This window comes from Amphritea sp. (genome assembly GCF_016744155.1).
In the GTDB taxonomy this organism is placed as follows: Bacteria; Pseudomonadota; Gammaproteobacteria; order Pseudomonadales; family Balneatricaceae; genus Amphritea.
On record NZ_JADGEW010000004.1, the window covers coordinates 112,587 to 169,514 of the forward strand.

Sequence of the window (56,928 nt, forward strand, 5' to 3'; positions counted from 1 at the left end):
CAGAGAAATCATCGATAACTATTTTATGCTGCTTTAGGTGCTCGCTGATCTGTTGTTCAGATATTGGATCAAGTAATAGGCAAAAATGGTCAAGGTTGTTCTCAGTTTTAGTAGGGGGCCCTCCACCTACACGGCCCAGTTCACTGTCTACCGGGACGATATCGATTAATGCGCTACCTGCACGTAGCTGAACCAATCCTGTTTCTGGCGGCAGGTCCCGTTCTACTTTACAGCCCAGTACATCGCAGTAGAACCGGAGCATGTTTTGTAGCTGGGTAGTTCGCAAGACTATATGATCGATTCCGGCAATGTTAAAGGGCATGTTCAACCTCAGAAAAACGGTGATAACCGTTAGTTTAGTCGCTAGAAGGGCTGTGTTGCAGGTTTAAACGGTGTCATTTTTAAAACTCTTATAAGACCATGCACCTACCTGTAGTTTTCGATATTGGGTTGGCGAGATTCCCATCACTTTTTTGAACATTCGTGAGAAATAATACGCGTCTTCGTAACCCACCATGAAAGCCACTTCGGCGATGGTTCTGGTACTGATATCCAACAGATGGCAAGCCCGTTCTATTTTCAGTTGAATAAAATGGTTAATCGGTGTGGTGCCGGTGACATCCTTATATCGCTTAATAAAATGAAACTTCGATAGGTTAACGCTGGCGGCCAGGGTGTCTATATCCAACTGTTCGTGGATACGGGCCTGCATCAGGCTGTGAACTTTTTCCAGATTGAAACTGTCTGCGTCCTGGCTACGAACCAATGGCTGTAATAGCGCTATATGCGTGAGGATTTGACGCAATTGATTTGCGGCATTGATAAAGGCATTCAGATGGTAACTGCTGTGGCGAGCTTCCAGTAGGGCATCGAATTCGCTAACCAGATTACTGTGTAGGCCAAGGTGTAAAATGTGTTTCTGTTTGGGTAGCTGTAAATGATTCATGAACTCATCTGATAGCTCTCCTTCAAAATGACACCAGTAGATGGTCCAGGGAAAGTTTAGGCTGGAAGCATATTGATGAGCAAGCCCTCTGGGTAATACTGCAAGATCACCGCTATTTATCGCAAAGTTTTTTTGATTAATACGGATTTTCCCTTTGCCTTCAAGGCAATAGATCAATAGATGATCATCGTGCTCAAGGCGCTCCATTCGGTGCCCTTCAGCCTCTTTATAGTATCCTGCCCCGAGTGGGTAAAGATCCTTTGAAAGCCTGTTCTGAGTGAGCTTTCGGATGATTTTGTGGGGCATAACAAAGCGAATACTTTGTGGTGGTAGAGGCCAGTTTGATGGAGTACTCATACAGGGTGCTCGACTAAGGTATTAGGCGTTTATTAGGGTATTCATGTATTCAATAGCAATATAGTCCATTAATATAGCAACATTATCAATCATCCACAGCCTTAAGCTGTGCTTTAATCGATTATTTCCAGAAAGTAACGGGGCTGCTTGCCGCTGTTCGTTTGGAATCACTGTTTGTTCAGTGCTGTGGATAGGTAGCGTTTGTCGGTCTTGAGACTGGTAATCATTGAGTTGTATTTAGGAGAAGTAACTATGGCGAATCAAGACAATAAATCACCAGAGAGTCAATTGGTGAGTTTCTTGTCCGGTAATCCATTGCTGGGTTCCTGTCTGGGACAGAAAGAGATGGATGACTTGTTGGGGGCTTTACCTTCTCTGGCAGCGCCATCGGCTAACACGGTTCAGGCCTGGACTGAGGCAATGATGAATTACCAGCGTGATACGCTGAAGTTGTGGATGAATCCTTGGTCAAACCTGACTGGGCAGAAAGGTTCAGCAGTGATTGAACCCCAGGCAGGTGATCGCCGTTTTAAAGATGAAGAGTGGAAAAACAATCCTGTTTGCAACTTTTTGATGCAATCTTATCTGCTGGCGTCACGTGCGATGTGCGAATCTGCCGATGCGAGTGAGCTAGATGCACATGATCAGCGAGTGCTGAGCTTTTATACTCGTTACGCTGCTGATGCACTGGCGCCAACTAACTTTCTGCATACAAATCCTGAAGTGATCCGTCAGGCGGTTGAAAGCCAAGGTCAGAGTCTGGTCGACGGATTCAAAAACATGACCGAAGATTTGCAGTCCGGTGCTATCACAACGTCCGATCCTGATGGTTTCACACTGGGTGAAAATATTGCAGGTACTCAGGGCAGCGTGGTTTTCCGTAATGAGTTGATGGAAGTGATTCAGTACAAGCCGCTGGTTGAAAAAGTTTATCAGCGACCCCTTGTGATCGTGCCTCCCTGTGTTAATAAATTCTACATTTTCGACCTCAATGAGCGTAAGTCATTTGTTAAGCATGCGTTGGAGCAGGGTCAGAATGTTTTCATAATTTCCTGGCGTAATGCATCACAGGAGATGTGTGATGTGTCCTGGGATGATTACATTCAGAAAGGTCTCTGGACTGCATTCGATGTCGCCCGGGATATCAGTGGCGTCAAAAAGATCAACGTATTGTCTTGGTGTATCGGCGGTACCATGATGGTAACTGCGTTGGCAGCGATGTCAGCAGCCGAACGTCGTAATATTGTTTCAGCAACCTTCCTTACTACCATGATCGATTTCTCCGATCCGGGTGAGGTTGAAGTTTTCGTCGATCAGAAGCAGATCGAAGGCTTCCATAATCGTGTGGAGGCATCCGGTGTTCTTCCTGGTAACGACCTTGGGCGTGCAATGGCTATGCTGCATGCAAATGAGTCTATCTGGCACTTCGTGATTAACAACTACTTGCTGGGCAAAACGCCACCGCCATTCGATGTGTTGCACTGGAATGCTGACACCTCCAATCTGCCAAAGGATATGTATAATTTCTTCGTCAACAACATGTACCACAAAAATCTGCTTAAAGAGGCGGGTGGTGTGACTGTATGTGGTAAGGCTTTGAATGTGGCAGATATCGATGTTCCCTGTTACTTCGTTTCAGCCACTGGAGACCATATTGTGCCTTGGCGCACGACCTTCCTGGCCAAAGATTTGATCGGAGATAATGTAGAATTTATTCTGACCGAAGGTGGTCACGTGTCGGGCACTGCGATCAACCATCCAGTTAAATGCCGTCGTTCATTCTGGCACGGCGGTGAGTCCGGTCTCAATGGCGACGACTGGCAGGCCTCAGCTGAAAAGCAGGCAGGTAGCTGGTGGGAGCATTGGCACGCATGGTTGTCCGAGAAAGGCGGTAAGCAGATTGCTGCCCCTGAGCAGTTGGGCAATGACGCTTACCAGCCGATGGAAGCAGCCCCGGGTGTTTATGTTAAAGAAGACGTTAACCAAAACGGCTGATGGCGCTGGATGGCTATACCCATTGGGCTGTAGTCATCTTGCCGCAAAAGAGTTTATTTAGGTGTTGTGTATATGATGTCGGGTGCAGCTAACAAAGATGCCGTGGTGGCGAATATTCAACCAGAACCAGCTCAGCATACTGTGTTGGGTTTTGGGCCTGACGGTTATCATGAGATCGCCTATACCCAATGGGGTGAGCCAGATCCACAGCGGACAGTGATCTGCATCCATGGTCTGACCCGTAATGCCCGCGACTTCGACAAGCTTGCGCTGCAGTTATCGGCAAACCATCAGGTACTGTGCCCCGATGTGGTGGGGCGTGGTGATAGCGATTGGCTGGCAGAACATAGTCATTATACGCTGGACCAGTTTGCAGCGGACCAGAGGCAGGTTATCGCCCGATCAGGTGCGAATGCGGTGGATTTGATTGGTACCTCGATGGGAGGGCTGATCGGCATTGTGCTGGCTTCTGAGAAAAACTCTCCCCTGCGACGGCTGGTGATCAATGATATTGGTCCTTTCATTCCTGCACCTGCAATTCGACGTATCAAAGAATACCTCTGTGTTGATCCTGTGTTTAGCTCACTCGATGAAGCAGAGGCCTATTTTCGTGAGGTCTATGCTCAGACACATCCGATGACGGATCAGGATTGGCAGCATTACGCCCTGCATGGTGTGCGCCTGGATGAACAGGGTCAATATCGTTTACATAACGACCCGAAAATCGGTGAGACGATCAAGCGTTATTGGGCGTTTATGCACGTCAATCTCTGGTCCTGTTGGGATCGTATTGAGTGCCCGGTGCTGGTGATACGCGGTGAGAAATCAGACTTCCTTACCGAGTCCATCGCCCAGCGGATGGCGACAACCGGTCCTAAGGCCGAGGTGATCACAATTCCAGATATTGGACATCATCCTTCATTACAGTCGCAAGAGCAGATTTCAATGATTACGGATTGGCTGGATAAAACGCAATATGAGCCTGTTGTTGACTAGATAGGTGATGAGCTCCTTTGGGCTTAGTAGATATAGAGGCTGTGGTAACAGGCTTAAAATAAGATTTTATGACTTGAAAGCTAATTACAGCAAGATAGTCCAGTAATTAAGCAATTTAATCAATCAGGTGGGCCAGGTTACTGTGCTTAAATAATACCTGAGAATTAACTTAAACGCTGTGTGGCTAGGCAGCACACACAGCCAAGCAAGGTGGAAAAAATGACTCAGCAAGTCCCTTTATTGATCAACGGTGAAATGATTCAGAGCCAGAGTGAGCAATGGTTACCGGTAACTAACCCCGCTACTCAGGAAGTAATTGCTCAGGTGCCATGTGCTACTGAATCTGAAATTGAGCTGGCGATTGATGCGGCGAAAGCAGCATTTGAAACGTGGAAAGAAACCCCAGTAGGTGAGCGTGCGCGTCTGATGTTACGTTACCAGCACCTGCTGAAAGAGAATCACGACGAAATTGCAACGATTCTGTCACAGGAAACCGGCAAAACCTTTGAAGATGCCAAAGGCGATGTATGGCGTGGTATAGAAGTTGTTGAACATGCTTGTAATATCGCATCCCTTAGCATGGGTGAGACAGTTGAAAACGTAGCTCGCAAGATTGACTGCTACAGCATTACTCAACCATTGGGTGTGTGTGTTGGTATTACACCATTTAACTTCCCTGCAATGATTCCTTTGTGGATGTTCCCTATGGCGATTGCCTGCGGTAACACTTTTGTACTGAAGCCTTCTGAGCAAGATCCACTGACGCCGATGCGTCTGGCTGAATTGTTCCAGGAAGCCGGTGCTCCAGCAGGTCTGCTGCAGGTTGTTCATGGTACTAAGGACGCTGTAAATCAGCTGCTGACACATAAAGACACTCCAGCGATATCCTTTGTTGGTTCAGTTGCAGTCGGTGAACATATCTACCGTACCGGTACGGATAAGATGAAGCGTGTACAGGCATTTGCCGGTGCGAAGAATCATATGGTTATCATGCCGGATGCGGCGAAGAATCAGGTTGTTAACAGTATTGCAGGTGCTTCAGTAGGTGCTGCTGGTCAGCGCTGTATGGCTATCTCTGTTGCTGTATTCGTTGGTAAGTCCCGCGAGTGGATTCCTGAAGTACGTGATGCGCTGGCTAAAGTGCGTCCGGGTGCATGGAACGATCCTGAAGCGGGATACGGTCCGCAGATCAATCCACAGGCTAAAGAGAAGGTTCTGGGATTCATTCAGCAAGGTAAAGATGCCGGTGCTGACTGTATTCTGGATGGTTCCGACGTTGTGGTTGAAGGTTACCCTGATGGTAACTGGGTGGGACCAACGATGTTCCGTAATGTGACTACTGATATGTCTATCTATCAGCAAGAGATCTTCGGTCCTGTACTGATTACGTTGGAAGTCGATACGCTGGATGAAGCTATCGAACTGATCAATAACAACCCTTACGGTAATGGTACCTCCATGTTTACCTCTTCTGGTGCTGCTGCACGTAAATATCAGCACGAGATTAAAGTAGGTCAGGTGGGTATTAACGTTCCTGTACCAGTGCCTCTGCCAATGTTCTCTTTCACTGGTTGGAGAAAATCTTTTTACGGTGATCAGCACGCTTACGGTAAGCAAGCAGTGCGTTTCTACACTGAAACTAAGACGGTAACCGCCCGCTGGTTTGAGGATGATATTGATACAGGTGTAAATACCTCTATCAACCTGAAGTAAAGCTACAGCGCTGGGAGTCTCGGCAGATGCCTTGATTCTTCAGCGCTTGTTAGGTTTCGCCAACAAATAGCTATCAAAGATTGTTGAATAAGAATCTACAGGACCTGTTGTAACGTGCTAAGCACAAGGTCTTTAGTACGAGGTGAGTAATGGATTTTGAACTGAACGAAGATCAGATTGCGTTTGCCGATATGGCCCGTAACTTTGCCCAGAATGAACTGGCACCCAATGCCGGTGAGTGGGATCTGCAGCAAACTTTCCCTGTAGAGGTTTTGAAAGCAGCGGGTGAACTGGGCTTCTGTGGCCTGTACTCCCATGAGGATGTCGGTGGTCTGGGAATGAGTCGCCTGGATTCCAGTATCATCTTTGAGCAATTGGCGATGGGTTGTACTTCGACGACCGCATTTATCACAATTCATAATATGGCTACCTGGATGATCTCTGAATTTGGCGCAGAAGATGTGCGTCAGCAGTGGTGTCCAGAGCTCACTGCCGGTGAAAAACTGGCATCCTACTGTCTTACCGAGCCGAACGCTGGCTCCGATGCGGCCTCGCTTAAAACAACCGCCCGTCGTGATGGTGATGACTACATATTAAATGGCAGCAAGATCTTTATATCCGGCGCAGGGGCTACCGACTGTCTGGTGGTTATGGCGCGCACTGGTGTTGACGGTCCTAAGGGAATCTCTGCCTTTGCTATTGATGCCACGCTGGAGGGTATTACCTACGGCCGTAAAGAAGAAAAAATGGGCTGGAACAGCCAACCAACCCGCATGATTACTTTTGAAGATGTCCGTATACCCGCCTCGGCTATTCTGGGACAGGAAGGGGATGGCTTTAAAATCGCAATGCGCGGTTTGGATGGCGGACGTATTAACATTGCGACTTGCTCTATTGGTACCGCTCAGCAGGCGCTGGATAACGCGACTGAGTATATGCACGAACGTAAGCAGTTTGGTAAGCCGCTGGCTAGCTTTCAGGCACTGCAGTTCAAATTGGCTAACTCAGCCACCGAATTGGTAGCTGCGCGCCAGATGGTGCGTATGGCCGCTTCCCGTCTTGATAATAACCACCCGGATAAAAGCACTTACTGTGCGATGGCAAAGCGATTTGCTACCGATGTTGGCTTTAATGTAGCCGATGAGGCGCTACAGATTTTTGGCGGTAATGGTTATATCAAAGAATATCCGATGGAGCGTTTCCTGCGGGATAACCGGGTGCACCGGATTCTTGAAGGAACAAACGAAATCATGAACGTTATTATTGCTCGTCGATTGTTGCTGGAAAATGCAGCAGCGATTCTTTAACGAGTTGTTTTTTAAAGCGCTATTAAGAATATAAAAGACGGTTAACGTCTGCTAAGAATATATAAGGAAGATCACCATGACCGATAAGCTGATTGTTGAAAAGCGCGGCAACATTGCGCTGCTGACAATGAATAACCCACCGGCAAACACCTGGACTGAAGAGAGTCTGAAAGGTTTAAAGGCACTGGTGGAAGAGCTGAATGCCGATCGTGAAATTTATAGTTTAGTGATTACCGGTCAGGGTGAGAAATTCTTCTCTGCCGGCGCTGATTTGAATCTGTTTGCCGGTGGTGATCGAAGTGTTGCCCGTGATATGGCACGTTATTTCGGTGAAGCTTTTGAAACATTGAGCAAATTCCGCGGTGTATCTATTGCTGCGATAAACGGTTTTGCTATGGGTGGCGGCCTGGAAGTGGCGTTGGCTTGCGACGTACGTATCGCAGAAGAACAGTCACAGATGGCGCTGCCGGAAGCGAAAGTTGGTCTGCTGCCATGTGCTGGTGGTACACAAAATCTGACTATGTTAGTCGGTGAGGGCTGGACTAAGCGCCTGATCCTCTGTGGCGAGCGTATTAAAGCGGCTAAAGCCATGGAAATTGGTTTGGTAGAAGAAGTTGTTCCTAAGGGGCAGGCGTTGGAAAAAGCGCTTGAGCTGGCAGCAAATGTTGCTCAACAGAGTCCGACTGCAGTGGCATCTTGCAAAGAGTTGATTCAGAACAACCGTACCCAGCATTGGGATGCCGGTTACATTCTTGAACGTGAACTGTTTGTTGATCTGTTCTTCACTGAAGATCAGAAAGAGGGGGTTAACGCCTTCCTTGGAAAGCGTGCCCCAGAATGGAAAAACCGCTAAGCGGTATACTGAGATACTGATAATGAGCTGTGTGCTGTTTAATGAATATCCGACTCAGGATGGCAAAAAGATTGTTGAGATTCAGCTAAATGCTGAACACTCTCTAAATGCTTTGACGCTGGAAATGATCGATCTGATCCAGCCGCGAATGAATGCGTGGAAGCAGGATGACAGCGTAGTTGCTGTGTTGCTGAACAGTAGTGGCCAGAAAGCATTCTGCGTTGGTGGTGATGTCGTTAACCTGTATAAGGCGATGACCGGCGAGATGTATGAAGACTTCCCGCTGGATTTCTTTACCCGTGAGTACACTCTCGATTACGCGATCCATACCTACCCGAAACCGATAATCTGCTGGGGCAGTGGTTTCGTGATGGGCGGTGGCATGGGGCTGATTAACGGCTGTAGTCACCGTATCGTTACTGAAACCACGCATATGGCGATGCCGGAAGTTACGATCGGTCTGTATCCCGACGTTGGCGGAAGTTGGTTTCTCAACCATATGCCGGGACGTACGGGGCTGTTTATGGGCCTGACTGGTCACCGTATGAATGCCGCTGATGCGCTCTATCTGGGTTTGGCTGATCGTTTTGTTGCGGCCAAGAAGTTACCAGAGGTGATTGAGCGGTTGCAGGGTGAGAGCTGGCAGGGCGATGCATATGCGTCAGTCAATCGAGTGCTGCGTGTGATGGAGAGAGAATCTGCTGATCACATGGTGAGCCATTCACCGGTCCAGAGTCATTATGAGCTGATCCAGAAAGTCACCGATCATGACACCCTCAAAGAGATTATCACCGCGATCCTCAGTCAAGAGAGCGATGATCGGTGGTTTAAGGGTGCACAGAAAACGTTGAAGAACGGTAGCCCGATGGCGATCTATATGATCCATCAGCAGTGGCTACGCTCGCGTCATCTGTCACTGCGTGAAGTGTTTCAGCATGAATTGGTATTGTCGGTACGTTCCTGTCAGGAGCGCGAGTTCTCTGAAGGTGTTCGTGCCTTACTAGTCGATAAAGACAACTGTCCGGCGTGGACCTTTCCTTCATTAGGTGAGGTAGACGAATCCTACATAGAGAGCTTGTTTACGCCACCCTGGGATAAAAACCCTTTGGCGCATCTATAGATTTTTCGGGGAGTTACCCCCGGCAGAATAAGAACAAAGGAAAAGAAAATGGCTACTATTGGTTTTATTGGTTTAGGTAACATGGGCGGCCCGATGGCCATTAATCTGGTTAAAGCCGGCCACAATGTTAAAGCGTTTGATCTTTCTCAGGCAGCAATGGATACCGTTGTAGCAGAGGGCGGTAACGCTGCAGCGTCTGCGGCTGATGCAGTAACCGGAGCAGAGTTCGTTGTTTCAATGCTACCAGCGGGTAAGCACGTACAAGGTCTGTTTCAGACCGGCGATGCGCCACTGTTTGACCTCGTATCTAAAGATGCTTTGATTATTGATTCCTCAACTATCGATGCAGCGACTGCCCAGAGCGTATCTGCGGCAGCTGCAGAGCGTGGCCTGAGCTTTATCGACGCACCGGTATCCGGTGGTGTGGGTGGCGCTGTAGCCGGTACTCTGGCATTCATGGTAGGTGCGACTGATGAGCAGTTTGCTAAAGCTAAACCTGTTCTGGATGTGATGGGTAAGAATATCTTCCACGCGGGTCAGAGTGGTGCGGGTCAGATTGCTAAAGCCTGCAACAACATGCTGCTGTCAATCCTGATGACGGGTACTTGTGAAGCTCTGAATATGGGCATGAAAAATGGTCTGGACCCTGCCGTGCTGTCTGAGATTATGAAGCAGAGCTCCGGTGGTAACTGGGCGCTCAATGTCTACAACCCGGTGCCGGGTGTGATGGACGGCGTGCCATCTTCTAATGATTACCAGGGCGGCTTCCAGGTTGACCTGATGTATAAGGATCTGGGTTTGGCGATGGATCTGAGCCAGCAGAGTGCATCATCTGTTCCTATGGGTTCTGCAGCTCGTTCGTTGTTTAGTCTGCATAAGGCTAAAGGCAACGGTGGTCTGGATTTCTCAAGTGTAATTAAACTGTATCAAGACCAGTAACAATAAACGTTTGAAGTACAACCACTGTCGGCCCGGATGGCCGGCAGCCTCCCTATATAATAAGAAACTGGAGTGCGGTAATGGGATATAACGAGGACTACAAGGCTTCTATTGAAAATCCGGAAGCTTTTTGGGCAGAGCAGGCTGACAGTATTGCGTGGTACAAAAAACCACAAAATATTCTCGAGAAAACAGAACATGGTAGCTACAAGTGGTACGCCGATGGTGAACTGAATAGCTGTTACCTGGCGCTGGATTATCATGTTGAAAACGGTCGTGGCGATCAGGTTGCTCTGTATTACGATTCACCGGCTGCCGGTGGTATCAAAGAAGCGATCACTTATAGCGATCTGCTGGATCGTGTTAGTCGCTTTGCCGGTGCCTTGAAAGCTCAGGGTATTGAAAAAGGTGACCGTGTTGTTATCTATATGCCGATGATCCCGGAAGCGGCAGTGGCCATGCTCGCTTGTGCGCGTCTGGGTGCACCACACTCGGTGGTTTTCGGTGGTTTTGCGCCGAATGAATTGGCGATCCGTATCGACGATGCGACACCAAAACTGATTATCACCGCATCCTGCGGTATCGAATTTGACAAGAAAATTGCCTATAAGCCACTGGTTGATAAGGCGATTGAGCTCTCTGCAAACAAGCCGGACCACACCATCGTTGTACAGCGTCCTATGATCGAAGCTGAGATGACCGCACCGCGTGATCTTGACTGGAATGCGTGCCAGGAAGGTGTTGAACCAGCGGGTTGTACGCCGGTTAGAGGTGACGATCCACTCTATGTTCTGTATACCTCAGGTACCACGGGACAGCCTAAAGGCATCCAGCGTGATAACGGCGGCAATGCGGTTGCACTGAAGTATGCATTGCAGAATATTTACGGTATGCAGCCAGGTGATGTCTGGTGGGCAGCTTCAGATGTGGGCTGGGTTGTAGGTCACTCCCTGATTGTTTACGGACCTTTGATGGGTGGTTGCAGTGCAATCTTCTTTGAAGGTAAGCCGATCCGTAACCCGGATGCGGGTACTTTCTGGCGTATCGTCGAAGAATACGGTGTGAACGCCATGTTCTGTGCACCGACCGCATACCGCGCTGTGCGTAAAGAAGATCCTACCGGTGGTTTGTCTAAGAATTACGATCTGTCTAGCCTGCGTTCGATCTTTGTTGCCGGTGAAAAACTAGATTCTTCAACATACAGCTGGCTGAGTGAACTGCTCGAAGTGCCAATCCTTGATCATTGGTGGCAGACCGAAACCGGTTGGCCGATGACTGCGCCATTGATGGGCTTACCAGATCCTTCTGACGTACGCCTGGGTTCTACCAATAAGCCTGTGCCTGGCTACGATATTCGCGTTGTTGATGGCGAAGGTAATGAAGTTGAAGCGAACGAAGCAGGCAATATTGTTGTTAAGCTGCCTATGCCGCCGGGTGTTGCCTGGACTATCTGGAATAATCCGGAGCGCTTCAACAGTTCATACCTGACTACTTTTGAAGGCTACTACCACACCGGTGACGGTGGTTTCATAGATGAGGATGGCTATGTCTTTATTACGGGTCGTACTGATGACGTAATCAATGTTTCCGGTCACCGTCTTTCTACCGGTGAGATGGAAGAGGTCGTTTCAGCGCACCCAGCTGTTGTTGAGTGTGCTGTTATCGGTATGAACGATTCTATGAAAGGGCAGCTACCTGTTGGTCTGATTGTTCTTAAAGCCGGTGAAGAGATCGATGAGAAACAATTAGAAGCAGAAGTGGTGCAGATGGTTCGCGATCAGGTAGGTCCACTGGCCTGCTTCCGCCGAGCTGTGGTGGTTCAACGATTACCTAAGACCCGGTCCGGTAAAATCCTGCGTGCTATTCTGCGGAAGATTGCTGCCAACGAAGAATACAAAATGCCTTCGACTATTGATGATGAAAGTATCCTCGGTGAGATCACTGATTTGATGGATCAGGCGGGCATGCTGAAATAGATTTGACCTGATCTGAATTTAATAAATCGGTTAAAGTTGATTCAAAATAGTTACATGAGATGTGCAGCATAGAGGTTATGTTGCGCAGCTCAGGAGTAAAAAATGCAGATTAAAGATAGTGTGTTTGTGATTACCGGTGGTGGTCAGGGGCTTGGTCGGGCGATGGCTGAAAATCTGGCATCCCAGGGTGCTGTATTAGCACTCTTAGACCTGAACCAGGAAAAGTTGATTGAAGCTTGTGCGGCCTGTGAAGCGGTTGGCGGTAAAGCCCATAGTTATGTCTGTAATATTACCGATGAGTCTTCAGTTGAAGCGACCTTTGCTGACATTAAGAATGATTGTGGTCAGATTAATGGTTTGATTAACAACGCCGGCCTTATGCGTGATGGCATGCTAATCAAAGTTAAAGATGGCGAGCTGAAAGGCAAAATGGGGCTGGATCAGTTTCAGTCTGTTGTCGATGTGAATATGACAGGTACTTTCCTTTGTGGTCGTGAGGCTGCGGCTATCATGGCGGTGCAGGGTACAGGGGGAGTGATTATTAATGTCTCTTCTGTTTCCCGGGCTGGAAATATGGGGCAGACCAACTATTCTGCAACTAAATCTGCGGTGGCCACGATGGTGGTGAGCTGGGCTGGCGAGCTTGCTCGTCATGGTATCCGTACTGGTGGTATTGCGCCGGGTGTTATCGCCACCGAGATGACCGCTCAGATGAAGCCTGAAGCTGTGGATCGGATGGTTCAGGCAGTACCGCTGAGACGCCTTGGTGAGGTTGAAGAGATGGCTCATACCCTGAAATATATTATTGAAAATGAGTTCTTTACCGGCCGTATCGTTGAAATGGATGGCGGTCTTAGAATCTGATTAAGCGGCTAAAGCTCAGATTTTTCACCTTTTATGAATAGTGCTGGTGCTTGAAAAAAGTACCGTTTAGGGGAAGCTTGCTTCCCCTTTTTTTGCGTTTGTAGCATTGAAGTAATGTTGCACGGAAAGAGAAATTAAAGCGGAGAAAATATGCCGATGGACAGATATTTCGATGATTTTTCAGTAGGCGAGGTTATTAAGGGTCGCAGTGCGACACTGACAGAGGCGCAGATAATTGATTTTGCCTTAACATATGATCCTCAGAGTTTTCATATCGATGTTAATGCTGCAGCAGAAAGTCATTTTGGCGGTTTAATCGCTAGTGGTTTTCAGACAATGGGCCTCTGCTTTCGTTTGATTGTTCAGTTGGGTGTTTTTGAAGCTTGTTCGCTGGGTGGGCCCGGGATAGATGAAGTCCGATTTCTGGCGCCGGTTCGACCAGGGGATACGCTTAGTTCAGAGATGGAAATCATTGAGCATAAAGCCTCTGCGTCAAAATCTGATCTGGGTGTTATCCGTTATTATGTTCGGGGTACTAACCAGCATGGAGATCAGGTGCTCAGCTTTATCGTGACGCATATGCTTAAGCGGCGGGTTTAAAAAGCCTCGCTGTATTCTGTTTTTCGAACAATCAAAACGAAGATTCGGTTTCGCAGAGTGATGCCTTGTTAATTTGCCTTTTCGTACAAGGTTCAACGTCAGCTTTTTATAGATTCAAACGCGTAATCAACGGTGTGTCGCTACCTGTAAATGCTTGAAATGCGGCACCCTGTGGCAGATCTCTGTGGGCGAGTTCCAGATAGATGGCGTTGAGCACTTTCCATTTATATTCCGTCCAGCCCGGGGCTAACAACAGTGCTCTATTTGCCGTACCGGTTAAACGGTGAAAAACAAGTTCAGGCGGGGCTTTAGCCACGATGTCGGCGACCACCTGAACATACTCATTCAGAGTCATGGGTGTCACTTCACCCCGTTTCCATTCCCGAGCCATCTGCGTTCCTCTGACGATATGCAGTGGATGTAACTTTATCCCGGTAGTACCCAAATCAACTACCCGTCGGGCAGAATCTGCGGTGGCATTAATAGATTCCCCGGGTAATCCGGCAATCAGATGAGTACAGTATTGCAGCTCGCGCAGTTGTATTCGCTGTATAGCATCGACATACTCGCCAAAGCCATGGCCACGGTTGACCCGTCGCAAAACCTCATCTGATGTGGATTGCAGTCCCAGTTCCAGCCATACCTCAAAACCTTTGTCGCGGTAGCTAGCTAGCAGATCCAGAACACCGTCAGGCACGCAATCGGGGCGGGTGCCAATCGATAGACCTATCACATCCGGAATAGCCAGTGCTTGATCGTACAGCGTCTTTAGGGCGCTAACTTCAGCATAAGTATTGGTATAGGCCTGGAAGTAGGCAAGGTATTTTCTGGCTCCGGTGCGTTTACGGATAACCTGTTTTCCGGCGGCGACTTGCTCGCAAACTTGCGGTGCTTCTTTGGCATTGGGGCTGAAGGATGAGTTATTACAAAAAGTACAGCCGCCGATTCCTTTAGTACCATCCCGGTTGGGGCAGGTGAAAGCGGCATTGATCGATACCTTATGGACTTTCTGCCCATAACGCTGATACATCGCGTGGCCAAAAGTGTTGATGTAGCGGGTGAGGTTCATATCCGCCTTATGTCTGTTTTGCCCGGTATTAAACAACATTCAGCTCCTGTTGACGGAACTGTGCATTCCGTACTTCTGCAATACCTCGGTAAATATCGAATTCCACATCCCCAATACCGTTTGTTGCGTTGGCATTAAAAGCGTTGATGTAAATCTCTTCATTCTGCGAATTGAGGGGGAGAGAAAGTGCGCCAATGTATTCGCTCAGTTCTGGCAGGGTGTTGTGCTTATTTACCAGATAACTTAATTCGTCGGTATAGGTACGAGTGCTTCCGCTGATCTCTTTGGGGGTGTTGGGACGTTGCATTAAGTCTTCCGGAAAGGCTAACAAGTCGAAAGCTGAACTCTAGCATTGCTCTCTCGAAATAAAGGTGATGGATATCAAAGTGATGCGATTATTTCTCGTCCTTAGATAGAGCAAAGGGTACGTAAGGTCTTTTGAACAACAAAATTTAGGGACTATAGTTCCATTTTATAATGCCAAATCTTACGAGGTTATTGCGTCTGACCTGTATGTTTCGGAGGGGCTTTGTGGTGAGATTCAACATCAGGCAGGAAGGAAAGGCTTCAAGGTAATGGCTGCGATTATCAGGGATGAAGAAGCGTCAATTACCTTCTTTCTTCCAGTATGTCTTATTCCAACTACAGCTCTTTTTGTCCCAAATTGCTGTATTAAAACGTCAAAATCGGGTATCTTAACGTGCTGTTTTTCGTAACAAATTCAGTGCGTGGTCTATGCCTGTAGTAATGGATAGAGCGTACGACAAGAGATAGTGGATAGAGAATGATTATTAAACCGAAGATTCGTGGCTTTATCTGTACAACAACTCATCCAATGGGTTGTGAGCGCAATATTCAGGAACAGATCGATTACACCAAAGCACAGGGGCCGTTAAAAAATGGGCCTAAGCGCGTATTGGTAATTGGCTCTTCTAGCGGATACGGGATGTCGTCACGTATCTCTGCTGCATTTGGTTGTGGTGCTGCCACAATTGGTGTGTTTTTTGAAAAACCTGCTACTGAGCGTAAAACCGGTACCGCAGGCTGGTATAACGCAGCCTCGTTTGAGCAAAAAGCTCATGAAGCTGGTCTGTACGCTAAAAGCCTGAACGGTGATGCATTCTCCAATGAAGCTAAGCAAAAGACCATTGATCTGATTAAAGAAGATCTGGGTCAGATCGATATGGTTGTCTATTCACTGGCCTCTCCAGTACGCAAATTGCCTGAAACCGGTGAAGTGATTCGCTCCTGTCTGAAGCCTATCGGAGAAACCTACCGTTCTACTGCGATCGATACCAATAAAGATCTGATCATTGAAGCGGAAGTTGAGCCAGCAACAGAAGAAGAAATCGTCGATACCGTAACCGTAATGGGCGGCGAAGATTGGGAGCTCTGGATCGCTGCGTTGGATGAAGCTGGTGTGTTGGCTGAAGGTTGCAAGACGGTTGCTTATAGTTATATTGGTACCGATATTACCTGGCCTATCTACTGGGATGGTGCACTGGGGCATGCTAAAAAAGATGTTGACCGTGCAGCGTCTGTATTGAATAGCAAGTTGGCTGCGAAGGGCGGTAGCGCTAATGTAGCGGTATTGAAGTCGGTTGTAACTCAGGCAAGCTCTGCTATTCCTGTTATGCCTCTGTATCTGTCGATGGTTTTCAAAATCATGCGCGCAGAGGGTGTGCATGAAGGTTGTATGGAACAGGTCTTCCGTTTGTTTAATACAGGCATTACCGGTGATACCGGAAAGGTAGATGACGATAATCGCCTGCGTATGGATGATTGGGAATTGCGAGATGATATTCAGCAGAAATGTCGCGAGCTCTGGCCAACCATCACTACTGAGAACCTATTCGAGAAAACAGATTATCAGTTTTATAAGGATGAGTTTCTGAAGTTGTTTGGCTTCGGTATAGATGGAGTAGATTACGAAGCAGATATCAGCCCGTTGGTTGAGTTTGACGTGATTGATATCTAATCTTTGAGTCTTTGATAATAAGCGGCTTCGGCCGCTTTTTTTATACCCATTAAAACTCAATTAATGATAAATGGCAGATTACCTCGAAATGGTGAGTTAGGCTTTGATTTATAAAGACAATATGTGTGTAATAGAATAAATCTACCTCTACCGGCTGGAGACTTCATCTAATGGCTCTATCAATCAGCAAACGACTTTCCATTATAAGTACTGCGCCTGTTATCTTATTGGCCGTTATCCTATTTACACTGACATATTTTCAAAGTAATAAGCTCAGTAATGAAGAGCATGCTCTGACAACAACACATTTTCTTGAAATGAAACACGCTGAACTGAAACTGTTAAATGAGATGGCTTACAACTCTATTCGACATATTTATGAGTCGGGTGGGTCGTTAGAAGATGCCTTGCCTACCCTGCGGGATTTAAAGTTTGGCGATAGTGGCTACTTTTTTGGTTATAGCGATAAAGGCGATCGAGTCTTTATGGGTAATATCGATAAAGGCATAGGAAAGAACTACTGGAATCTGCAAGATTCTAATGGTGTATACATTCTTCGTGAGCTTATAAAGGCCGGCAAGCAGGGTGGCGGTATTGTTAGTTATCATTTTCCTAAACCCAATCAGCAGATGCCTGAAGAGAAGCTTTCCTATGCGATCTATCTGGATCGATGGAATTTGATGGTAGGAGCAGGTTTTTATCTGGATGATATGAACGTAGTTCTTGACGAAATGGACGCAGCGTCTGCGGATAGTCTTGATACGTTGATGTTCTATTTTGCAATTGCCAGCCTGGTTCTTCTGTTATTGGTTATTGTCTTCAGTACGATGGTTAAACGCTCAGTCATGTCACCGTTGCTGAGCATTTCTGAGTCGATGAAAGGACTCGCTTCCGGTCAAGGTGATCTGACTTCCAGACTTGATGTTACAGGGGATCATGAACTAGCAGAGATGGCCCATCGCTTTAATCAGTTTTTAGAAACCTTGCAGCAGATGATTGGAGAAGTTGTTTCGGTCTCTGACAGTGTGACGCAGCGCTCGGCCTCAATAAATAAGAGAACTTCACAGGTCGGTGAGCAGCAACAGAAGCTGCAGATTCAAATAGAGCATTCTGCTTCTGCTATGTCTCAGATGTCGGCCACCGCAGTGGACATCGCTCATAATACTGCTGTTACAGCAACCTCAACTAATGAGTCACGGGAAAATATTGGCCAGGCAGGGGCGAGCGTTAATGAACTGACCTCTGCAGTTAAAACGTTGGCGGAAGATGTGTCTGGTTCAAACCGAGCTATTTCTACACTGGAGGTTAATGTTCAGGATATTATCTCGGTTGTTAGTGTGATTCAGGAAATAGCCGAGCAGACAAACTTGCTGGCTTTGAATGCTGCTATAGAGGCAGCCCGGGCGGGAGAGCAAGGTCGTGGTTTTGCGGTTGTTGCCGATGAAGTACGTACGCTGGCGACCCGTACGCAGGCAAGTACATTGCAGGTACATGAGAGTATCGAACAGCTTAAAAAAGCTTCAGGTGAAGCTGTTAAAAGTATGCAGCATAGTTTTCAGCAGACCGACGTGGCTGTTAATCAGTCTGAGAAGGGTATGGCTGAGCTGACAAAAGTTGTTGAGCATATGAATCAGATTCAGGATATGTCTGTTGTGATAGCCACTGCAGCGGAAGAACAGAGTCAGGTGTGCGACAACTTAAATCAGACCGTTACTGAGATTGCCGGACACTCTGAAATGTCTTCCCAGATAGCCGGAGAAAATAAAATTGAAATCGAGAAGTTAACTGAAGATGCTAATAAATTACATCAGCTAGTTGGGCGTTTTCGGATAAATTGATAATCTTTTCTTTAACTTTAAAAGGGCCTTAGGGCTCTTTTTTTCGTATATACGGTTTGTCCTAAACGATGTGGATTGGAATATTCATTTGAAATCATATGATCAATTAGGTGATTTCTCTGTGGTGTAGGCTTAGACAGATAATGAACCATAGTTTTACGACTTTAGGATAACAATAAGCCTAAGGGATTATGAATTTATACCGCAACGCACAAGATTTTTCTGCGGGAATGAGTATAATCAGCGACACAGTCTCAGTTTGAGTTAAAGGTTACCTGTTGTTGCTTTCACAGGTATGTAATTTATCTCAACTGCCAGAGATAGTTTCAGTTAGATCAAACAGTTATGCCATTATTCTGTAATGTTATTATTCTGTCAGGCCATAAGCCAATATCTGAAAACTTCTCTGCCTCCATTATTTATAGTTGAATGGTGAAGTAAGTATGACCTCAAAATCTGTTGATGTATTGCTGGTTGGTGCAGGTGCGATGAGCACAACTCTGGGTGTTTTGCTTAAACAGCTAGACCCTTCTCTGACAATCGCTATGGTCGAACGTCTTGACCATGTCGCTAGTGAAAGTACCGACGCGATGAATAACGCCGGTACGGGTCATGCAGCGTATTGTGAACTGAATTATACGTCCCAGAATGAAGACGGCAGTATCAATACCGAAAAGGCCTTTTCCATCAATGCCGCATTTGAGACTAGTCTACAATTTTGGTCTTATCTGGTTGAGCAGGGCAACCTGCCTGAACCCCATAACTTTATCAATAATGTACCGCATGAAAGTTTTGTTATGGGTGCAGAAAATGTTGAATTCCTGCGTAAACGATTTGAAGCACTGAGCTCAAAGCCACAGTTCGCGGAGATGGAATTCTCTGAAGATCCAGAAGTATTACGTCAGTGGATGCCACTGATAATGCAAAATCGCGACACTGAAGAAGCGGTTGCGGCTACTCGGGTACGCCATGGTGCTGATGTTAACTTCGGAGCTTTGGCTCGTAATATGGTTAACTATCTGGAGCAACAAGATGGCTTTGAGCTGCTGTTGAGCCATTCGGTTGAAGAGATGTCCCAGTACAGTAATGGTGACTGGCGTGTCGACCTTAAGAATGGGCACACGGGTAAGGCCGAGAGTCTTAGAACTAAATTTTTATTCTTTGGCGCCGGAGGCGGGGCTTTACCGTTACTACAGATGTCGGGTATTCCGGAAGGCGATGGTTACGGTGGCTTCCCTGTAAGTGGACAGTGGTTAGTTTGTAAAAAACCGGAAATTGTTGAGCAGCATATGGCAAAGGTTTATGGACAGGCTCCTATAGGTGCTCCGCCGATGTCGGTTCCTCATCTGGACAGCCGGGTTATTGATGGAAAACGAGCTTTGTTATTCGGACCTTTTGCAGGCTTTACGACTAAGTTTCTGAAACAGGGATCGGCATTGGATATGCCTTTGAGTATGCGATTGAGTAACCTTAAGCCCATCATGCAAGTGGGGGCTAAGAACATGGACCTTACCCGATACCTTATTAGTGAGGTGATGCAGTCCCACGGTGATCGGGTCGATTCGCTACGTCGCTTTTTCCCGGATGCTAAGGATGAAGACTGGGAGCTATCCTATGCAGGTCAGCGTGTTCAGATAATTAAGAAGAACGTCGAGGGTGAAGGTAAGCTGGAGTTTGGTACAGAAGTTATCTCTTCTGCTGATAAGTCTCTGGCGGCGTTGCTAGGTGCATCTCCAGGTGCTTCTACAGCAACCCCAACGATGATCAACGTAATTGAACGCTGTTTCCCTGAGCGTCTTGCTACGCCTGAGTGGCAGGCGAAAATGAAAGAATTGGTGCCTTCCTATGGTCAGTCCCTGATCGAGGATGGGTCACTGCTTCGCACTGTGCGCAAGCGTACTCTGTCTACTCTTAACCTAGATCAGAATTATCAATCCTGATTGAAAGGTATTAATGAAAACCACTCTTCGGAGTGGTTTTTTTTGTCTGGAATGATAATTAAGGGTTTTCTTTATTAGTGAATTCTAATATATTGCATCTCACAATCTGTATGAGCTAATGGAGAGTGGTATGAAAGTAACGGTATTGGCAGCAGGGCTGTTTAGTTGCATCTTTGCAGTAACAGCGGTTGCAGCAGATAAGCCCAGCAAAGCATCAGCACAAACCATCCTAAATCTTTACGCAACAGCAACTGAAGCCTGGGGAATGCTACAGCAGGATTCCACAGCGATACTGGTGGATGTTCGTGACCCGGTTGAAGCTAAATTTACCGGTTTTGCAACTCCTACAGATATTCACATACCTTTCATGGTGGCTGATCCGCATGGGTGGAGTTATATGAACTCCAGCTGGGAGATGGTGAAAAACCCGGCTTTTGAAACACAATTGACTGACAAACTTAGTCAGCTTGGAGCGAACAGTGATACCCCCATTATCGTGATGTGTCGTTCCGGTTCGTCACGCAGTGCGCCTGCGGTGAATATGCTTGCCGCTAAAGGGTATCAAAATGTATGGACAGTAGTGGATGGCTTCGAGGGAAGTACCTTGAAAGAGGGTGCCTCTAAAGGTGTTCGTGCTGTTAATGGCTGGCGTAATTCGGGGCTTCCCTGGAGTTATAAGGTCGACTCGGCTGTCGCTTGGCGCCCATCAAAATAACCAAACTTAATATAAGGACATTTACGAGATGAAAAAATTAATTATTTCAACGGTGCTGGCCGCTGCTTTGTTTGCCCCGGTCGTTGCGACTGCATCAGAAACAGTTGATAAAGTATTGATTACGTTGACAAGTGCAGAACAGCAAACCCGTGGAATGGCGATGGTGTTGGGTAATATGATGCAGGCAAAAGGTGCTAAAGTCAGTGTGCTTTTGTGTGATAGCGCAGGCGATATGGCGCTTAAAGGGCATGAATCTGCACCTCTTAAGCCAAAGAATGTGACACCGGAACAGCTGATGCAAAAGTTGATCTCTGGCGGCGCCAAGGTTGATGTATGTGCACTGTATCTACCTAATAAAGGCGTGACTATGGATGCTTTGCTAAGCGGTATTGGTGCAGCTAAACCGCCGGTTATGGCCGCTGCTCTTATCGATGCTGATACCCGTGTTTTCAATTTCTAAAGCCGGTTTATAAGCTTCGAAGTACTCAGTAATATTTATAAAACGCACCCGAGGGTAATCTAAGGGTGCGTTTTTTTTAGTTCGTATGGGTATGTATTAAACTCTATAATCACCTATATGAAGACTCTGCCGCTATTTCCTTTGCCCTTAGTGCTGTTCCCTGGAACGGTACTGCCATTACAGATCTTTGAAATGCGTTATCGGCGGATGGTGAAAGACCTCCTTGCCGAGAGTGGTCAGTTCGTCATTCTACAGGCCCCAATTCCGGATAGCCCAAACAGTGATTTTGAAATGATCGGAACCTTGTCGAAGATTATCGACTGGCAGCCGATGCAGAATCAGATGATCGCCATTCAGGTGGAAGGTGAACAGCGCGCTAAGATTTCCAGGGTGACGATAGCCTCTGATGGGCTGCTATCAGGGCAGGCGGAAGCGCTTAGTTTCAACCTGGAACCTATGCTTGAAGAGTATTCAGCTAGGCTTAAGGATATTTCGATTCTTCTTGAGCAGCATCCTCTGTTATCATTCCGGTCTGTTCAAATTAATGCTGAAAACGCCGAAGCTTTTAGTTATCAACTGGCGTCGCTTATCCCATTTTCAGGAGCGGACAAACAGAGGTTGTTAGAGCTCGATAGCTCATTACAACGCCTGGAAATGATACTCTCCCTGCTCAAGGACTTTTGATGCTCAACCTGATTAAAGACGCACTGGCTCGTCGTAGCGAACTGTTGGATGCTCTGCATAAAGAAAATACGGATTGCTACCGCTTATATCACGGTTCTAATGAAGGCTGTTCAGGTCTTACCGTAGACCGGTATGGTCCTCAATTGTTGATACAGACCTTTCATCAGCCAATCACAGAGGTTGAGGCTGAGGCTATTCATAAGCTTATCGAGGATGCACTTAGTTGCTCGTTGGTCTTGGTATATAACGACCGTAGCTCTGCTAATTCGCGGCGTGCGGATGACTCGGTTGTGGATGGCTGGGAAGCTGTTGCCCATGAGCTGGGTATTTCCTATCAGATAAGGGGAAAACATAAAGGGCAGGACCCATTACTCTTTCTGGATATGCGCGCCGGTAGGCGTTGGATTCAGCAGAATGCAGCGGGTAAGTCTGTGTTGAATCTCTTTTCATATACCTGTGGAGTTGGCGTGGTTGCTGCCTCAGCCGGTGCCAGCCGGGTTTTGAATGTAGACTTTTCTACCCGCTCATTAGATGTGGGGAGAAATAATGCTCAACTTAACGATCTGGATGAACAGCAGATCGATTTTTTTCAGAGTGATTTCTTTACTGCTGCTAAGCAATTGGCAGGCATTCCGATTAAGCAAAGGGTAGGGCGCGGACGTAAACCTAAACCTTTTCCAAGAGTCGATCAGGAACAGTTTGATCTGGTCTTTCTTGACCCTCCACGCTGGGCGAAAAGTGCATTTGGTACAGTGGATCTGATTCGGGATTATCCCAGTGTGTTGAAACCTGCGCTGTTAGCAACAAAGCCCGGAGGGCAGCTAGTCTGTGCCAATAATGTTGCCAGTGTAAGTTATGAGGAGTGGTTGGATGTTGTTCAGCGTTGCGCCATAAAGGCAGGTTGCCCAGTACAACAGGTAACGCAATTAGAGCCCGAGCAGGATTTTCCCTCCCCTGATGGACGCTTTCCACTGAAGCTTGTGGTATTGCAGCTCTAAGCTGCGCATTTTACGTGACTCGCTTCGGCTTTAGATTCGATGAGCGTCAAGAATAATACCGGTGACCCGGCCACCTAACATCGCCACCCGGCCACGGGCTCTGTCGTCACCGGTGGCGGTGAATTCAAACAGGTAGGACCGCCAGATTTTGACCCTGCCCTGGTCGTCACGCTTAAGCCACATGCCCCGCAGATAGACGCTTTGATCCAGTAGTTGGACATCCATCTCTTTACAGTAGTTGCGGGCTGCTTTCAGGGCGAACTCTTTTACTTTTAATGAATGCCACCAGTGTAGTAGAAGCGACACTATCAGGGTCAACCAGAACAGATCTGCAAGTTCCAGATACATCAATTACTCTCCCTTCCTAACCATACAGAGCCTATGCCGCCGCCGATAATCAGCACCGCACCAATGACAGCCATCATATCAGGAACTTGCTGCCAGAAAAGCCATCCCAGTAATCCTGCGAACAATACACCAAAATAACTGAGTGGAGCGATGATGGTGGCTTTGGCATAACTGTAAGCTTGCGTATATAGCCACATGATCAACCAAATTGACAGACTGATACCCAGCAAAAAGGGCACACTAACGAGAGGGATCGGCTGCCAGTTACTTAGAGCTAAAGGTAATGAGAAGAGTAATGATAGAGTGAAATAGTAAAACAGAATTCGGTTTGTTGGCTCGGTGAGTGTCAGTACCCGGGTGGTCACGATGGACACGGTTAGCGCAAGTGCTGAGGTAAACGCAACCAGATGCCAGGGATTCGCAGAGCCTCCATCGGGTTTTAATACAAAACCTATACCGATGAACCCTAGTATCACCGGAAGCCAGTTTATCAGTGGCATTTTGTACTTGAGCCAGAGCAGTACTAAAACAGGTACTATCAGTGGTGCAGAGTTTCGAAGTAGAGAGGCTTCGCCTAAGGGAATCTGTTTCAAAGCAAGGTAATAGGTGTAAAAGCAAAGCCAGCCAGAAAATCCCCTGATAAGGTGGAGAAGAGGCCTTTCAGTTTTAAGCGTCGTGATCCCTTTTCTAGCGAGCCAGGGGAGCATCAGCAAGGTACAGATTAGATATTGGGTTAGCACAATCTGCTCGATAGAGACGAACTGAGCGGTATACTTGGTCGCCGCGGCTGCCAGACTCATGATCAGGGTTGTGGCCAGAGCGAACGCTGCTCCGATAAGAAGTCTGGAATATTGCTTGAGCAAGGTTGTCTATCCTGTTGCTTTAATTACAATAACTTAATAATTGCACTATACCGGAAATGACTATGGAACAACTGACCGGCTTCATCATAATAAACTGGCTAAACCTGTTTGCTTTTGTCTGGTTTCTGGTCTGCTTCAAAGGCTATAACGCTTATACTAAAAAACGCGCCAGAGATACTCATTGCCTGGCCAGTGTCATGCACAGCTATCGTTTGGAATGGATGACCCGAATGTTGCACCGAGAGGTCAGGATTGCTGATACCACCGCTATCGCCAATCTGGAGCGTAGCGTATCATTTTTTGCATCTTCCACCATGCTTATTTTGGCTGGCCTGATGACGGTGCTGGGGTCAACTGAGAAAGCAATTGATGTGGTAGGCGATATCCCTTTTGTCAGTCACGCGACAAAAGCGGAATGGGAGCTGAAGCTGTTGGTACTGATTGGCTTGTTCATTTATGCTTTTTTTAAGTTTACCTGGAGCTTGCGCCAGTATGGTTTTACCTCTGTCATGATGGGAGGTGCACCGCAGCCGAATGATGCCACAGAGCTGGAGCTGAATGCCCATGCGAAACGGTTGGCGATAATGAGTTCGATGGCGGCAAATAATTTCAATTTAGGGTTACGGACTTACTATTTTAGCCTCTCGGTTCTAGCTTGGTTTATTACGCCCTGGTTGTTTATTTTACTCACCAGCGGTGTCGTTATCATACTTTATCGTCGGGAATTTAATTCCAGTACTTTGCGTCAGCTGATCATCAGTCGCACCGATTAATTTCTAGTAAAATTCAATAAAGCCCCCTTGAAAAGAGGGGGGCTGTCCCCATCTTATTGTTCAACGCTTAAGATTGTAGTTATAAGGTTTGTACCTCTACGTTTTAATACTTAGTTATTTGCAACAATAAGATTGGGAAATTGATAGATGAGCACAGAAACTCAGCAGGAAACTCTTGGCTTTCAAACCGAAGTGAAGCAATTGCTTCACCTGATGATTCATTCTTTGTATTCCAACAAAGAGATCTTCCTTCGTGAGCTGATCTCTAATGCCTCTGACGCTGCCGATAAGCTTCGCTTTGAAGCGCTGTCTAAGGATGACCTATATGAAGGTGATGGCGATCTTCGCATCCGTATCGAGTTTGATAGCGAAGCTAAAACCCTCACCATTGATGATAACGGCATCGGTATGAACCGCCAGGATGTTATCGATCACCTGGGTACTATTGCTAAGTCCGGCACTTCCCAGTTCCTTTCTGAATTGAGTGGCGATCAGAAGAAAGATTCTCAACTGATCGGTCAGTTTGGTGTAGGTTTTTATTCCGCATTTATCGTCGCTAATGAGGTTGAGGTGATTACTCGTCGTGCCGGTCAGCCAGCCACTGAAGGTGTGCACTGGGTGTCTCAGGGTGAGGGTGAATTCACTGTCGCGACGGTTGAGAAAGCACAGCGCGGTACAACTATAATCCTGCATCTGAAAGAGGAAGAGTCGGAGTTTGCTGACGCTTCCCGCCTGCGCACCCTGGTACGCAAGTATTCAGATCATATCTCTCTGCCAGTAATCATGCAGAAAGAAGCCGCGCCAGTAGAAGAGGGCGAAGAACCAGCTCCTGCAGAAGATGAAACAGTCAATTCAGCTACTGCGCTTTGGACACGTTCTAAGAGCGATCTGAGCGATGAGGATTACAAAGAGTTTTATAACCATGTGTCCCATGACTTTCAGGAGCCAATGAAGTGGAGCCATAACCGGGTTGAAGGTAATCTTGAATATACCAGCCTGCTTTATGTGCCGGCTCATGCCCCTTATGACCTGTGGAATCGTGATACGCCTCGTGGTCTGAAATTGTATGTTCAGCGTGTTTTCATCATGGATGAAGCTGACCAGTTCTTGCCGATGTACCTGCGCTTTATCAAAGGTGTGGTTGATACCAACGATCTGTCCCTTAATGTTTCCCGTGAAATTCTGCAAAAAGATCCTGTCGTCGACAAGCTGAAAACTCAGTTGACCAAGCGCTCTCTGGGTATGCTGGGTAAACTGGCGAAGAACGATCCTGAACAGTATGCGAAATTCTGGACAGAGTTTGGTGAGGTAGTGAAAGAAGGCCCTGCAGAAGATCATGCTAACCGTGAGACTGTTCTGAAGCTGTTGCGTTTCGCTTCTACTCACAATGACTCTTCTGAGCAATCTGTATCTTTGGAAGATTATATCTCCCGGATGCAGGAAGGTCAGGAGAAGATCTATTACGCTGTTGCCGAGAACTACAACACTGCTAAGAACAGCCCGCATCTGGAAATCTTCCGTAAGAAGGGCATCGAAGTGTTACTGATGTCTGATCGTGTTGATGAATGGCTGATGGGTCAGTTGTTCGACTTCCTGGGTAAGTCATTCCAGGATGTCAGCAAGGGCGAACTGGATCTGGGCGAGACTGAAAACGAAGAAGAGAAGAAAGCTCAGGAAGAGACTGCCAAAGAGATGGAAGGTCTGACCGAACGTCTTAAGAGCAGCCTTGAAGAGCAGGTGAGCGAAGTGCGTATTACGCACCGTCTGACCGACTCTCCAGCCTGTGTGGTTCTGGGTGCTTACGATATGGGTATGCAGATGCGTAAGATCATGGAAGCGGCGGGACAGGCAGTGCCTGAAAGCAAGCCGATTTTCGAGGTCAACCCTGAGCATCCTCTGATCAGCAAGCTTGATAATGAAACCGATGAAGATCGTTTCGGTGAGCTGGCGTTGGTCGTATTCGAACAGGCCCAGCTAGCTGCTGGTGGGCAGTTGGATGATCCTGCGGCTTACGTTAGTCGTCTGAACAAATTACTGATGAACCTGATTAGCTAATCTGCAACGACAGATCTGATAAAAGGCGACCTGTGGGTCGCCTTTTTTGTGTCTGACCTGTAGGTTGGGGTGAGGTACGAACCCCAACATCAGCGGGTAATCGACAGGAACGGTCATGGACAGCGAACAATTACAATACTGCCAAACGGCTTTAACAGCACTTAAGCAGGAACTAGAACTCGAGATTGCCGACCTGGAACTGAGTGCCCGTCCTGTTCAATTGGATCAGCAAGCGGTTGGCCGGGTGTCACGGGGCGATGCTCTGCAACAGCAAAATATGGCGCTGGCAAATCTGGAACAGTGTCGTATCAGAATGCACGAGGTACTTCACGCTGAGAGCAAGTTTGGTGTGACCGAATACGGTTATTGTGAAGCCTGTGATGAGGTCATTAACCTGCCCAGAATGCTGGCGCGGCCAGACAGTCGCTACTGCCTTGGATGTCAGTCTGTTGTCGAAGAGGCAGATTAAGCGCGGAGAACTAAAATGGCTGATATTCAATGTATCAGCCTTTTCTATTTATGCATTGCGTTACACTGGTCTGTGTCTGCTTTGTGCCAAAAGCAGACTCTGTAATGAGATAAGTTGTGTACTTTAACTTGAAACAGTAGATTGTTTATTACTCCTCTGAATTGCTGGTTATTAAAAAGGTAAGGATTGAATGTGCAAAAACCTTGTTTCTGTAGAAAGGTACGACCGTATAGCCTTAGTAAGATTTGATAAGAGCGATAGTGCTAATGCTCTTTCATTTTCTCTTATGAGAGAATTGACAGCAGTGGCTGAGGATTTGGCAAATGACCCAAATCTCTGTGCTGTTGTTCTTACAGGTAGAGATGATAATTTTTGTTTGGGCATGGATCTGAAGGATTCAGAAGTTAGCCAAAGCGCTACAGCAAATTTATCTGAACGCCGAAAAGCCCTTAAAACAGGGCCAAGAATGTGTGATGCCTGGGAGAAAATTGAAGCGATTACAATCGTAGCAATTGAAGGCTGGTGCGCAGGCGGCGGTGCTGCATTAGCCGTATCCTGTGATTTAAGGGTGTTTGCTGATAGTAGCTACTTTTATGTCCCTGAAATAGAGCGGGGGTTTAATATGAGTTGGGGATCGGTTCCTCGAATAACCAATTTAGTTGGGCCAGCCAAAGCAAAACGTATCATTGTTTTAGCAGAAAAAGTCTCGGCTACTTCTGCTAAAAAGTGGGGAATAGCTGATTATATTGTTGCTAAGGGCGATGCAGTTGATAAAGCTATGCAGATTGCTACCCACGCAGCATGTCTTCCACCAAATAGTGTTCATATTTGTAAATCAGCCATTAATGCCCACTCAAATGTATTAAATGGAGCAACTAGCCACGCTGATATGGATCAATTTGCATTGATGCAAAACTCGGATGATTGTGCTGAAGGAGTACAAGCATTCTTAGAAAAGCGAGACCCTGTCTATAAGGGTAACTAATCGTTAGAAGTAGTTTTGAGTCAACTTTTAAGAGTCCGCTTTGGGTCGAAAGCAGACTTTTTTGAAAAACGGACGATTTGGTTTTTATGCTCTTATCGAGCAAGTAAAACACAGTTTTACGTCTAACCACTAGCGAGTTGCGCAGCAGCGGTCTTGCTACTGAATTAGCTCATGCCCATTGCTTCCATCACGAAGATTACGCCGCAGCCTATACCAATCATCACCAGGTTGTAGGGAAGTTGGTTACGGACGATCTCAGTGTCTGTCGCATTAAAACGAGCCTTCATAATAAAGTTCAGGCCGCTGAAGGTACTGCCGGACATCGCCAGCGCCGTGCCGAGAATATAACTGATGGCCATTAGGTTAGGCGTCGTGGTGGTATCAGCCAGCAGACCGGCAAAGATGGCGACCAATGCCAGCTGATGGATGCCTAAATACGCCAGCCCAACAATCATCATCAGTACCAGCGAGGCTACACCCGCGCCCGTTTCAGTAAAGGGTAGGCTGATCAGACCGACACCGATGCAGGCTTTTACGCCGGCAGCAAGTACGCCAGCGCTCATAAATAGCGTAATCTCTGCACGACTCTCAGAAAGTTTTTCAGTGATATGCTGAGTTACTCTCTGGCTGGTTTTGTTAATACCTGTACGCAAGGTCAGCAGGCAAACAGGCACCACAATGGATAGTAGGGAAACCAGAAATATCGTCGGTAGAGAGGGGAGTTGCCAGCTAAGTAACAGGATCATCCCGATTAGCGTGAATGGCATTGCCAGGGTGTCCCTTTTGAGGGGGTATCCGGCGTAGCTTTGCAGCTCATTAGCGGCCCGAAAGCGGGCCTCAACGATGCTCAGAAGCAAGCCGGTTACTGCGATAGCGATTGAGAAAGGGTAGACCTGAGACAGTTCGACTCCGGGAACCTGCTCCAGAACCAGGGGTAGAATGCTAAGAAAAGGAGACCAGAGGACCGCCATGCCGAAACCCCGGCTAAGCACCAGTTGAGAGAGCTGATCGATTCCCTCTTTCTTCTTTATTTGATCACCTACAACAATCACCGATGAGAAGTTAGCGACGGATGAGAAGACGTGCATGCCCAGTAGGGTAGTGATAAAGCTACGAATGCCGGGTTTGCTAACATCACAACCCACATTACTGGCCATCCCGATAAAACTGATCGCTGCTAACAGCATTGCCAGTTTCAGGTGTTCGCCAAAAAGCCTTTGCAGGTTGATGTCAGAGTCCTGACTCCAGGCAAGTATTGCGGCAGCCACTCCGGCAGTGAAAAGGACAGCAATTTGCTTGCGCTGTTTTGGCTTTAGTCGGGGCGCTTCGATCACGATATAGAGCCAGGCCAGAGCCGTTGCGACCCCCGTTAGTCCTAAAGGCGAGACAATATTCAACAAAGTAAGCAGGCACATGAGTAAAACGATGATGCCGGCTATACGGGCTCCAGGCCAATGGTTGCCTATGTTTGAGGTAAAACTTTTGCTTCTCATTGTTGTGCCTGTAAATAAAAACTGGAAATTAGTTAATATATTAATTATATTATCAGCATATGTTAGCTTTTACCTGTGTAGAGGTAAATGGCTAGAAATCATTTGAATACTATTTTTAAGCAACAACTTTTGGTTGCTGAGCTCAGCGCTAGCTAGGATGGAAGGTCAGATATGTTAACAAAAGAACAGATAAAAACAGCGGCAGAGAAATTATATCAAGCAGAGAAAGACTGTACTCAAATTCCTGCATTGACGCTCGAGCATCCTGATATGACTATGGACGATGCTTATGCTGTCCAAAAAACCTGGGTTGATCAGAAGATCGCTAAAGGTGCAAAGGTTAAAGGTTATAAGATTGGTCTGACCTCTCGTGCGATGCAGATGTCTGTTAATATCGATCAGCCGGATTACGGTGTGCTGCTGGATGATATGTTCTTTGCTGATGGGGCCGAAATTAAAGCGTCTGACTTTCCAGATCCACGTATCGAAGTTGAGCTTGCTTTCGTACTTAAAGATCGACTTGAAGGCGAGAACGTCACAATTTTCGATGTATTGAATGCTACTGACTACGTTATTCCTTCCCTTGAGCTAATCGCAGCCCGTTGTCACCGTACCGACCCTGAAACTGGCTATACTCGTAAGGTCTACGACACTATCTCTGATAACGCGGCGAATGCCGGTATCATCCTGGGTGGTCGTCCGATTAAACCGATGGATATGGATCTGCGCTGGGCGGGTGCTTTACTTTATTTGAACGGTCAGATTGAAGAAACGGGTATTGCAGCAGGTGTCTTGGGACATCCAGCTAACGGCATTTGCTGGGTATGTAAACGTTTTGCGAAGCACGGTGTAGCTCTGGAGCCAGGCCAGGTTGTTCTGTCAGGTTCATTCACCCGTCCTGTTCCAGTAAAAGCGGGCGATACTGTTCATGCTGATTATGGCCCACTGGGCGGTATTTCAGTGAAATTTGTATAAGAGGGCGTTATGGAACTTCCTGTAAATAAATTCAAGCAGGGCCTTAAAGGTGACAAGCCTTTATGGGGGCTGTGGTTGGGTCTGCCTGATTCAAGTTGTGCCGAGATTGTTGCCGGGGCTGGTTTCGACTGGCTGTTAATTGACAGTGAGCATGCTCCGTTTGAACTGGATACAACGATGCGCCATCTGCAGGCTATCGCACCTTATGGTGTGCCTGCGATTGTCCGCCCTGAAGAAGGCCGTACCGCGTTATTGAAACGTATTCTGGATATCGGTGCTCAAACGGTACTGGTACCTATGTGTGATACTGCTGAACAGGCTCGTGAGCTGGTTAAGGCTGTTAAATATCCGCCACAGGGTGTCCGTGGTTTGGGCAGTTCACTGGCTCGTGCAGCTAACTGGAATCGTATTCCTGGTTATCTGCAAAAAGCGAACGATGAGATCTGTCTTATTGTTCAGGCTGAGACGGTTACTGCGATGGCGAATCTTGAAGAGATCGCGGCGGTTGAAGGTGTTGATGCCGTATTTATTGGGCCTTCTGATCTTTCTGCGTCAATGGGGCATATCGGTAATCCTGATCATCCTGAAGTGGTCGCTGCCATCGAGAACGGCTTTAACATCATCAACAATGCTGGAAAAGCGGCAGGCCTGCTTTGTATTAATCCGGCTAAAGCGCATCACTATGTTGAGAAAGGCGCCAAGTTTGTCGGTGTTGGAGTTGATACGCTGTTGCTGAGCAATGGTGCGAAACAGCTGGCAGAAAGCTTCAAATCTGGTGGAGAGAAAACCGAGACCTCTCAGTCCAGTGGTTATTGAGTTAATCAAAAAAGTAATTTTAGAGGGCGCTGTATAGCGCAGGTTAAATAGTGCTCTTAACTGAGTACTTTAAACAGAACTTTGAAAGAGTTAGTAGGTTTATAAATGACTAAAAATCCAATCGTTAATGGAAAGCTTGTATGTGTTGCGCTGAACGATTCTGAGCAGTTCAACGCGATGCAGGCTGAGTTCGCTGAAGCTCCTTATAAAGGCGCTCCAACACAGCCGGTTCTCTACTTTAAGCCGCATAACACCTGGAGCACTGATGGTGCTGTTGTTGAGTGGGCTGAGGGTGCTGATAGCATGGTTGTCGGTGCATCTCTGGCTGTTGTTTTTGGTAAAGAGTGCTGCCGTGTAAGTCAGGCTGAAGCGCTGGACTATGTTGAAGGTTATACGCTGGTTCATGACTTCTCCCTGGTTGAGCAGAACTACTATCGCCCTGATATCAAAGGCAAGTGTCTGGATACCACTGCACCAATCGGTGCTGAAGTTGTATCTATTGCAGATCCACAGGCATTGACGGTTATTACGTCAGTTAACGGTACCGTAGTAAACGAAACACCTGTTTCTCAGTTGGTTCGTGGTGTTGCTGAGTTGATTAGCACTATCTCTTACATCATGACTCTGCAGCCAGGCGATGTGATCGCCGTTGGTTTCCCAGGTCAGCGAGCGCCTGTTGCTAAAGGTGACAATGTCAGCTCTGTGATTGATGGTGTAACTAAATTGAACAACGTACTTGGTAACTAAGAGGAGCTTACGAGAATGAAACACGCACGCGTACTTTTTAATGGCTCCACACTGGATGTAACAGTTGAAGACTCTTTTTCCGAGACGGGTCAGCTGAAATCTAAAGCTGATGGTCAACTTATTAATGAAGCTGATGTTACCTGGCTTTCTCCTATTGCAGAGCCAGGCACTATTTTTGCTTTGGGTCTGAACTATGCAGACCATGCCGCTGAGCTGGCTTTTGCGCCACCTACAGAGCCTCTGGTATTCCTGAAGGGTGCTAACACTCTGACGGGTCATAAAGAGAACTCTTACCGTCCGGACAACATCGAGTTTCAACACTATGAGTGTGAGCTGGTTGCTGTCATTGGCAAAGAAGGTAAGAACATCTCCCGTGAAGATGCGATGGATTACATCTCTGGTTACACCGTTTGTAATGACTTTGCTATCCGTGACTATCTTGAAAACTACTACCGTCCGAATCTGCGGGTTAAGAGCCGAGATTCACTTTGCCCTATCGGCCCATGGTTGATCGACAAAGATGACGTAGGTGATATTTCCGACCTGAAACTGACAACTCATGTAAATGGTGAGCTGACTCAGGAAGGCACTACCGCTGACATTATTTTTGATCTGCCTTTCCTGGTGGAATATCTGAGTAAAATTATGACCCTTAAGCCGGGCGATATGATTGCTACTGGTACTCCTAAAGGTCTGAAAGACATGCAGCCAGGCGACACTGTTGTCTGTGAAATTGAAAAAGTAGGCGCTCTGGTAACGAACATTGTTTCTGAGCAAGAGTTCTACGGCGATAAGTATTGAGGTAAAGATTGATGAGTGCACAACTACAAGAAAATATCGGTAAAGCAGAAGGCTACCTGGCGCGTTTTAAAGAGAACACTCTGGGCCACTACATCAACGGTGAGTGGACCCTGGGTAGCGGTGAAACTTTTGATAACACGTCACCTGTTGACCAAAGCTATCTGGGTAAAGTTGCTGCTGCATCAGAAGCAGATGTAAATGCTGCCTGTGAAGCCGCTGCTGCTGCCGCTGCGGGTTGGGCTGCTACACCGGGTGCCGAGCGTCGTAAGATCCTACACCGTCTGGGTGACGAGCTGGAGAAGCGCGCAGAAGAGATCGCGATGGTTGAATCGATGGACTGTGGTCAGGCGCTACGCTTTATGCGTCAGGCGGCTGTTCGCGGCGCGGCTAACTTCCGTTTCTTCGCGGATCAGGCACCAGAGGCCCGTAACGGTCTCTCACTACACCAGGCTGAGCACACCAACTTCACCGTGCGAAATCCGCTGGGTCCTGTTGCTGTTATCACGCCTTGGAACACGCCATTCATGCTGTCTACCTGGAAGATCGCTCCAGCACTAGCTGCCGGCTGTACTGTCGTACATAAGCCTGCGGAGCTGAGCCCACTGACAGCGTCTATTCTTGCTGAGTGTGCTGATGCTGCTGGTCTGCCAAAAGGCGTCTGGAACATGGTTAACGGTTTCGGAACTGTTGCCGGTAAAGCGCTGACTCAACACCCTGCAATCAAAGCGGTTGCACTGGTTGGTGATTCTGCAACCGGTAAACTGATTCAGGCTCAGACAGCACAAACACTGAAGCGTCTGCATCTGGAACTGGGTGGTAAGAACCCAGTTATTGTCTTTGATGATGCTGACTTTGACCGTGCCCTGGATGCAGTCGTATTCATGATATACAGCCTGAATGGCCAGCGCTGCACTAGCTCCAGCCGTCTTCTGGTTCAGAGCGGTATCAAGGACAAGTTCCTGGCGGCTCTGAAACAGCGCGTTGCTAACATCAAGGTAGGCCATCCACTGGACCCTGCGACTGAAGTGGGCCCACTGGTTCACACCGGTCACTACGAGAAAGTTACCGGCTATTTTGATATAGCTAAGCAAGACGGTGCTACCGTTGCAGTAGGCGGTAAGTCGCTGCGTGACGAGATGGGTCCGGGTAACTACGTTACTCCAACGTTGTTTGTTGAAGCTAAGAACAGCATGCGTATTGCTCAGGAAGAGATTTTTGGTCCTGTGCTGACGGCTATCGAATTCGATACTGAAGAAGATGCTGTTCGATTGGCTAACGATACTATCTACGGTTTGGCTGGGTATATCTGGACTAGCAATACTGGCTGCGCAATGCGCATGGCGGATAAAGTTGAAGCCGGTATGCTTTGGGTCAACTCTGAAAACAACCGTAACCTGCCTTCACCATTCGGTGGTGTTAAGATGTCTGGTATTGGTCGTGACGGTGGTGACTGGAGCTTTGACTTCTACATGGAAACTAAGAATGTGTGTATTGCTCATGATACCCATAAGGTTCCTGTCCTGGGCCGTTAAAGCTATTACGTTTGGCTATACGGCGTTAAAAACTGGCTCAGAATGCTCACCTACAATAGTAGGCTCCGCTTCTTCGCCAGTTTTTGCCTAGTCTAGCCTGCACTCATTACGCTTTAACCCTTAGCTATTGCGCTTAATCATACGGCGTTGGAAGCTGGCTTAGAGTAATCTTTGCCAGCTTTTAGTTTTAAGATCTGTGAGCCTAATACCTGGTTATATTGATTAGATAGAGGAAAATTTATGCCTCATTTCATTATGGAATACTCTGCCAATCTGGATGATGATCTGGATATCCCGGCGATTTTTGAAAAACTGAATGCAACAGCTATCGCAACAGGTGTTTTCCCAATCGGTGGAATCCGCACCCGGGCCGTTCGTTGTGAGCATTTTCGTGTTGGAGAGGGTGATCCGGATAATACCTTCGTACACCTGACGGCTAAAGTCGGTTCTGGTCGTAGCCCAGAAGTGCTTAAAGAGGCATCAGATAAAGTGTTTGAAGCCTTTAGCGAATGTCTGAAACCTGTCTTCGATCGTCGTTGGATGAGTTTTGGCTTTGAGCTTATTGAACTTCATCCAGAGCGCAACTACCGGATGAACAATATCCATAAGAAGCTCGCCGAGAAGAAGTAGATACTATTTGCAATCGGCTTCTTCGCCGGTTGCATCATTTTTCTGTTAATCCTCAAATACAACTCACGAAAGCCTGTTTCGGTTGTTGCTTACGAACTCTGACAAACCGTCTGGATATTTTTACCTACGACTAAATCTAATGTTTTTACTATATTAAAACTATTGAGTTGTTGTAGATTAAGAATCTAATGCTATAACCGGGTAAGCAAGTGACTCGATTATTCGAAACATCACGCCTGAGCGTGGATGAGGCTTCTACAAACATATCTGAGTCAGACAGAGCGCTTCTCTATGCAGATATTTTGAAGATACTGACGCCTTCCGTTGTTGCAAACCTCCCTGATTACTTTCATGAAATAACCTCAATTGAAAAGGCTGCTATTTGGTTTGAGCGAATGCTTTGCGAGAGCCGTTTATTGGTGGTGAAGCTAAGTGGGCCTGATCAGGTTATAGGCCTTGTGTTTGTCTATAGCGAAAACAGGGATGCTCATATTGGCTATTTACTCGGCGAACGTTTCTGGGGAGTAGGGTATGCGAAGGAATTGTTGTTAGGGTTTATCGAATGGAGTAAAGAAGAGGGGAGATACAGCAGGTTGATTGGCGGTGTCGATAAGGAAAATATTCCATCTGCCAAGTTACTCAAAGGGCTAGGGTTTATACGGCAGCCTTCTTCGGATAGTTCGACAACCTTCTACACTTACGAAATACGCTGGTCTTTCTGCAAATAAATCATGTAAGTCATTTATAACTAATTGTTTTAGATAGCTTACATAATGGCGATTCCGGTTGGACTTAGCTATTGTATACCTAGCTGTCAGGCAATCGTCTGATAACGATGGCTATTGATTATTTAACCATAAGACAACGTATTGCTGCATTGATGCTGCTTTATTGACACACAACAGACCGATAGCGCCATATAATATATGCAGGTCAGCATGCCCTGTTATCACTCAGCGAATCCAAAATAAGGAATTAGATTCATGCAGGAACTCTTTGAAAATATAGATATTAACCAATACCTTCCGGCGGCTATCGCCTGGGCTACCAATATCCTGCTAGCTATCGTTATTCTGCTTATCGGCTTATGGATAGCAAATAGTGTAAGTAAGATGATTGTCGGCCTAAGTAAGAAGAGTCCGCATCTGGATGATACGCTGTTCCGCTTTTTGAGTAGCCTTGCGCGTTACGTGATTTTGGCGTTTGTTTTCATTGCGATACTCAATCGTTTTGGCGTACAGACCGCGTCGATTGTTGCGCTACTGGGTGCTGCTGGTCTGGCAGTAGGTCTAGCTCTACAAGGTGCGCTGTCTAATTTAGCTGCAGGTGTGATGTTGCTAATTTTCCGACCTTATAAGGCGGGCGATTATATCGATGCGGGTGGCTGTTTCGGCAACGTAACTGAGATCGACATGTTTACTACAGTCCTGAGAACCTTTGATCATCAGCAGATTATCATCCCGAACAGTAAAATTTGGGGTGAGAAGATCATCAACCACTCTCACTATGAGGTTCGTGGAGTGGATATGAGCTTTGGTGTTGCTTACGGTGAGAATACCGATGCTGCACGCGCAGTAATTGACGCTGTATTAGCTAAGCATCCGCACATTCTTGAGACACCGGCACCCTTTGTTGAAGTCAGTACTCTGAATGACAGCTCAGTAGATTTTGTTGTTCGCCCCTTCTGTAAAGGTGAACATTACTTTTCTGTGCTCTATTCAGTACCTGAGTTAATTAAAAAGGCGCTGAATGAAAACGATATCGAGATCCCATTCCCACATCGTAAAGTTATCGTGGTGAATGAAACCGCGAAATAGCATTTTTTACTCTAGAAAAGGATTGGATTGGGGCGTTATGGTTTAGCTTTCGAGTTAAATTGATAAGGTTCCAGGCCAATCTTTTTTTTTGCGCATATAATTTAACTCTTTTTACTATATCTACTTTCTTACACAAGCAGCCAGATAGTTCGTTGCCAGTATTAAATTTGAACTGGTTGGTAATTGTTGTAGAGCAGTGTGCTCGTAATGGTCTTCACAGTCTGGTTTCTTGTCATCTTTAATCGCAAATATTTTTATCAGGAACTTGTCCAGACGTACTGAGCTCATAACACGTCCTCAGCTCGCCTGAGGCGCTTCAACTGCCATTAACAGTTTAATCTCTCTCAGAGGCTGATGTCTGAGTAAAGTCGGACAGCTTGGCCCTGCTTTGTCTTCTTCTACTGTCATCTGCGTGACTAGGTTTGAACAAATGTTTAAATTGCATCTAGACTCAATAGGGTCTAATCGGGTTTCAGACTCTTTGAATGCCAGTGAATACTACTTTCTATAAATACAGGAGAATGATGATGATCAAACTATCTCAAATCGCACTGGTTATGGTGTTTATTGGTTTGCCTGCGATGGCGGCCGACGGTGTGGTGAATGTTCAGAGTCCATTTAGCGTTGAAGAAACAGCAGACAGATTAAATAACGTATTGAATAACAAAGGTATGACGGTTTTTAATCGGGTAAAACACTCTGAAGCAGCCGGTAAGGTGGGTATTCAGCTACGTGATACCGAACTGATCATTTTTGGTAACCCTAAAGCGGGTAGCCCGTTGATGAAATGTCAGCAAAGTATTGCGATAGATCTGCCTCAAAAAGCGCTTGTGTGGGCGGATGATCAATCTAAGGTATGGATCTCGTATAACGACCTTTCCTACTTGGCAAAGCGGCATGATCTTTCAGGCTGTGAAGCGGTTATCGCGAAAGTTGGTAAGGCACTGGCAGGTATCACTAAAGCAGCAGTAACGGAATAATTAAGACGATAAGGAGATAATATGGGGATGATGAATTGTGAAGATTGCGGTCACGGAGTATCTGATAAGGCAGCCAGTTGTGTTAACTGCGGATGTCCATTGTGTTCACAAACAACTGAGGTGAAGACTCAATCTAAGGGGCCGATGAGTGGTGCCTGGATGGCGGTTACAAAGTCGAAAACCCCGATCAATTTGTTTGCCATAGCGATGATGTCCTGTTCATCAATACTGGGGATGAGTGCTATTCATATAGAGAGCCCTGAAGCGCTCAGTGCATTTACATACACTCTGCATGTTTTTATGGCGGTTACAGGAATGTTCTTCGTCACTATTCTGTTTTGCCGCAAGGGTGTTTATCATCCGGACGACCTTGCCAAAGCGAAACGTGATGGTATTACGGATGATCTTGGTAAGGATCACCCAGAGATTGCTGCTGTTTTAATAGTGATAATGCTGACCGCCTATGCGGTATATCAGGGAGTTTATGCTACTCAATAGAGTACCTCTGAAAGAAGGGGGCTTGTAATGTAGTTTGTTAACCTCTTAATTAATCTGCCACGAATCAGCCCTTCAGATGGAGCCGAAGCACTTTATGTTTGAACTCAAAACGGTAGCCCTTTTTTTGCTAACGGCTATAGCAGAGATTGTGGGATGTTATCTGCCATATCTTTGGCTTAAACAGGATAAAAGCATCTGGCTACTGCTGCCTGCAGCGATCAGTCTTGCTCTGTTTGCCTGGCTGCTCTCTCTGCATCCAACCGCTGCTGGGCGCGTGTATGCGGCCTATGGCGGCGTCTATGTCTTTGTCGCCTTGCTCTGGCTTTGGCTGGTGGATGGTATAAAGCCAACTGGTTGGGATATTGCAGGGGGACTGATTGCGCTGACAGGCATGGCAATTATTATGTTTGCCCCTAGAGGGCTTTGAGTTTTCAGGCATACATATAATTGCGGGTATGCATCCTGCAGAAATCGTCAGCTTTGACTATCAGACGTTGAGTAACTTTATATCCAAGAAAATCCTGCCAGATATAGGGGGCGATTGCTGGTATTCAATGTGCCGCCCATTGAAGAAGTTGTGAACCCGCTAACAGCAAGTGGAATTGATCTGGGTAATTGCCACTTGAGCTTTATGAACGGTAGAATCTGAAGTGGGTTAAGTTTTCAAGACAGATCAGCGAGGAACTTCTATGTTACAGCTGCGTCCAAATTGCGAGTGTTGCGATAAAGATCTGCCACCGGGCTCAATGGAAGCTTACATCTGTAATTACGAATGTACCTTCTGCCGGAGCTGCGTCGATACACAGCTTAATAGTGTTTGCCCTAATTGTGGCGGTGGTTTTTGTGCCAGGCCGGTACGACCAAAAGCAGAACACAGAGCTGGCGTAGGCTTGCAAAGTCATCCAGCCTCCACGCAACGAGTGCACACTCAGTATAGTGCTTATGAACTGAGTGATTTTTCGGAATCGATAAAGTCGATTAAACCTGAGAACAGATAGATATTAGGGAGGGTTTTATGGACTTAAGGAACCACTTTATATTGATGGCTGATTATAATCTGCGGATGAATGATCAGGTGTATGCCGCTTCTTCTAAGCTCGATGCTGAGAAGTTAAGGGCTGATGATGGAGCTTTTTTCGGCTCGGTCCTGGATACGCTTAACCATATTCTGGTGGGTGATCTTCTTTGGTTATCCCGTTTTGCTCTTCATTCAGACCGTTACCAGTCTTTAAATAGTTTAAGTGCCTTACCCAAGCCGAAAGCCTTAGATGAAACGCTCTATCCTGAGTTAGCTCTTCTTGTGAAGGCCCGTAAATTTGTCGATAAAACTATTAGGCAGTGGCTGGATGAGGAGATTAGGACGGATGATTTTAACCGAAGCTTAGTTTACGCCAATTCCAAGGGAGTGGTCTGCGAACGTGATTTTTGTGAGCTGCTGAGTCATTTTTTCAATCATCAGACTCATCACCGAGGTCAGATAAGTACGTTGTTACATCAACAAAATATTGATGTCGGAGTCACAGATCTGCTAATTGAAATACCTGACCTTATAAAGGATTAATACCTTACTAAGGAAGGTTAATGGGTCCTGCTTTCAATCTGGGGCCTGATAGGTGTGGCGGTTTTGTTTATTACACACTTTTCTGTTTGGGTAGGCCAAATAACCCCGAGGTTAACACTATTCGCCTCTACTGCCTTTGATAGCACAGAGAGTTGCAAGGACAGCCATGCATACCAGAACTAAAGGCAGCATACTTACGCTGATTTCTATGAGTAGAGGTGTTAGCTGCGCAATCAGAGAACCGATAGTTAGCTGAAAGAACCCTAGCATTCCGGTTGCTGTAGCGACCGCTCCAGTGGTTGACGAGATAGCGGTCGCTTGCGCACTTGGCTGACTCAATCCACGCCCGTAAGTATAGAGAGACATAGGTACAAACAGGGCTAGAAAACTAAAAGGTGCGAGCATAAACAGAACCAGCATTAACAGAGCCCCAGCACCCGAAATGCTATTACCCAGCAACATCATTTTGCGGGTACCCACCTTAGCCGATACTTTTCCAGCGGTAAGACTTCCCAGCCAGAAACCTCCGGCGACGAGTAGAAACCAGTTACCATAATCAGCAGAGTTTCCATCAAGGAGTTCTGATACCAAAAAAGGGGCGCTGGTCATAAAGACGAAAAATCCGGAAGCGATCATCGTCGCTGACAGAGCGCAGAATATATAATTTTTGGACGAGAGCACCGTGCCGTAACGCGTGAAGCTTTGTAACAGGCTACCCGTATTAGATTTAGTCGCAGAGGATTCGGGTAGAGTAAATAGCGCGCCCAACCAGACGATGGTGCCGAGTCCCATTGATACCCAAAAAACGGATTGCCATCCGACTGCGAGATTAAGGTAGCCGCCAATGGTAGGAGCCAGCGCTTGTGCAGTAGCGATACCCATAGTGACATAACCTAGCATTCCCGCGGCTTTGTCCTTACCGTGCTGCTCGAGAATAATGCTTCTGGCTAAAAGCATACCGGTACATCCACCGGCAGCCTGAAGAATTCGTGCAAACAAGAGATGCCAGACCTCAAAGGCGAAAGCGCCAAGAAGACCACCGACAATATGTAACAGAAAACCCCAAAAGAACACGGGACGTCGGCCATAACGGTCGGCTAAAGGGCCACTGATCAGCTGGCCTATAGCTAGTGTAAGCAGATAGAAAGTAAAACCCAGTTGAATAGTAAAAGAGCTGGTGTTGAACTGTTCAGCTAACACAGGCATCACAGGCGCATAGAGGTTCAGTGCCACTGGGCTGGCGATCGCCATTCCGGCTAAAAGCGCGACAGGGGTCTTAATTTGAGCGCTAGTACTGTGGATGGAATTCGGCATATTGGAAGAGTATCGTTCGGTAACTTAAAAATACTTAATAAGTTAACAGAATACACCGATGAAGATGAGACCGCCAGCAGAACTGGCGGTCTCAGAAGGTCTAAAGGAGGGTAATGATGTTAACGATCAACTTCAGTAAAGCCTGCCAGCAGAGCTGAAACTATCTTGTTTACTTCTTCTGTACCCACGGTCAGAGGTGGGGAGAGGATGATTTTTGTGCCGACTGGACGAGCGATAACTCCCTCTTTTAAGGCTACAGCAGCGATTTGGTTAGCAAAACCGTCCATAGGATTAACGGGCTCACGAGTTTTCTTATCAACCACCAGATCAATTGCAACCATCAAGCCTTTACCGCGAACTTCGCCGACAGATGGGAAGTCACTTAGTGCGTTCGTCAGCTTGTTTAATAAGTCTTTACCCTGAATTCCAGCGTTGCCTGGTAGGTCTTCATCCTTAACAATTTTCAAAGAAGCAAGCGCGGAAGCACAGGCGACCGGATGACCTGAGTAAGTGTAACCATGCATAACTGCACCACTGAAGTTTTCGCAGCTCTCGATCCCCTTAGCGACTCGCTCGTTGACCACTGTTGCGCCGAGAGGGATATAGCCAGAGTTAATGCCTTTGGCAAAGCACTGAATATCAGCAGCAACGCCCCAGCCACGTACACCGAACATGTTGCCGGTACGCCCAAAGCCAGTTACCACTTCGTCAGCGATGAGGAGAACCCCGTACTTATCACAAACCTCACGGATAAGAGGCCAGTAGTTAGCCGGAGGAACGATTACGCCACCGGCGCCTTGAACGGGCTCAGCGATGAAAGCCGCAACAGTTTCGGGACCCTGGAAGATGATCTCTGCTTCTAATTGCTTAGCACATAAGTGACCCAGCTCTTCAGGATTTTCGCAGTTCCATGGGTTGCGGTATAACCATGGTGCATCGATATGGACACAGCCTGGCAGTACAGGTTCATAGTTAGTACGGAATACGGTGTTACCGTTGACAGAGGCTCCGCCAAAGTGAACGCCGTGATAGCCTTGCTTTAGTGAGATAAACTTATAACGTTGTGCCTGGCCGGTGGCTTTCCAATACTGACGAGAAATTTTCAGTGCGGTTTCTACCGCATCAGATCCACCAGAGCTGAACATTACACGCGCCATACCTTCCGGTTTGGTCATATCAATAATCAGATCGGAAAGTTCTTTTACACGGGGGTGAGTGACACCATCGAAGATCTGGAAATATTCCAGTTCATCCAGCTGGTTTTTAATAGCGTCTTTTACTTCAGTACGATTATGTCCAACATTAACATTCCATAAGCCGCCAACGCCATCAACCAGCCAGTCGCCTTCACGGTTCTGAACATAGTTGCCATCACCTTTTACAATTTCAAGAGAACTATGTGAACCAGGAACGCCTGGATGTACCATCGGGTTCCATAACGTTTTTTTATTTTCACTCATAAGAATAGCTCCGGATGTTTCTTGTTTTCAGATCCGCAGCAATACAACAGGTATCAAAGTGTAAGAGGTTATCACTGCTACGGGCATAGATTAATTATGAATTGATCAAGCGGAGTGTGTATCAACCAGAAGGTTGATACCGAGGGGGAGTATTGGAGGTAACCTCATCCTTGAGGGGGTAAGAGTGTCAGTGTTGGTTATATAACTGAGAGGTTATTTCAGTCTTGCTATTAACACCCGTTTTGTAAAAGATATGCTGTAGGTGGGTTTTGATAGTCGCAAGGCTACAGTGCAGATTAGACGCGATTGTTTTGTTCGGTAACCCCTGGCTAACCAGTTCCACCACCATGCGCTCTTTCGGGGTAAGCTGGAAGTTGTTACAGAATTCTTCAAATTGATTATGTTTCGGTGTAACCAGCGTTTGTTCGAGCGAGAATTGCATAAATTTATGCAGCTTCTCCGCTTTTCGCAGATCTTCAAGAAGTATTTCGGGCTGTTGTTTAGAGATAAACAGGGCAAAACCTGCAACCAGTTTGTCATCAACGCGCAGAAACAGCTCTACGATATCCTGCACGCCCCAGGGTGAAATGAAATCTTTGTAGTAGGGATGGCTATAACGTTCTTGTGAGGATACCAGGTCGTTCATCTTGACTACCGTTGCATCATGATTTTCTACAAACTGGGTAGGATGTAGAGGGTCTATCTTTTGAAATTTTTCGAGATATTCACGGTGCATTGCAGGTTGGAGCTGCCATGTTTTGTAACAGATCGGCTTTTTTTGATTGTCGATAAGGTAGGAAGCCGCTTTAGATGCGTTAAGTACACCGGTCAGGAGTCCCATGCACTCATCCTGAAAATTATATAGGCCGGCAGGGTAGATGGTATCGGTTGATTTCATAAACTGACCTGCTTGTTTTATGATCAATAAAACAAGATACGTTAATTCAAAGTCATTAACAACTTAATATGTTAACTATAATACTATAGTCAAATCTCTCCGCTCCTATATGGTACCGCTGAAGCTATTTAGCGTCAGCGGTACCAGGATATATTGTAAGCACCTAACTGACTTTAGGGCGATTACTCCATAGATAGACAGCGATGGATAGAATGATCATCGACAGAAGAGTCAGGCTTATAGGCCGGTTGATAAATATGCTCAGGTCGCCATTTGCTACGCCCATTGCCTGACTGAAACGAGTCAGGAATACCGGGCCAAGAACCAGACCGAGAATGATAGGTACCGGTGGAATATCGTTCTTTTTCAGGAAGTACCCAAATACGCCGAACCCCAGCGCTATTAACGCGTCGGAGAATTGATAATTCTGACTGTAGCTGCCGATAAATCCCAGTACCAGAATAAAGGCACCGATGAAGCGTCCCCGGATTCGGGTGAGATTAACGATCCACTTAGTAGCAAAAGATAGATAAACAAAGACTACGATGTTCATCAAAAACAGTGAGATGTACAGTCCCGATATAAACTCAGGACGTTCAGCAAACAGTGTGGGGCCAGGGACATAATTATGTACCATAAAGACGGCTAACAGCATTGCCATTAAGGCATCAGCAGGAATTCCAAAGGCTAGCAACGGAATCAACACGGAAGCGGTGACGGCGTTGTTAGATGTTTCCGACGCAATCAGTCCTTCAGGTGCTCCATCGCCAAATTTCTCAGGAGTCTTAGAGAATTTTTGGGCTAGTGTGTAGGAGAAAAATTGAGATCCAAATTCACCTACACCGGGTAGGAGTCCCATCACCACACCCAGCGCAGCTGAGCGAATGACCGTTATTTTATGCTTAAGAAGTACGAAAAATCCTGAAAATAGACCATCACCTTCCAGCTTGGTTACGCTTGAGTCATTGCCACGGGCAGATAAAAGAATAAAAGCCTGAGACATAGCAAACAGACCGATAACGGCAGGGACAAGCGGAATACCGTTTAGCAACCATTCCTGATGGAAGGTGTAGACCTGAGTGCTGAATGAGCGATCAATGCCAATGGTCCCCAGGAATATTCCCAGACCCAGCATCATTGCAGCTTCCACAACGTGCTTTCGATGAGCCAGAACAACAAAGATCATGCCCAGCGCAGACAGCATTGCAAATTCAGCCGAGCCAAAAAGCCGGGCAACCTGAGACAGCATAGGTGCCAGCAAAACTAACGACAAGACACTGATTATTCCGCCAACGAAGGACGATGTGTAAGCGATAGAAAGGGCTTTTTTACCTTCCCCGCGCAAAGTCATCGGGTAGCCATCGTATGTCGTTAGAACCGCTACCGGGGTGCCGGGTGTATTCATCAGTATGGCGGGAATAGCACCGCCATACCATGCACCACCATAAACGCCTAACAGGAGAGAAACACCCGCCAGCGGCTCCATTGAAAAGCTTAGGGGTAATAGAATTGCAATGACGCCGGCCGGCTCAAGTCCCGGAATTGACCCGATGGTTACGCCGATCAGTGCACCAATAATAATTGCCAGCATCACATTTAGTGTGCCGACCTCTTGTAAACCTAAATACAGGATTTCCATAGCAGACTCATGAATTACAGGTATTGGTTAGCAAAATCAGTCCAGGTATCCGGTAGCAGGCTATAAAGCCACACATCGGGTAACCAGACACTTAAGCCAACACGAAATATTAGAACCATCACTGTTATGGTGAACAGCGAAGCCAAGACCCATGTGCGTTCAAACAATCTGCTTAGCCATAGCAAAGTGAGGATAAATATCAGAGTGGATAGCACAAAGCCTAAAACTGAGAGGGTGTTTATATAGAGAAAGAACAGCAGTGCAGAGAACAGAGCCGTGCGATAACTACTGAGGGTATCTATCAGTCTGTCGAGAGGTTTAAGGTCTCTTAGGTAGCCACTTTTGACCGATTCCATAACACGTACAGCAGAAAATATTGCTACCAGCAGAATTCCCAGTGAAGAGCCAAACATGGGTTGAATAAACCAACCTCGCTTGGTGTTAACCCAGGGGGTTTCGATCGGTAGTAGAAATAAAAGAAGCAGGGCTCCTGCGAGGATAAACCAGTAGATACCATAGTGCTTATACGTGGCAGGTTCATCTGTTTTACTGAGGCTTGAATTTAGAGGTTGGCTGCTCATAATTGGTACCGTTTGTTATTATTAGGAATATCACCAACAAGCATTGCAGCAGCCTGTTAGGCCGCTGCAATATAGAGAAAAGATTACTCTTTCATAAAGTCTAACAGTGACTTAGCAGCTTCATAGTCGTCTGCAACAATTTTCTTTGCGTCTTTTCCGCCAATCCAGAAGATACCAGCACCGGTGGTTTTGCTTAACTCTGTCGCTTGCTCATCTGCAAGAGCCTTCTGGGCGATCTCCGCGATACGTTGCTTAATCTCTTCAGAGGTTCCTTTCTTAACAAACAGACCATTCCAGGTTGTTAGACTAATACCTGTTTGCTCATTCAGAGTGGCAACATCCGGAGCAATACTCAGGCGATCACGGGTCAGGGAAGTCAACAGTTTTACTTCACCAGAATTAAGGCATGCCAGGATTAACTGAGTTGTCGTGTTGATTACGTCGGCATCTCCATTTGCCAGAGTTGAGCAATCGTTAGCATCAAAGGCCGCATCAGACGAAAAGGTGATACCTGCCTGTTTAGCTGCTTTAAATGTGATGGCGGTCGGCAGTGCCATGTAGCCAAAGTGCCCGAGAGATACTTTGTTGTTCTGAGAGAACTCGGCTAGTTCTTTCATGTTGTTGTACGGTGAATCCGTCTTGGTTGCCAGAACAAAAGGATAATCCAGGAAGATGCCAACAGGCTCAAAAGTGTCTTTTTCGTAGGGAGCATTACCAGACAGCAGATGAGTCGTTAAGATGTCAGCAACAAATGAACCGATAGTCAGTCCGTCAGCTCGAGCGCTTGCAACATATCTGGCACCGAGAATACCGGCACCGCCAGCTTTGTTAACAACAGAAGCAGGTTTGCCTGTTTCTTTGGACATCTCTTCAGCAATCTTACGCGTCAGAATATCTTCTAGATCACCAGGAGGCCAGGGGACTACAAATTTCACAGGGCGATTAGGATAATCAGCAGCGACAGTGATAGAACTGATAAACGGGGCGCTAACCAGTGCCGCAATAGCGCATACTTTTATTATATTTTTCATGAACTTTCCTCTGGGTATATCTTAGTTTTATTTGCTGTTCTTTTTCAATGGAACAATCAGTACAGGTATTTCACTGTTATGAATGACTTTTTGAGCGGTTGAGCCGAGAAAGATTCTGGCTGCTGACGAGCTTTCGCGATCGCCCATGATTATCATGCTGGCGTTAAGCTTTTTGGCTGCCTGCATGATTACCTGAGCGGGCTTTCCCGGAGATACCTGTATCTCTGGTGGATATGGAAGCTCAAAGTCAGCTTCCAGTTCGCTGGCAAGAAACTCTTCTATACGCTGGCCAATTTTTAACTTGAAGCTTTCTATCAGCTGATGCTTATGTTTAGCGGTAGCGCTTTCGGGTAAAAAATCTTCGATGAAATCGTTCATCGGTTCCATTACATGAATAAAAACTATTCGTGCATCGTTGTTGATGGCTTGTTTTACGGCCATACGAAATGCAGGGCGACTGCCTTCACTGATATCACTGGCGTACAGAATGGTATTGATCTCAGGTAGCATAATTATTTATCCGGCTGCGTATCTCTTGTTATTCATTACAGAGCAAAACCTCCTGGCTTAATATCAACCGTATGGTTGACTATGATCTGAGGGAGAAAGAAAAAGGATAAAAAAGCCTGCTACTAAAGCTTGAAAGGTGAACCGCAATGATGGGCAGAAGCATAATTTGATGTTAGCTAAACAGTTGAGCCTAGTTGCTATCAGAGCAGTGCCGTATGGTCAGTCGCTATCAACCAGGTGATGGGGATATTATAAAAAGATAAAAAAAAAGAGCTTACTTGCGTAAGCCCCGAAAACTCTTCTTGAGAAGAGAGAGGATCCAAAACCACTGGAGATACAGATAAAGAGATCTGCATAGTTTTGGAAGACAGTCTGTAGAGCCAGTGCAACAGACCAGTAAATTAAATCAGTTAGCGTCTGTAGCCGGTATCAGCCAAAGGGTTGATCGGCTTATATTATTGATTATCGTTATCCATACAGCCCAGATGAAAGTGTTTTTTACCTCTGCGAACGAGTAGGTATCGGTCGTGCAAAGCGGTATTGCCTGTCAGGCGTTGCTCATTATCTGTGACGGTCTCTCCGTTAACCTGGACTGCACCTGCCGATACAAACTCTCTGGCTTGACGGCGTGAGCTTGCCAGTTCCGATTTCACCAGAAGATCGGTAATGCTCATCTCAGCAGTGAGCTCTGAGGTGGGTAGCCCATCCTGTTCTAGCTGCTGAAACTCTTCCGCAGTGAGCTGATTAAGACTGCCGCTGAAAAGTGCATCGGAAATGCGCCTTGCTTGTTGCAGTGAAGTTTCACCGTGAACCAGAAGCGTCATCTGTTCTGCTAGAGCTTTCTGGGCTTGAGGTTTTGCCCCGCTTGTCTGGTCTAGTCGTTCAATCTCTTCAATTTCAGGAAGGGATAAAAAGGTGTAGTACTTCAGAAAACGGTAAACATCAGCGTCGGCTGTATTGATCCAGAACTGATAGAAGCTATAGGGGGAGGTCTTTCGCGGATCTAGCCATATTGCACCGGACTCAGTTTTACCAAACTTTGTACCATCGGCTTTAGTTATCAGCGGTAGGGTCATGCCGAACACTTGCTTGCTATTCAGGCGCCTGGTCAGATCAATACCGGCAGTAATATTGCCCCACTGATCATTACCGCCAATCTGCAGAGTGCACTGTTTAGTGCGGTTAAGCTGGGCGAAATCATAAGACTGCAAAAGACTGTAGGAAAATTCAGTAAAGGATATTCCCTGATCTGGCCGCTCTATACGCTGGCGCACAGATTCTTTGTTAATCATTGAGTTAACGGAGAAATGCTTACCGATGTCACGCAGAAAACTCATGATATCCATCGAGCCCATCCAATCGCTGTTATTAGCGATAGTCGCTGGATTGTCAGGAGTATCAAAATCCAGGTATTTTTTTAGCTGAGTGCTGATACTGTCGATCCAGAAATCTATAGTTTCAACGGTATTCAGGCTTCTTTCCGTTGCTTTAAAACTGGGGTCACCAATCATTCCTGTTGCACCGCCTATCAATGCTACGGGGCTGTGACCGGCCAATTGAAACCGTTTAAGCATTAATAGTGGTACAAGATGGCCGATGTGCAGGCTGTCAGCTGTGGGATCAAAGCCACAATAAAGGGTTCGTGTTTGTTCAAGGTGCTTATCTAGCCGCTCGTTATCGCCGCTCTGCTGGGCGATAAGACCGCGGTCTCTTAGATCGTTAAGAAGGGGGGAGTGTGTCATGGCTATTTTGTTTTATAGGTATTGAAGAAAATGGGGGTAGATATATACCCCCTACAGACAAGGGTTTACTTGTTAATGTTGAGGACTTGCATGCAGGTATATTCAAGCATGCCTTCTTCGCCGAACTCGACACCGAAACCGGACATTTTGCAGCCGCCGAAGGGAGCGTGGGGTAATACTTCCGCGTGTCCATTGATCCATGCGGTGCCGCACTCAAGCTTGCTGGCTATTTCAGTAGCCTGTTCGATGTTGGCGGACCAAACTGAACCACCCAGGCCAACACTGGCTGAGTTGGCGCGGGCCAGTGCATCTTCAACATCGGTATAGCGGATTACGGGTAGTACTGGACCGAACTGTTCTTCATCTACAAGACGGGTACCGTCGCTGATATCTGCAACGATGGTTGGTGGATAGAAGTAGCCAGGGCCTTTAAGAGCCTCGCCTCCACATAGAATTCTAGCGCCATTAGCTTTAGCATCTTCGACCAGATCGTTGACAATGTTGAACTGATTTACGTTCTGTATGGGTCCGAAATTCACACCGGCTTCCATGCCATTACCAACAACTTGCGCCTGGGCAATATCAGAAAGTTTGTTGCACAGAGCATCATAGATATCATCATGAACATAGAGGCGTTTCAGTGCAGCACAGGTCTGGCCCATATTGAGGAATGCGGTCTGGAAGATAGCCTCAGCAATAGCATCAACATCAGCATCTGGTAATACGATTGCTGCATCATTGCCGCCAAGTTCTAACGTCAGGCGCTTAAGATTTGTCGCTGCGCTGCTCATAATTCGCTGGCCGGTAGGGGTTGAACCGGTAAAAACTATTTTGCTGATGCCGGGATGGCTACTAATAGCTCCGCCGATATCTGCCTGACCTGTGACTACGTTTACAACGCCGGCAGGAAGTATTTCGTTGATCAGTTCTACCAGTCTGAGTGTATTTAACGGGGTAAATTCTGAAGGCTTGCAGACAACCGTATTTCCGGTTCTGAGCGCAGGCATAATATGCCAGATAGCGATCATCAAAGGCCAGTTCCAGGGAGTGATTGAGGCGACAACACCCAGTGGCTTGTGGTGAGCCTCAATACGTTTGTGTTCGCTATCTTCAATGATTTTTACGGGTATCACCAACTCTGCATTATAGCGAGTCCAGGCAACAGCACCGCCGACTTCAGCCTGGGCAAGAAACATAGGTTTACCCTGTTCCAGTACGATGATCTCCGCCAGTTCGTTGGCATTGGCTTCTATCGAGTCTGCAATCTTGTGCATCAGTGACTGGCGTTCTTCATTTGATGTATGTTGCCAGGTTTTAAAAGCGTTGGTTGCTGCAGTAACGGCTTGATCAAGTTGTTCAATAGAGGCGAGAGGAGCCGCTGCAGTTACGGTTTCAGTAGCAGGGTTAATAACATCGAAGTTACCGGCGGCACCGGCTACTTGTTCGCCATTAATAGTGAGTGCGAAAGAGTTCAGCATCTTAGTTCTCCTAGAGACAAGTGAGCCCTGCATAAGCAGGGCTCTATTTTTTATAAGGGTATTACCCATTTATTAGAACGGTACGATCGCGATAACCTGAGCGTAGAAATTATCTGAAGAGGTATTCTGAGTCTGATTACCATTGTCTGGTGAGTAGATACCAATCAGAGGGCTAATGATCAGATGGTCAGTCACAACCCATTCAGCATAAAGGTCTATCTCGTGTCCATCGGAGTTAGCACCAAACGTGGTTGAATCGCTGAAATCAAAATACAGCGCACCGACAGATAGCATTTCCGTTGGGGATGCTTTTACGGCAAGGTGCTGGATAGTGGCAGATGAGCCAAATGGCCCTGCATAATTAGATGCAACTTCACCCTGGAACCAGGTGCCGTAACCACGATTAAAGCCAAAGAACAGCGAGTCAAAGTTCTCTTCATACTTCGTGTAACGATAAGTTAGCTGTGGCGCCCAGGCTACGTCAGAAAAGGTCCAGCCGGCTTCGGCATACCATGCATTTGCGTCATCAGAGTTGTCGCCCTGTGACTGGTCAGCATACTCGGCTGACAGGAACAGGTTTTCGACACCGGCATTACCCTGAAAACGAACGCTGACAGTCTTCTGCCCATCACGCTTGGCATTGTCGACAGCATCAAGACCTTTAATGTATGTCGCACCGAAAGTACCCGTTTCAGTAACATACTCAATGTTTGCACCGCCAAGCTCTACTTCAGACTGCGCCGTATTGTCTGATTCAAGATAGAAAAGGTCGCCGCGCAGGCCATCTTCGCCACCAATACGTGCAATCGCGGTTTGGTTAAATGCTTTACGGGCTGCTAACCAATATGCGCCGCCGCGGTTAGAGTCAGGGAACACACCCTCACCCAGGTTTAATGCATCACCATTGATAAGAAATCCGTCACCAATGGAGAAATTCTGGCGACCAAAAGACAGGTCTAGCATATCCGTGCGGAAACCAATGAAGGCGTCCTCTACTGCAGTACGACGTTCGCTACCGTCAGTATTTCCGCCGGCATCACCGTCACCCCAGGTGCCTGAAGAAACGAAGTTAAGTCCACCGTATAAAGAATTTACTTCACTTAGGGCATGACTGCCGCTGAAGCCGGCTTTGAGATAGCCTTCTTGCCAGCTGGAACCGTTACCCGTTTTACCGAAATAGTTTTCATCGCTGCTGAACGTGCCTACAACAGCTTCGATATCCAGGTTCAGTTCAGAACCGTTTTCACTGTAAAGGTTGTAAGCAGATGCGGAGCCTGATGCCAGGGCAATGGCTGAACCCAGCGCTACAGCAGAGAGCTTTTGTTTTAAGTGTTGTGTCATCGACATGATCCTCCAGGGATTCTTTATTTTTTTTGGCCGGAGTGGTTATTGAAGGGGGTAGATAACCAAACCAACTGGATCTTATTCGACCCGTAATCCAGGCCGAAAGTAATCAACCATATGGTTGATCTAAAGAAATAGGGGGGGATAGAGTAGTAATTTAATCTTTTCAAGCGGGAATCTTTTAATAAAAAAACGACATTACAGCGGGTCAAATAGTAAATTTATAACTTACTTTCGAGGGATTTCTTATATCAATACAGCCATGCTTCAAAAAAGTACTTAACTTATTAACTAAATTCTAATAGAGTATAGTCCATAATAAACGGGTTGAACTGCCCGACAACGTTAGAAGAGATAGCTATGAAATTAGAACTGAATGATTCCTCGTTGCTGAAAACTCAGGCGTTTATAGATGGGCAGTGGGTTGATGGCGATGCCGGCGAAACCTTTACTGTTATGAACCCTGCTACTGGTGATGCTATTGCCGAGGTGGCTAGTGTTGGCCAGCCAGAGACTGCACGTGCTATTGCCGCAGCGGATTCTGCAATGATTGAGTGGAAAGCTTTACCTGCCGGGCAGCGTTCAGAAATTCTGGAGCGCTGGCATGCACTGATTATTGAAAACATTGATGATCTGGCGGCTATCATGACCCTTGAACAGGGTAAGCCGGTTTTTGAATCTAAAGGTGAGGTGCTATACGGTGCTTCTTACCTGAAATGGTTTGCAGAAGAGGGTAAGCGGGTATACGGCGATGTACTGCCGTCTTCTAATGATCGTCGTAGTATTGTGATTAAACAGCCTGTAGGCGTTGTTGCTGCCATTACGCCCTGGAATTTTCCGAACGCGATGATTACCCGTAAGGCTGCTCCAGCACTGGCGGCAGGTTGTGCGATTGTGTTGAAGCCTGCAGCTGAGACGCCTCTTTCAGCGCTATCGTTGGTCGAGCTAGCTAATCGGGCTGGTTTGCCTGCGGGCTTGTTCAGCGTACTACCGAGCTCTCAGTCTTCAAAGGTTGGCGGCGAGATGACCTCTAATCCGGTGGTTAAAAAGCTGACTTTTACCGGGTCGACTCCGGTTGGCAAGCTACTGATGAAGCAGTGTGCGGATACAGTAAAGCGTACATCAATGGAGTTGGGTGGTAACGCTCCGGTTATTATCTTTGATGATGCAGATCTTGATCTGGCGGTTAAAGGCGCTCTGGTGTCTAAATACCGTAACTCAGGCCAGACCTGCATCTGTGCTAATCGATTGTTGGTTCAGGAAGGTATCTATGATGCTTTCGTCGAAAAATTTGCAGCGGCGGTAAATGATTTCCGTCTCGGACTTGGCTTTGATGCAGAGACTACCCACGGTCCTGTTGTGTCTAAAAAAGCCTTGGGTGATATCGATAATATCGTTCAGAACGCGGTCAAGCAGGGGGCGAATGTTGTCACCGGTGGTAAGCCTTCAGTTTTGGGTAACTGCTTCTATGAGCCAACTATTCTGACCAATGTAGATGACAACATGAGTATCTTCTCTGAAGAGATTTTTGGACCGGTTGCTCCTGTCTTTAAGTTCAGCACTGAAGAACAGGCTATTTCGATGGCTAACGATACAGAGTTTGGTCTGGCCGCTTATGTGTATACCGAGAATGTCGGTCGTATCTGGCGCGTTTCTGAAGGTATTGAATACGGTATGGTTGGGGTAAATGAAACTTCAATCAGTTCTGAGGTTATTCCATTCGGTGGAGTGAAAGAGTCAGGTCAGGGTCGTGAAGGTTCTAAGTATGGCTTAGATGATTACCTGGAAACTAAATACATCTGTATCGGTGGTCTTCAGCGCTAATTGCCTGAATACTACTGCTTAAGTTGCTGCATAAAAAAAGGAGTCCTTAAGGACTCCTTTTTTATTGCCGATAAATCAGAGACTGAAGACGACGTTCGCCTGACCGGTACCTGAACTTGGGAAGTATTCGCCGATAAGCTCGCCCCTTCCTTCGTACTTGTCCCAGCCAAGGGCACCTAACAACATCGCTGTATCATGCATACCGCCTTCACCATGGCAGAGAGCTGCATACTCTGGAAGCATCTTGATGAAAGTGCTCATTTCACCTTTGTCCCAGAGTTCCAGAACACGCAGGTCGACCTGTCGGTTAAACTCTTTAGATATGGTAAAAGTGCCGTTGTTTGCTGCATACTCATCATTGTTCCATATCTCGTGGGACAGAGAGCCTGAAGCAAGTAGCAGTACTTTGTTATCACTAGCCTCAATCGCTTCACGGATTGCTTCACCGAGAAGTCTGGAGGATTCAATGCTGTGAACGGTGCACCAACCAGCAACAGAAACAACTTTCAGGTCACCTTCTGGGTTCATATAGCGCATAGGTACCAGCGTGCCATATTCGAGATCAAGAGACTCAACTTGATGAGAAAGGGTGTAAACACCTTTCGCTGTTGCTTTCTCAGCTATCAGATCACCTAGTTTAGAATCACCGTTATATTCATACTCGAGATTCTGGATGAAGTGAGGGAATTCATTACTGGTATAAACACCTTTGAAATGATCTCGGGCATTAACATGGTATCCGTTATTCACCAGCCAGTGGGTATCAAGTACCACGACGGTATCTGCGCCGGCTTCGCGTGCACGACGTGCGATCTCTTTGTGACCATCGATCGCTTGCTGACGAGTGCCTTCCAAGGGGCCTGGCCGTTCGGATAATAACATTGTTGGCACGTGAGTGATTTTAGCTGCCAGTACAATTTCGCCCATGGTCTTACCTCATTTGATTCTTATAAGTATGTTTGAAGGGCAGGCATAGAGCCTGCACACAGAGTCTTATTTTAGTTAACATATTAACTATTAGTAAGATTAGTTAGTCTTCTAGCTATTGTCAAAGAGCACTGCTGTTTACATGATTCAGATCACTGAAAGATAACTTTTGTTAGGGAGGCGTTATAGGTAGAGGGAACAGTCTGTAGGAAAAAGTTGCATGAAGAGGGTTATAGCAAAGAGGAATGTTGTGATGCTTTTTAACCCGCTAGAGTATAGAAATATAGCTAAGTGTAGGATTACTAATAGAGAGAGCGTAACTGAAGGTTGAAGGATAAACCTGAGAGTGCTCTCTCTTGTTTTACTGGCGTTAGCTATCCTTTATATTGGATTCTAGCTCAGTCAGTTCTTTTAACAGCTGGGAAAGAACCGCCAGCTTCTCGGTTCCGTAGAGGTCGGTAAACTTTTTGTATTTCGCTTCAACATCGGGGCTGAGGCGTTCGAACAGCACCTGGGATTTATCAGTTAGGCGTATCAGAGTACGACGCTGATCCTCTTCTGACTTTTTGCGGGTGATGTAGTCCTGTTGTTCCAGTCGCTTTATGATACCTGTCAGGCTTGGGCTCAGGATACAGCAATGATCTGCTAGCTGCTTAGACTCCAATTCACCGAAAGCTCTCAGGGCACGGAGAACACGCCACTGTTGCTCCGTAATATTGTTCTCTTGAAGCAGAGGACGGAAAAATGTCATCGTTGCTTCTCGGGCTTTGAGGAGTTGTAAGGGTAAAGAGTCTTCAAATTTTCGCATAGGGTGTTCTTTTGTAGAGCTTTTTACCTATTCTTACGATTCATCGGTGGCGATGCAAACTTTTTTTTCACTTATAGCTTAGTGACGCCATTTTATATAACCGTGAAGCAGCAATGTGCCAATCACTAGTCCGCCTCCCTGTAGGGCTGCAGAGGTGGGTGCTTCACTTAGAAACAGCCAGACGAGTAGGGGGCCAAAAACTGTTTCCAGTAGCATCAGCATACCCACTTCGGCCGCTGTAATTCTTGTGGGCCCCAGGGTAATTAAAATGAATGCAGTCGGGATGATGATAACGCAGAGCAATAGCATCCAGGCCCAGTCTGAACCGGACAATGCAAAAGGAGATGCATTAAACAGGCTGGCTAGAGCAATGAAAAGCCCACCGGTGATCAATGCTGGAGTCATATCTCGATGTTTGACTGCGCGGTCATTGACGAACTTTGCCGACAGCGACAAGGCACAACAGAGGGCTAAGAGATCACCGGTAAGACTTGGGGCTGACCATGAATCTTTCATTACCCAGCCGATGCCAAACATACAAATGATAATGGCGGCCCAGGTGATGGGCGAGGATTTTTCGCCGATAAACAGCCTGGCGGTAAGTGCTGCAAACAGTGGTTGAGCACTGATAATCACGAGTACATTAGCGACTGAGGTATAGTTTATGGCGGTCACGAAGAA

Annotated in this window: 56 protein-coding genes (2 of these 56 running past the window's edge); 35 read left to right on the top strand and 21 right to left on the bottom strand. The window is 46.7% G+C overall.

The genetic code is table 11. From position 1 onward, the window contains the following. A protein-coding gene (locus QZZ54_RS05350; RefSeq protein ID WP_290699881.1) for a VOC family protein crosses the window boundary here: on the bottom strand, positions 1–322 show its 5' portion. Its footprint begins 101 nt before the window's first position; the window shows 322 of its 423 coding nt (coding positions 1–322); it begins with the start codon at positions 320–322; its stop codon lies off the left edge, out of view. Positions 323–385: 63 nt separating this feature from the next. Next, positions 386–1,303, bottom strand: a complete 918-nt coding sequence (locus QZZ54_RS05355) for an AraC family transcriptional regulator (protein WP_290699884.1) — start codon at positions 1,301–1,303, stop codon at positions 386–388. Between the two features lie 252 nt (positions 1,304–1,555). Between QZZ54_RS05355 and QZZ54_RS05360 the strand changes: the two genes are divergently transcribed. From QZZ54_RS05360 to QZZ54_RS05405, 10 genes are all read left to right on the top strand, one after another. Beyond that, positions 1,556–3,298: an alpha/beta fold hydrolase gene (locus QZZ54_RS05360; RefSeq protein ID WP_290699887.1), complete on the top strand. Its 1,743-nt coding sequence runs from the start codon at positions 1,556–1,558 to the stop codon at positions 3,296–3,298. A 72-nt stretch (positions 3,299–3,370) separates the two neighbouring features. Continuing rightward, a complete protein-coding gene (locus tag QZZ54_RS05365; protein ID WP_290699890.1) occupies positions 3,371–4,294 on the top strand; it encodes an alpha/beta hydrolase in 924 nt (307 codons plus the stop codon). Positions 4,295–4,513: 219 nt separating this feature from the next. Continuing rightward, positions 4,514–6,007, top strand: coding sequence for a CoA-acylating methylmalonate-semialdehyde dehydrogenase (locus tag QZZ54_RS05370; protein WP_290699893.1), 1,494 nt, complete (start codon positions 4,514–4,516; stop codon positions 6,005–6,007). Positions 6,008–6,156: 149 nt separating this feature from the next. After that, on the top strand, positions 6,157–7,314 hold the full coding sequence (locus tag QZZ54_RS05375) for an acyl-CoA dehydrogenase family protein (protein ID WP_290699896.1): 1,158 nt from the start codon (positions 6,157–6,159) through the stop codon (positions 7,312–7,314). Positions 7,315–7,390: 76 nt separating this feature from the next. Next, a complete protein-coding gene (locus QZZ54_RS05380; RefSeq protein ID WP_290699899.1) occupies positions 7,391–8,167 on the top strand; it encodes an enoyl-CoA hydratase in 777 nt (258 codons plus the stop codon). Between the two features lie 22 nt (positions 8,168–8,189). Beyond that, the gene (locus QZZ54_RS05385; protein ID WP_290699902.1) at positions 8,190–9,287 is read left to right on the top strand and encodes an enoyl-CoA hydratase/isomerase family protein; all 1,098 of its coding nucleotides are present in this window, start codon (positions 8,190–8,192) and stop codon (positions 9,285–9,287) included. Positions 9,288–9,314: 27 nt separating this feature from the next. Further along, positions 9,315–10,226 carry a 3-hydroxyisobutyrate dehydrogenase gene (gene mmsB / locus QZZ54_RS05390; protein ID WP_290700151.1) on the top strand — a complete coding sequence of 304 codons (912 nt, stop codon included), beginning with the start codon at positions 9,315–9,317 and terminating at the stop codon, positions 10,224–10,226. 80 nt (positions 10,227–10,306) lie between these two features. Further along, complete coding sequence (locus QZZ54_RS05395; RefSeq protein ID WP_290699905.1) at positions 10,307–12,202, top strand: propionyl-CoA synthetase; 1,896 nt, start codon at positions 10,307–10,309, stop codon at positions 12,200–12,202. A 102-nt stretch (positions 12,203–12,304) separates the two neighbouring features. After that, positions 12,305–13,066: an SDR family oxidoreductase gene (locus QZZ54_RS05400; protein WP_290699907.1), complete on the top strand. Its 762-nt coding sequence runs from the start codon at positions 12,305–12,307 to the stop codon at positions 13,064–13,066. Positions 13,067–13,216: 150 nt separating this feature from the next. After that, complete coding sequence (locus QZZ54_RS05405) at positions 13,217–13,666, top strand: MaoC family dehydratase (protein WP_290699910.1); 450 nt, start codon at positions 13,217–13,219, stop codon at positions 13,664–13,666. A gap of 106 nt (positions 13,667–13,772) precedes the next feature. Here the strand turns inward: QZZ54_RS05405 and QZZ54_RS05410 are convergent, their stop codons facing one another. Continuing rightward, positions 13,773–14,774 carry a TIGR01212 family radical SAM protein gene (locus QZZ54_RS05410; RefSeq protein WP_290699913.1) on the bottom strand — a complete coding sequence of 334 codons (1,002 nt, stop codon included), beginning with the start codon at positions 14,772–14,774 and terminating at the stop codon, positions 13,773–13,775. Further along, positions 14,764–15,042 (bottom strand): hypothetical protein, encoded by a 279-nt coding sequence (locus QZZ54_RS05415; protein ID WP_290699916.1) that lies wholly within the window; start codon positions 15,040–15,042, stop codon positions 14,764–14,766. Before QZZ54_RS05415 ends, QZZ54_RS05410 begins: the two co-directional genes overlap by 11 nt. A gap of 477 nt (positions 15,043–15,519) precedes the next feature. On the opposite strand from QZZ54_RS05415, the gene fabV reads away from it, so the two are divergent. The 7 genes from fabV (at position 15,520) to QZZ54_RS05450 (ending at position 23,348) form a co-directional block, all read left to right on the top strand. Further along, on the top strand, positions 15,520–16,713 hold the full coding sequence (fabV, locus tag QZZ54_RS05420; RefSeq protein ID WP_290699919.1) for an enoyl-ACP reductase FabV: 1,194 nt from the start codon (positions 15,520–15,522) through the stop codon (positions 16,711–16,713). A 170-nt stretch (positions 16,714–16,883) separates the two neighbouring features. Continuing rightward, on the top strand, positions 16,884–18,551 hold the full coding sequence (locus tag QZZ54_RS05425; RefSeq protein WP_290699922.1) for a methyl-accepting chemotaxis protein: 1,668 nt from the start codon (positions 16,884–16,886) through the stop codon (positions 18,549–18,551). A gap of 443 nt (positions 18,552–18,994) precedes the next feature. Beyond that, the gene (gene mqo / locus QZZ54_RS05430; RefSeq protein ID WP_290699925.1) at positions 18,995–20,491 is read left to right on the top strand and encodes a malate dehydrogenase (quinone); all 1,497 of its coding nucleotides are present in this window, start codon (positions 18,995–18,997) and stop codon (positions 20,489–20,491) included. A 130-nt stretch (positions 20,492–20,621) separates the two neighbouring features. Further along, the gene (locus QZZ54_RS05435) at positions 20,622–21,206 is read left to right on the top strand and encodes a rhodanese-like domain-containing protein (protein WP_290699927.1); all 585 of its coding nucleotides are present in this window, start codon (positions 20,622–20,624) and stop codon (positions 21,204–21,206) included. A 28-nt stretch (positions 21,207–21,234) separates the two neighbouring features. Further along, positions 21,235–21,666, top strand: a complete 432-nt coding sequence (locus QZZ54_RS05440; protein WP_290699929.1) for a DsrE family protein — start codon at positions 21,235–21,237, stop codon at positions 21,664–21,666. A 117-nt stretch (positions 21,667–21,783) separates the two neighbouring features. Further along, the gene (locus QZZ54_RS05445; RefSeq protein ID WP_290699931.1) at positions 21,784–22,350 is read left to right on the top strand and encodes an LON peptidase substrate-binding domain-containing protein; all 567 of its coding nucleotides are present in this window, start codon (positions 21,784–21,786) and stop codon (positions 22,348–22,350) included. After that, positions 22,350–23,348, top strand: a complete 999-nt coding sequence (locus QZZ54_RS05450; RefSeq protein ID WP_290699934.1) for a class I SAM-dependent methyltransferase — start codon at positions 22,350–22,352, stop codon at positions 23,346–23,348. Before QZZ54_RS05445 ends, QZZ54_RS05450 begins: the two co-directional genes overlap by 1 nt. Positions 23,349–23,378: 30 nt before the next feature. On the opposite strand, the gene QZZ54_RS05455 is transcribed toward QZZ54_RS05450, so the two are convergent. Both QZZ54_RS05455 and QZZ54_RS05460 read right to left on the bottom strand, forming a co-directional pair. Next, positions 23,379–23,696, bottom strand: a complete 318-nt coding sequence (locus QZZ54_RS05455) for a DUF3301 domain-containing protein (RefSeq protein ID WP_290699936.1) — start codon at positions 23,694–23,696, stop codon at positions 23,379–23,381. Next, a complete protein-coding gene (locus QZZ54_RS05460) occupies positions 23,696–24,559 on the bottom strand; it encodes a DMT family transporter (RefSeq protein WP_290699938.1) in 864 nt (287 codons plus the stop codon). The genes QZZ54_RS05455 and QZZ54_RS05460 overlap by 1 nt, the downstream gene beginning before the upstream one ends. 62 nt (positions 24,560–24,621) lie before the next feature. On the opposite strand from QZZ54_RS05460, the gene QZZ54_RS05465 reads away from it, so the two are divergent. The 4 genes from QZZ54_RS05465 (at position 24,622) to QZZ54_RS05480 (ending at position 28,841) form a co-directional block, all read left to right on the top strand. After that, positions 24,622–25,332, top strand: coding sequence for a DUF599 family protein (locus QZZ54_RS05465; protein WP_290699941.1), 711 nt, complete (start codon positions 24,622–24,624; stop codon positions 25,330–25,332). Positions 25,333–25,479: 147 nt separating this feature from the next. Then, complete coding sequence (gene htpG / locus QZZ54_RS05470) at positions 25,480–27,387, top strand: molecular chaperone HtpG (RefSeq protein WP_290699944.1); 1,908 nt, start codon at positions 25,480–25,482, stop codon at positions 27,385–27,387. A gap of 115 nt (positions 27,388–27,502) precedes the next feature. Beyond that, positions 27,503–27,856 (top strand): TraR/DksA family transcriptional regulator, encoded by a 354-nt coding sequence (locus tag QZZ54_RS05475; RefSeq protein ID WP_290699947.1) that lies wholly within the window; start codon positions 27,503–27,505, stop codon positions 27,854–27,856. Between the two features lie 190 nt (positions 27,857–28,046). Continuing rightward, positions 28,047–28,841 carry an enoyl-CoA hydratase/isomerase family protein gene (locus tag QZZ54_RS05480; RefSeq protein ID WP_290699951.1) on the top strand — a complete coding sequence of 265 codons (795 nt, stop codon included), beginning with the start codon at positions 28,047–28,049 and terminating at the stop codon, positions 28,839–28,841. Between the two features lie 164 nt (positions 28,842–29,005). Here the strand turns inward: QZZ54_RS05480 and QZZ54_RS05485 are convergent, their stop codons facing one another. After that, on the bottom strand, positions 29,006–30,334 hold the full coding sequence (locus QZZ54_RS05485) for a hypothetical protein (protein ID WP_290699954.1): 1,329 nt from the start codon (positions 30,332–30,334) through the stop codon (positions 29,006–29,008). A 171-nt stretch (positions 30,335–30,505) separates the two neighbouring features. On the opposite strand from QZZ54_RS05485, the gene hpaH reads away from it, so the two are divergent. From hpaH to QZZ54_RS05525, 8 genes are all read left to right on the top strand, one after another. Further along, a complete protein-coding gene (gene hpaH / locus QZZ54_RS05490) occupies positions 30,506–31,309 on the top strand; it encodes a 2-oxo-hept-4-ene-1,7-dioate hydratase (protein WP_290699957.1) in 804 nt (267 codons plus the stop codon). Positions 31,310–31,318: 9 nt separating this feature from the next. Continuing rightward, entirely contained in the window at positions 31,319–32,125 is an 807-nt protein-coding gene (gene hpaI, locus QZZ54_RS05495) for a 4-hydroxy-2-oxoheptanedioate aldolase (RefSeq protein WP_290699960.1), read from the top strand. A 105-nt stretch (positions 32,126–32,230) separates the two neighbouring features. Beyond that, a complete protein-coding gene (locus QZZ54_RS05500) occupies positions 32,231–32,872 on the top strand; it encodes a fumarylacetoacetate hydrolase family protein (RefSeq protein ID WP_290699963.1) in 642 nt (213 codons plus the stop codon). 15 nt (positions 32,873–32,887) lie between these two features. Further along, positions 32,888–33,673 carry a fumarylacetoacetate hydrolase family protein gene (locus QZZ54_RS05505; RefSeq protein WP_290699966.1) on the top strand — a complete coding sequence of 262 codons (786 nt, stop codon included), beginning with the start codon at positions 32,888–32,890 and terminating at the stop codon, positions 33,671–33,673. 11 nt (positions 33,674–33,684) lie between these two features. Then, entirely contained in the window at positions 33,685–35,205 is a 1,521-nt protein-coding gene (hpaE, locus tag QZZ54_RS05510; protein WP_290699969.1) for a 5-carboxymethyl-2-hydroxymuconate semialdehyde dehydrogenase, read from the top strand. A gap of 240 nt (positions 35,206–35,445) precedes the next feature. Then, positions 35,446–35,835, top strand: a complete 390-nt coding sequence (locus QZZ54_RS05515; RefSeq protein WP_290699972.1) for a 5-carboxymethyl-2-hydroxymuconate Delta-isomerase — start codon at positions 35,446–35,448, stop codon at positions 35,833–35,835. 209 nt (positions 35,836–36,044) lie between these two features. Further along, a complete protein-coding gene (locus tag QZZ54_RS05520) occupies positions 36,045–36,563 on the top strand; it encodes a GNAT family N-acetyltransferase (protein WP_290699974.1) in 519 nt (172 codons plus the stop codon). A gap of 255 nt (positions 36,564–36,818) precedes the next feature. Further along, on the top strand, positions 36,819–37,652 hold the full coding sequence (locus tag QZZ54_RS05525; protein WP_290699977.1) for a mechanosensitive ion channel domain-containing protein: 834 nt from the start codon (positions 36,819–36,821) through the stop codon (positions 37,650–37,652). A gap of 120 nt (positions 37,653–37,772) precedes the next feature. Here QZZ54_RS05525 and QZZ54_RS05530 read toward each other — a convergent pair whose 3' ends face one another. Beyond that, the gene (locus QZZ54_RS05530) at positions 37,773–37,940 is read right to left on the bottom strand and encodes a hypothetical protein (RefSeq protein WP_290699980.1); all 168 of its coding nucleotides are present in this window, start codon (positions 37,938–37,940) and stop codon (positions 37,773–37,775) included. Between the two features lie 239 nt (positions 37,941–38,179). Between QZZ54_RS05530 and QZZ54_RS05535 the strand changes: the two genes are divergently transcribed. From QZZ54_RS05535 to QZZ54_RS05555, 5 genes are all read left to right on the top strand, one after another. Continuing rightward, on the top strand, positions 38,180–38,632 hold the full coding sequence (locus tag QZZ54_RS05535) for a DUF302 domain-containing protein (protein WP_290699982.1): 453 nt from the start codon (positions 38,180–38,182) through the stop codon (positions 38,630–38,632). 21 nt (positions 38,633–38,653) lie between these two features. Then, positions 38,654–39,130 carry a hypothetical protein gene (locus QZZ54_RS05540; RefSeq protein WP_290699985.1) on the top strand — a complete coding sequence of 159 codons (477 nt, stop codon included), beginning with the start codon at positions 38,654–38,656 and terminating at the stop codon, positions 39,128–39,130. A 94-nt stretch (positions 39,131–39,224) separates the two neighbouring features. Continuing rightward, positions 39,225–39,557, top strand: a complete 333-nt coding sequence (locus QZZ54_RS05545; protein ID WP_290699988.1) for a YnfA family protein — start codon at positions 39,225–39,227, stop codon at positions 39,555–39,557. A gap of 262 nt (positions 39,558–39,819) precedes the next feature. Next, a complete protein-coding gene (locus QZZ54_RS05550) occupies positions 39,820–40,128 on the top strand; it encodes a DUF1272 domain-containing protein (RefSeq protein WP_290699990.1) in 309 nt (102 codons plus the stop codon). A gap of 44 nt (positions 40,129–40,172) precedes the next feature. Further along, positions 40,173–40,691: a DinB family protein gene (locus tag QZZ54_RS05555; protein WP_290699992.1), complete on the top strand. Its 519-nt coding sequence runs from the start codon at positions 40,173–40,175 to the stop codon at positions 40,689–40,691. Between the two features lie 117 nt (positions 40,692–40,808). On the opposite strand, the gene QZZ54_RS05560 is transcribed toward QZZ54_RS05555, so the two are convergent. From QZZ54_RS05560 to QZZ54_RS05605, 10 genes are all read right to left on the bottom strand, one after another. After that, positions 40,809–42,005 carry a multidrug effflux MFS transporter gene (locus QZZ54_RS05560; protein ID WP_290699995.1) on the bottom strand — a complete coding sequence of 399 codons (1,197 nt, stop codon included), beginning with the start codon at positions 42,003–42,005 and terminating at the stop codon, positions 40,809–40,811. 119 nt (positions 42,006–42,124) lie between these two features. Beyond that, positions 42,125–43,465 (bottom strand): aminotransferase class III-fold pyridoxal phosphate-dependent enzyme, encoded by a 1,341-nt coding sequence (locus tag QZZ54_RS05565; protein WP_290699999.1) that lies wholly within the window; start codon positions 43,463–43,465, stop codon positions 42,125–42,127. 187 nt (positions 43,466–43,652) lie between these two features. After that, positions 43,653–44,363: a LuxR C-terminal-related transcriptional regulator gene (locus QZZ54_RS05570; RefSeq protein ID WP_290700002.1), complete on the bottom strand. Its 711-nt coding sequence runs from the start codon at positions 44,361–44,363 to the stop codon at positions 43,653–43,655. Between the two features lie 163 nt (positions 44,364–44,526). Continuing rightward, positions 44,527–46,002, bottom strand: a complete 1,476-nt coding sequence (locus QZZ54_RS05575; RefSeq protein ID WP_290700005.1) for a tripartite tricarboxylate transporter permease — start codon at positions 46,000–46,002, stop codon at positions 44,527–44,529. A gap of 14 nt (positions 46,003–46,016) precedes the next feature. Next, positions 46,017–46,583 carry a hypothetical protein gene (locus QZZ54_RS05580; protein ID WP_290700008.1) on the bottom strand — a complete coding sequence of 189 codons (567 nt, stop codon included), beginning with the start codon at positions 46,581–46,583 and terminating at the stop codon, positions 46,017–46,019. An 83-nt stretch (positions 46,584–46,666) separates the two neighbouring features. Continuing rightward, the gene (locus QZZ54_RS05585) at positions 46,667–47,614 is read right to left on the bottom strand and encodes a tripartite tricarboxylate transporter substrate binding protein (protein WP_290700010.1); all 948 of its coding nucleotides are present in this window, start codon (positions 47,612–47,614) and stop codon (positions 46,667–46,669) included. Positions 47,615–47,641: 27 nt separating this feature from the next. Next, positions 47,642–48,124, bottom strand: a complete 483-nt coding sequence (locus tag QZZ54_RS05590) for a universal stress protein (protein ID WP_290700012.1) — start codon at positions 48,122–48,124, stop codon at positions 47,642–47,644. A gap of 455 nt (positions 48,125–48,579) precedes the next feature. Continuing rightward, the gene (tyrS, locus tag QZZ54_RS05595) at positions 48,580–49,866 is read right to left on the bottom strand and encodes a tyrosine--tRNA ligase (RefSeq protein ID WP_290700014.1); all 1,287 of its coding nucleotides are present in this window, start codon (positions 49,864–49,866) and stop codon (positions 48,580–48,582) included. A gap of 65 nt (positions 49,867–49,931) precedes the next feature. Next, the gene (locus tag QZZ54_RS05600) at positions 49,932–51,344 is read right to left on the bottom strand and encodes an aldehyde dehydrogenase family protein (RefSeq protein WP_290700016.1); all 1,413 of its coding nucleotides are present in this window, start codon (positions 51,342–51,344) and stop codon (positions 49,932–49,934) included. Positions 51,345–51,416: 72 nt separating this feature from the next. Then, on the bottom strand, positions 51,417–52,685 hold the full coding sequence (locus QZZ54_RS05605; RefSeq protein ID WP_290700019.1) for a hypothetical protein: 1,269 nt from the start codon (positions 52,683–52,685) through the stop codon (positions 51,417–51,419). 363 nt (positions 52,686–53,048) lie between these two features. Here QZZ54_RS05605 and QZZ54_RS05610 point away from each other — a divergent pair, with 363 nt between their 5' ends. Further along, positions 53,049–54,512 carry an NAD-dependent succinate-semialdehyde dehydrogenase gene (locus tag QZZ54_RS05610; protein WP_290700022.1) on the top strand — a complete coding sequence of 488 codons (1,464 nt, stop codon included), beginning with the start codon at positions 53,049–53,051 and terminating at the stop codon, positions 54,510–54,512. A 75-nt stretch (positions 54,513–54,587) separates the two neighbouring features. On the opposite strand, the gene hpaD is transcribed toward QZZ54_RS05610, so the two are convergent. The 3 genes from hpaD to QZZ54_RS05625 all read right to left on the bottom strand — a co-directional run. Beyond that, positions 54,588–55,439, bottom strand: a complete 852-nt coding sequence (hpaD, locus tag QZZ54_RS05615) for a 3,4-dihydroxyphenylacetate 2,3-dioxygenase (protein ID WP_290700025.1) — start codon at positions 55,437–55,439, stop codon at positions 54,588–54,590. A gap of 370 nt (positions 55,440–55,809) precedes the next feature. Continuing rightward, the gene (gene hpaR / locus QZZ54_RS05620; protein ID WP_290700026.1) at positions 55,810–56,247 is read right to left on the bottom strand and encodes a homoprotocatechuate degradation operon regulator HpaR; all 438 of its coding nucleotides are present in this window, start codon (positions 56,245–56,247) and stop codon (positions 55,810–55,812) included. Between the two features lie 78 nt (positions 56,248–56,325). Further along, positions 56,326–56,928, bottom strand: partial view of a DMT family transporter gene (locus tag QZZ54_RS05625; RefSeq protein ID WP_290700028.1) — the 3' portion only. Its footprint extends 273 nt past the window's final position; 603 of the gene's 876 nt are visible here — the last part of the coding sequence; its start codon lies off the right edge, out of view; the stop codon is at positions 56,326–56,328.

Excerpts from the sequence above, each read along its gene's own strand:
- QZZ54_RS05605 (WP_290700019.1), bottom strand. The coding sequence starts at position 52,685 with ATGACACAACACTTAAAACAAAAGCTCTCTGCTGTAGCGCTGGGTTCA.
- QZZ54_RS05395 (WP_290699905.1), top strand. The coding sequence starts at position 10,307 with ATGGGATATAACGAGGACTACAAGGCTTCTATTGAAAATCCGGAAGCT.
- QZZ54_RS05405 (WP_290699910.1), top strand. The coding sequence starts at position 13,217 with ATGCCGATGGACAGATATTTCGATGATTTTTCAGTAGGCGAGGTTATT.
- hpaE (WP_290699969.1), top strand. The coding sequence starts at position 33,685 with ATGAGTGCACAACTACAAGAAAATATCGGTAAAGCAGAAGGCTACCTG.
- tyrS (WP_290700014.1), bottom strand. The coding sequence starts at position 49,866 with ATGACACACTCCCCCCTTCTTAACGATCTAAGAGACCGCGGTCTTATC.
- QZZ54_RS05415 (WP_290699916.1), bottom strand. The coding sequence starts at position 15,042 with ATGCAACGTCCCAACACCCCCAAAGAGATCAGCGGAAGCACTCGTACC.
- QZZ54_RS05535 (WP_290699982.1), top strand. The coding sequence starts at position 38,180 with ATGATCAAACTATCTCAAATCGCACTGGTTATGGTGTTTATTGGTTTG.
- QZZ54_RS05570 (WP_290700002.1), bottom strand. The coding sequence starts at position 44,363 with ATGAAATCAACCGATACCATCTACCCTGCCGGCCTATATAATTTTCAG.
- hpaD (WP_290700025.1), bottom strand. The coding sequence starts at position 55,439 with ATGGGCGAAATTGTACTGGCAGCTAAAATCACTCACGTGCCAACAATG.
- QZZ54_RS05515 (WP_290699972.1), top strand. The coding sequence starts at position 35,446 with ATGCCTCATTTCATTATGGAATACTCTGCCAATCTGGATGATGATCTG.
- QZZ54_RS05480 (WP_290699951.1), top strand. The coding sequence starts at position 28,047 with ATGTGCAAAAACCTTGTTTCTGTAGAAAGGTACGACCGTATAGCCTTA.
- QZZ54_RS05540 (WP_290699985.1), top strand. The coding sequence starts at position 38,654 with ATGGGGATGATGAATTGTGAAGATTGCGGTCACGGAGTATCTGATAAG.
- hpaH (WP_290699957.1), top strand. The coding sequence starts at position 30,506 with ATGTTAACAAAAGAACAGATAAAAACAGCGGCAGAGAAATTATATCAA.
- QZZ54_RS05610 (WP_290700022.1), top strand. The coding sequence starts at position 53,049 with ATGAAATTAGAACTGAATGATTCCTCGTTGCTGAAAACTCAGGCGTTT.
- QZZ54_RS05440 (WP_290699929.1), top strand. The coding sequence starts at position 21,235 with ATGAAAAAATTAATTATTTCAACGGTGCTGGCCGCTGCTTTGTTTGCC.
- QZZ54_RS05545 (WP_290699988.1), top strand. The coding sequence starts at position 39,225 with ATGTTTGAACTCAAAACGGTAGCCCTTTTTTTGCTAACGGCTATAGCA.
- QZZ54_RS05400 (WP_290699907.1), top strand. The coding sequence starts at position 12,305 with ATGCAGATTAAAGATAGTGTGTTTGTGATTACCGGTGGTGGTCAGGGG.
- QZZ54_RS05385 (WP_290699902.1), top strand. The coding sequence starts at position 8,190 with ATGAGCTGTGTGCTGTTTAATGAATATCCGACTCAGGATGGCAAAAAG.
- QZZ54_RS05365 (WP_290699890.1), top strand. The coding sequence starts at position 3,371 with ATGATGTCGGGTGCAGCTAACAAAGATGCCGTGGTGGCGAATATTCAA.
- htpG (WP_290699944.1), top strand. The coding sequence starts at position 25,480 with ATGAGCACAGAAACTCAGCAGGAAACTCTTGGCTTTCAAACCGAAGTG.
- hpaI (WP_290699960.1), top strand. The coding sequence starts at position 31,319 with ATGGAACTTCCTGTAAATAAATTCAAGCAGGGCCTTAAAGGTGACAAG.
- QZZ54_RS05560 (WP_290699995.1), bottom strand. The coding sequence starts at position 42,005 with ATGCCGAATTCCATCCACAGTACTAGCGCTCAAATTAAGACCCCTGTC.
- QZZ54_RS05445 (WP_290699931.1), top strand. The coding sequence starts at position 21,784 with ATGAAGACTCTGCCGCTATTTCCTTTGCCCTTAGTGCTGTTCCCTGGA.
- mqo (WP_290699925.1), top strand. The coding sequence starts at position 18,995 with ATGACCTCAAAATCTGTTGATGTATTGCTGGTTGGTGCAGGTGCGATG.
- QZZ54_RS05565 (WP_290699999.1), bottom strand. The coding sequence starts at position 43,465 with ATGAGTGAAAATAAAAAAACGTTATGGAACCCGATGGTACATCCAGGC.
- QZZ54_RS05360 (WP_290699887.1), top strand. The coding sequence starts at position 1,556 with ATGGCGAATCAAGACAATAAATCACCAGAGAGTCAATTGGTGAGTTTC.
- QZZ54_RS05435 (WP_290699927.1), top strand. The coding sequence starts at position 20,622 with ATGAAAGTAACGGTATTGGCAGCAGGGCTGTTTAGTTGCATCTTTGCA.
- QZZ54_RS05555 (WP_290699992.1), top strand. The coding sequence starts at position 40,173 with ATGGCTGATTATAATCTGCGGATGAATGATCAGGTGTATGCCGCTTCT.
- QZZ54_RS05525 (WP_290699977.1), top strand. The coding sequence starts at position 36,819 with ATGCAGGAACTCTTTGAAAATATAGATATTAACCAATACCTTCCGGCG.
- QZZ54_RS05530 (WP_290699980.1), bottom strand. The coding sequence starts at position 37,940 with ATGAGCTCAGTACGTCTGGACAAGTTCCTGATAAAAATATTTGCGATT.
- QZZ54_RS05475 (WP_290699947.1), top strand. The coding sequence starts at position 27,503 with ATGGACAGCGAACAATTACAATACTGCCAAACGGCTTTAACAGCACTT.
- QZZ54_RS05450 (WP_290699934.1), top strand. The coding sequence starts at position 22,350 with ATGCTCAACCTGATTAAAGACGCACTGGCTCGTCGTAGCGAACTGTTG.
- QZZ54_RS05600 (WP_290700016.1), bottom strand. The coding sequence starts at position 51,344 with ATGCTGAACTCTTTCGCACTCACTATTAATGGCGAACAAGTAGCCGGT.
- QZZ54_RS05585 (WP_290700010.1), bottom strand. The coding sequence starts at position 47,614 with ATGAAAAATATAATAAAAGTATGCGCTATTGCGGCACTGGTTAGCGCC.
- QZZ54_RS05550 (WP_290699990.1), top strand. The coding sequence starts at position 39,820 with ATGTTACAGCTGCGTCCAAATTGCGAGTGTTGCGATAAAGATCTGCCA.
- hpaR (WP_290700026.1), bottom strand. The coding sequence starts at position 56,247 with ATGCGAAAATTTGAAGACTCTTTACCCTTACAACTCCTCAAAGCCCGA.
- fabV (WP_290699919.1), top strand. The coding sequence starts at position 15,520 with ATGATTATTAAACCGAAGATTCGTGGCTTTATCTGTACAACAACTCAT.
- QZZ54_RS05410 (WP_290699913.1), bottom strand. The coding sequence starts at position 14,774 with ATGTTGTTTAATACCGGGCAAAACAGACATAAGGCGGATATGAACCTC.
- QZZ54_RS05355 (WP_290699884.1), bottom strand. The coding sequence starts at position 1,303 with ATGAGTACTCCATCAAACTGGCCTCTACCACCACAAAGTATTCGCTTT.
- QZZ54_RS05580 (WP_290700008.1), bottom strand. The coding sequence starts at position 46,583 with ATGAGCAGCCAACCTCTAAATTCAAGCCTCAGTAAAACAGATGAACCT.
- QZZ54_RS05505 (WP_290699966.1), top strand. The coding sequence starts at position 32,888 with ATGAAACACGCACGCGTACTTTTTAATGGCTCCACACTGGATGTAACA.
- QZZ54_RS05455 (WP_290699936.1), bottom strand. The coding sequence starts at position 23,696 with ATGTATCTGGAACTTGCAGATCTGTTCTGGTTGACCCTGATAGTGTCG.
- QZZ54_RS05500 (WP_290699963.1), top strand. The coding sequence starts at position 32,231 with ATGACTAAAAATCCAATCGTTAATGGAAAGCTTGTATGTGTTGCGCTG.
- QZZ54_RS05575 (WP_290700005.1), bottom strand. The coding sequence starts at position 46,002 with ATGGAAATCCTGTATTTAGGTTTACAAGAGGTCGGCACACTAAATGTG.
- QZZ54_RS05370 (WP_290699893.1), top strand. The coding sequence starts at position 4,514 with ATGACTCAGCAAGTCCCTTTATTGATCAACGGTGAAATGATTCAGAGC.
- QZZ54_RS05590 (WP_290700012.1), bottom strand. The coding sequence starts at position 48,124 with ATGCTACCTGAGATCAATACCATTCTGTACGCCAGTGATATCAGTGAA.
- QZZ54_RS05465 (WP_290699941.1), top strand. The coding sequence starts at position 24,622 with ATGGAACAACTGACCGGCTTCATCATAATAAACTGGCTAAACCTGTTT.
- QZZ54_RS05485 (WP_290699954.1), bottom strand. The coding sequence starts at position 30,334 with ATGAGAAGCAAAAGTTTTACCTCAAACATAGGCAACCATTGGCCTGGA.
- QZZ54_RS05380 (WP_290699899.1), top strand. The coding sequence starts at position 7,391 with ATGACCGATAAGCTGATTGTTGAAAAGCGCGGCAACATTGCGCTGCTG.
- QZZ54_RS05375 (WP_290699896.1), top strand. The coding sequence starts at position 6,157 with ATGGATTTTGAACTGAACGAAGATCAGATTGCGTTTGCCGATATGGCC.
- QZZ54_RS05425 (WP_290699922.1), top strand. The coding sequence starts at position 16,884 with ATGGCTCTATCAATCAGCAAACGACTTTCCATTATAAGTACTGCGCCT.